Origin of the sequence: Burkholderia sp. WSM2230 (assembly GCF_000472445.1) — a bacterium.
Taxonomy (GTDB): domain Bacteria; phylum Pseudomonadota; class Gammaproteobacteria; order Burkholderiales; family Burkholderiaceae; genus Paraburkholderia.
Map to the genome: position 1 here is coordinate 57,672 of NZ_AXAJ01000020.1, position 45,439 is coordinate 103,110.

The following is a 45,439-nucleotide window of genomic DNA, read 5'->3' on the forward strand; positions in this document are numbered from 1 at the left end:
GCGGCCGGCAGCTCACACCGGATCTTTGTCGGGCGGACCTTCGGGGCGCTGCGGCTCCTCGGTGTGATGGCCGGGCGACGGCGGCGTAAGCGGATCGCCTTCCGGATCGCGGGTCGGGTCGGCATTGGGATCGGGAATCGGGCTCGTATGCATGTCGAAGCTCATTGCATCACCTGTGGTTGAAAACCGTGCGGGCGGCGCGTGCCGTGCTCTTAAAGCGTAGGCGCTTTTTGGCCGGGTTTCCCGGCCGCGTCGAGCTGTGCACCCGCCATTCTGTTCGCGCTCATCTCCCGCTCATTTTTTCACGCGACGGCCCACGCTGAGTTGCCAGTAGCGCTCGGCCGCGAACACGTCGTCGTAATTGCCCGGGCCGAACGCGCGCAACTGGCTCTGATACGCATGCACGGCCTCGCGCTTGAGTTGCGCGCGGCGCTGCGTGTCGATCGTGTGGCCGGCGCTCGGATTGGCTGGCGTCGCCACGATGCCGCGCTGCGCGAGATCGGCCAGACGCGCCTGAACGACGCCTGGCGTGCAGCGGTGAATCGCTTCTTCGTAGCCGAACCAGGCGAGATGCGACAGGCGCGGCAGGATCTCGCAGCAGGCTTCGAACACACGCACGTGATCGTCATGATGCAAGCCGAGCGGCATCAGCAACGTGTTGGCCGTGGTTCGATAAATGGTTTCCTCGAGTTCCGCCGCCATTTTGCTGATCGACGGCGAATCGGCATACTGGCTTTCGCGAAACGGCATGCGCAGCGGAATCGCGTCGAGCAATTCGAGCGCGCGGTTGTCTTCGAACGTGCGCTCGTGGATCGCTTCATGCGCGTTGCTGAAGCCCGACTTTTCATCCCATTCGGTATGCATCGTATGCTCGGGCGGGGCGGCGAACACGGTGCAGACCGCGGCGTCCGGATGGGCCGCGAGCAATGCGCCGCAACTGAAGACGGCGTCGTCGAAATGCGGTGACACGATGAAAAGGCGCGGGCTGGTTTCGCTCATGGGCAGTCGGTGGTTCGAAACGCATGCGCCGCATGAATCATGGCGAAATGGGGCGTGACAATTGCGGCGTCACATCAGCTTAGGCGGAATTGAAGCGGGTTGCGCGGTAGATTCGCAGTTGGAATGCTGTTCGGTGGCAGCGCGCAAGCATGCCTGCGACGGCGCGCAAGCCTTGTGCCTGACTGCTTGCAACGATGCCGTCGCGCGAAGGCGTCCCTCCCCGATTCGCAGGCCGTATGCCAACGCCGCGCTCAAATCCCCCGCAAATCCTCCGGCGTATCGACATCGCGCAAGATGCCCGCGTCGTCGACGTCTATCCGCATCACGCGCTCCGATGCCAGCAGCGAACGCGCGCCGCTGTCGCCGTCGAGCGAGAGAAGCGCTTCGCGATGCTCGCCGCCGAAGCCCACCGGATGCCCGCGCTGCCCCGCATAAAACGGCGCGACGAGGCAGGCGCCCCCGTCTAGCGCGCGCGCTACGGCTTCGATTGTCGAAGTCTGAATGCGCGGCATGTCCGCGAGCGCGACGATCCAGCCTTCCGCGTCCCTGCTCGCCCGAATGCCCGCGGCGAGGCTTGCTCCCATGCCGCGTTCGGCGGCGGGCGCAAACGCTACGTCGCAGCCGGCGTCGTTCAGAAGTCGCGCGAGCGCTTCGGCGCCTGGCCGTACTACGGCCAGCACGTTGGGCACGGCCAGCAGCAGCCGGTGCGCGGCTTCCTCGGCGACGGGCGTGCCGTCGGGCAGGCGCGCGAGCAGCTTGTTCTGCACGCCGTGCGGATCGAAGCGCGAGCCGACGCCGGCGGCAAGCAACAGGCCAGTGGCAAGCGACGCGTAAGCCATGGGAAGCACCGGTAAATGCGATGCTCCCGATTGTGCGGCGCAACGCAGCGCGAGGCAAGCGGTCAGCGTCGTTCAGACTTGCGTCGTGTGCATCACCTTGTCGAGCGTGACAGGAAGATCGCGCACCCGCACACCGGTCGCGTGATACACCGCGTTGGCCAGCGCCGCACACACCCCGGTAATGCCGATTTCGCCGATGCCGCGCACACCCAGCGAATTGATATACGGATCGGGCCGGTCGAGAAACGTAATGTCGAGCGAGCCAATGTCCGCGTTCACCGGCACGTGGTACTCCGCGAGATTCGCGTTGGTGAAGCGCCCGTAGCGCGTGTCCAGCCAGGACTCCTCCTGCAACGCCGCGCCCACGCCCCACACAATGCCGCCGAGCATCTGGCTGCGAGCGGTCTTCTCGTTGAGCACGCGCCCCACGTCATACACCGCGACCACGCGCGGCACGCGAATCGTGCCGAGGTCCGCGTCCACGCGCACTTCGACAAATACCGCGCCGAACGAGTGAAAGGAGTACTTCTGCTTCTCGTCGCCGGGCTTCACGGTAGACGTCGCCTCAATGGGCTTGCCGCCCGAGCGCGCGATGATCGCCGCGGCCGGATCGCGCCTCGCGGGTTGCGAGCGGCTCGTCACCCAGCCGTTTTCCACGGTGATGTCGTCGAGCGCCATGCCGTGTACCGGCGACGCGGGGTCCGCCAGCGCGAGCGCCATCAGTCGTGCGCGCGCCGCATTTGCCGCCTCGCGCACGGCCGGCGCCACGCTCGCCGCCGACTGCGAGCCGCCCGAGACCGGCGCCTTGGGCAGCGACGAGTCGCCGAGCGCGAAGTGGATGTTTTCCGGCGCGAAGCCGAGCGCGTCGGCGGCGACCTGGGTCATCACCGTGTACGTGCCCGTGCCGATATCCTGGGTGCCCGAGGCGACCATCGCGGTGCCGTCGGGGAGAATCCGCGCCACCGCGCCGGCCTCGCTGCGATTGGCCGGATAGGTGGCGGTCGCCATGCCCATGCCGGTCAGCGTGTTGCCGTCACGCATCGAACGAGGTGTGGGGTTACGCCGCGACCAGCCGAATTTTTCGGCACCGACCTGGTAGCACTCGCGCAACGACTTGCCGGACCACGGCTTGTTTTCCTGCGGATCGAACTCCGCGTAGTTCTTCAGGCGCAATGCGAGCGGGTCCATCTGGAGCGCTACCGCGAGTTCGTCCATGGCCGACTCCAGCGCGAACGAGCCGGTCGTCTCGCCGGGCGCGCGCATGAACGTCGGCGTGCCGACGTTGAGCGGCACGAGCCGGTGCGTGGTCACCTGGTTCGGCACCGCATACAACATGCGCGTGACCATGCAGCAGGTCTCGGTCCAGTCTTCGATCATCGACGTGTTCGAGATGCTGTCGTGGCGCACGGCGGTCAGTGTGCCGTCGCGCCGCGCGGCCAGCATGAGACGCTGTTCGGTGCGCGGGCGCGCGCCGACCGGACCGAACATCTGGGGCCGCTCGAGCACGAGCCGCACCGGACGTCCGGTCTGTTTCGCGGCCATCGCGCATAACGACACATGCGACCACGACGAGCCCTTGCAACCGAAGCCGCCGCCGACGAACGGCGAAATCACGCGCACGTCCGCCGGAGAAATGCCGAGCGTCTTCGCGACCGCCTGCACCTCGCCGCTCACGCCTTGTGTGGAATCGTAGAGCGTGAGCTGCGGGCCGTCCCAGCGCGCCATCGTCGCATGCGGCTCCATGGGATTGTGATGCTCGATAGGCGTCGTGTACGTCGCGTCGATATGCACCGCGCCGCTTTGCATGCCGTCCTCGAAACTGCCGCGCCGCGTATCCGTTTGGCGTCCTTGCGGTTTGTCGGGCGCATGCGCGTTGGCCTTGGCCTGAGCGAAGTCGAGCGTGGCCGCGCCTGCCCGATAGGTGATGCGCAACTGGCGCGCGGCGTCGGCCGCATGTTCGAGCGTATCGGCGACGACCACCGCGACCGGCTCGTTGTTGTAATGCACTTCGTTGTCCTGTAACAGCGACAGGCGGCGGCCCTGAGGCGGCGCCAGTTGCGCCTTGCCGCCGTTCGGCAGACGCGGCGCGTTCTCGTGCGTCATTACGAGCAGCACGCCCGGCACGGCCTGGGCGCGGCTCGTGTCGATCGACGCAATCGTGCCGCGCGCAATCGTGCTCGTGACGAGCACCGCATGCGCAAGACGCGCTTCCGGAAACTCCGCCGCATAGCGCGCTTCGCCGGTCACTTTGAGCAGGCCGTCGGTGCGGTCGAACGGTTGACCGATCAGATTCATGCGACACCTCCCGCGCGGCCGGCGGCCTCGTTCACCGCGCGCACGATTGCGCGTTGCGCAAGCTGAACCTTGAAGCGGTTATCGGAGAGTGGCCTCGCGTCGCTTAACGCGGCGGCCGCCGCGCGGCTCAGCGTGGCTTGCGTGAGCGGCTGGCCGTTGAGCATCTGCTCGGCGGCGCTCGCCCGCCACGGTTTGTGCGCGACGCCGCCCAGTGCGATGCGCGCGATCTGCACGCGCTCGCCGTCCATTCGCAGCGCGGCGGCGACCGACACCAGCGCGAATGCGTAACTGGCGCGGTCACGCACTTTCAGATAATGCGAATGCGCGCTGAAAAGCGCCGGCGGAAGGTCGACCGCGGTGATCAGCTCGCCGGGACGCAGCGTGGTATCGAGGTCGGGCCTGTCGCCCGGAAGGCTATGAAATTCGGCGAACGGAATGCTTCGCTCGCCGGCTGGCCCGCTCACACGCACCACGGCATCGAGCGCCGCGAGCGCGACGCTCATGTCCGATGGATTTACCGCCACGCACTGCGAACTCGCGCCGAGAATCGCGTGCATGCGGTTATGGCCTTCCAGCGCCGCGCAGCCGCTGCCCGGCATGCGCTTGTTGCACTGTGAAAACGCGGTGTCGTAAAAGTAACCACAGCGGGTACGTTGCAGCAGATTCCCGCCGACGGTCGCCATATTTCGCAGTTGCGCCGACGCACCCGAAAGAAACGCTTGCGAGAGCAGCGGATACTGCTCGCGCACCAACGCATGATTCGCGGCGTCGCTGTTGCGCACCAGCGCACCGATGCGAATGCCGCCGCCAGGCAGCGTCGTGATGTCGTCGAGTCCGCGGATATGCGTGATGTCGACGAGCCGGACCGGCCGTTCGACACCGCCCTTCATCAGATCGAGCAGATTCGTGCCGCCGCCGATGAAGACCGTGCCCGGCTGCTGTGCCGCTCGGACTGCGCCGGCTATGTCGGCGGCGCGTTCGTAGGAGATTGCATCCATTCGCTCCGCCTCACGCGTGATCGGGTTGACCCGGGCTATCGTGTTGCCCGTTATGTTCGACGTTCGCTGCGCTCGCGGTCTGGCCGCCGCCCTCATGCACGGTGCGTATCGCGGCCACGATGTTCGCGTAAGCGCCACAACGGCAAATATTGCCGCTCATGCGTTCGCGAATCTCGTCGTCGGAAAGTTTGATGGGGCGTCTACGGACATCCACAGTCGCGACGCTTGCCGCGCCTTTGCGAAACTCTTCCAGCAACGCAGTAGCCGAGCATAGCTGGCCCGGCGTGCAGTAGCCGCACTGAAACGCATCGTGCTCGACGAACGCGCGTTGCAGCGGACTCAACGCGCCGTTGCTCGCGAGACCTTCGACAGTGGTGATGGCTTCGCCTTCGTGCATGACAGCCAGCGTCAGGCATGAGTTGATGCGGCGCCCATTCGCGATGACCGTGCATGCGCCGCATTGTCCGCGGTCGCAGCCTTTTTTCGTGCCCATCAAGCCCGCATACTCGCGCAGTGCATCCAGCAGGGTCACGCGCGGTTCAAGTTGCAACGAATAAGTGCGGCCGTTCACGTTGAGTGCGACGGGCCGGGGTGGTACCGGCTGCGAAACCGGCATTTGAGCGGCCGGCGCGGCGGGCGCCTGGGTCTGCGCGCGAAGGTGCGGTGCCGCACCGACGGTGGCCGCCGCTGCAGCCGATTGTAGAAAACGGCGCCGCGAAGGTTGACACAAGTCCGCTTGGCCATCCGAATTTCCGCATTCGTTGTCTCTTGCCATGACGTTCTATTGACTCCGCTGAAAGGTCAATGCAGGCTGGCGATGCGTCGGTATCCGAAGCGTCGCGCGAGAACAATTCAGGGTAGCAAACCCGGCGCCGCTGCGTGTACACAGTCACGCAAAACGGTATTGCAAATAATGGAGACAAGCACAGATGACATCCGCCCTTCGAAGCAGGTCCGCGCTGTCCATTGCAATCGTCGTCGCGCTCGCTGTGAGCGCATGCCACGGGGGACATGACGACGGCCCACCACCACCGCAAGCGAACGTGTTGCCGGACTTCATCGTCGGCACGGTCAGAACGCAGTCGTATGACGGCAATAGTGACGACCTGCTCACAGCAGGACTCGGTAAAATTGGTCTTGCATCGGCGACCGCTCCTGCGATTGCCAACGCCGCGCAACCTACCGCTGCCGAACTGCGGCGGCTCGCGATCTGGTCGAACTATCGCGCGCTCGTCGACATGACGAGCAACGGCGGCTATGGGCGCTTCTGGGGCCCTAATGTCGACCTGAACGGCAACGACACGTTGGGCGAAGGCAAGATTGCAGGCAAGGAGTACCTGGCTTTCGCCGACAACGGCAGCGGTAAGCAGAATGTCAGCGTGCTCGTGCAGGTTCCAGCGAGCTTCAATGCGAACCAACCGTGCATTGTCACCGCAACGTCTTCGGGTTCGCGCGGCGTGTACGGCGCGATTTCCGCTGCCGGCGAGTGGGGGCTCAAGCGCGGCTGCGCAGTTGCATACACGGACAAGGGCTCGGGCAACGGCGCGCATGAACTCTCGACGAATCGCGTCACGCTGATCGACGGCACCTTGCAGGACGCGAGCGCCGCGGGCAAGGCGAGCCTCTTCACGGCGAACCTGGGCAACACCGATCTCGCTACCTTTAACAGCCAGTTCCCGAACCGCTACGCGTTCAAGCACGCACACTCGCAGCAGAACCCTGAACAGGACTGGGGCAAGAACACCTTGCAGGCGATCCAGTTCGCCTATTGGGCACTTAACGATTCATACGGCACGTTGAACGGCTCGACCCGCACCGTGCGCTATAAACCCGGCAGCATTCTGACGATCGCCGCGTCGGTGAGCAATGGCGGCGGCGCCTCGCTCGCGGCGGCGGAGCAGGATACAGCCGGCCTCATCACCGCAGTGGTTGTGGGCGAACCGCAAATCAACGTGCGCGTACCCTCGCAAGTGTCGGTCTCACAAGGTGGCGTGCCTGTCGGCGCATTCGGCAAGCCGCTTGCCGATTACATGACGCTCGCGAACCTGCTCGAGCCGTGCGCGGCACTCGCGCCCGCCGCGACCGGCGCGCCGTATCTGACCACGCTGCCGCTCGCGACCACTACCGCGATTCGCACCGCGCGCTGTACCACGCTCGCGGCCAACGGGGTGATTGCGGGAGGCGACACGGCGACCCAGGCGACCAACGCGCTGGCGCTGTTGCATCAGAACGGCTATCAGACCGATTCCGACGCGCTGCACGCGCCGATGTGGGACTCGCAAGCCGTGCCGGCCGTGGCGGTGACTTACGCGAACGCCTATGCAAAGGCGAGCGTGACCGACAACCTGTGCAACTTCAGTTTCGGCACGACGAGTTCGACCGGCGCTGCCGGCGTGACGCCCGCCGTTTCGCCGATGCTCACCCTGTTCGGCATCGGCAACGGTGTGCCGCCTACCAACGGCATCAACCTGGTCTACAACGCGGGCACGCTGGGCGCGTTCGATCACCGTCTCGCCACGGCCGATGCAAGCTATGTCGGCGCCGCATGCCTGCGCACGCTGTGGACCAACGGCACGCTGACCACGAATGTGGAAGCGATCAAGGTGAATGCCAATCTGCATGGCAAGCCGGCCATCATCGTGCAAGGCCGCGCCGACGCTCTCGTGCCGATCAACCATGCTTCACGGCCGTACGTTGCGACGAATCAGCTTGTGGAAGGCGGGGCGAGCAAGCTGTCGTTCTACGAAATCACGAACGGTCAGCACTTCGACGTGTTCCTCAGCGTGGCAGGCTTCGACACGCGCTTCGTGCCGCTGCACTACTACAACATTCAGGCGCTCAACCTGATGTGGAACCACCTGAAGAACGGCACGCCGCTGCCGCCGTCGCAAGTCGTTCACACGGTGCCGCGCGGCGGCACGCCGGGCGCCGCGCCTGCATTAACCACCGCGAACCTGCCGGCGATTGCGACGAGCCCCGGCGGCAATGCGATCACGGTGGCAAACGGCGCGTTGAACGTGCCGAATTGAGGCGCGCTCGCTCGCGACAGCGGACCACGCGTGGCGGCACACCCACGCGCGTGGTCGCTGTTCACTGCTTTGAACGCTGCGGCAGGTATGAGCGATGCTACCGCTGATCGGCATCAAGCGCGTTCAGAGGACAAGCGATGCAGTTCGACTACAGGCATTTCCACATCGACTGCCGGGCACGCCATGCGGACGAGGGCGTCTACTACGCGCGTGCCCGGATCACTCGCATACCGCAGAAAAACGAGCATTTCCGCTCGCACGATTCCGGCGACATCGACGCCTTCTCGAATGAAGCCGATGCGATTTCCTGCGCGCGATCATGGGCGATAGAGTGGTGCGATGAAGCGGAGTCTCAACTGTCGGGCGAGGCGTCGTCGAAATAAGCTGGATGCAGGGAGGACATGCCGTGGCGACGCTACGCATTGCGACATTCAACATCAACGGAGTCCGTTCGCGCCAGGCGGCGCTGCTGCAATGGCTTGAGCGCGAGGCGCCGGACATTGTCTGCCTGCAGGAGCTGAAAGCGGCGGACAGCGCCTTTCCCGCCGACGCATTGCGCGACGCCGGATACCACGCCATCTGGCATGGCCAGAGCGCGTGGAACGGAGTGGCGATTCTGTCGAAGGGCGAGGCGCCGCTCGAAAGTCGCCGCGGTTTGCCGGGCTTCGAGGCCGACACGCATAGCCGCTATCTGGAAGCGGCAGTCGGCGGACTGCTCGTGTGCTGTCTCTATCTGCCGAACGGCAATCCGCAGCCCGGTCCCAAGTTCGAATACAAGCTGAAGTGGTTCGACCATCTGATCGAGCACGCGGCGAATCTGCTCAAGAGCGGGCACCCGGTGGTGCTGGCCGGCGACTTCAACGTCGTGCCCACCGATGAAGACATCTACAACCCGCGCTCATGGCTGAAAGACGCCCTATTGCAGCCCGAGAGCCGCGAACGCTACCAGCGCCTGCTCGCGCAAGGCTGGACAGACTCGCTGCGCAAGCACTTCGGAGACGAGCGCGTCTACACGTTCTGGGATTATTTCCGCCGCCATTGGGACACCAATTCCGGCTTGCGTATCGATCACATCCTGCTGAGCCCGGACCTCGCGCCGCGTTTGCGCGACGCGGGCGTGGACCGCTGGGTGCGCGGCGAAGCGCACGCGAGCGACCACGCGCCCACATGGGTCGAACTCGACATGAGCGCGAGGCGCCGCAAGACGCGCGGCTAAAGCGCTAGCGGACGATCGTCGCTCCCGGAGCCGGACGCATGCGCGCCGCGACTGCGGGGATTGCCGAACTGGCCGGCGAGCTTTCGTCGATCGAGGTGCGGCCGCCGTCGTGGAAGAACGCCTGCTCCGCGGCTTTGTTCATCACCAGAATGCTGATGCGCCGGTTGGTCGGTTCATCGACGACATTGCTGTTCAGGGGCAGCACGTCCGCGAGACCGCGAACCTGCAGCAGCTTCTCGCCATGCATACCGCCCGCAACCAGCGCGCGGCGCGCGGCGTTCGCGCGCTCGGACGACAGCTCCCAGTTCGAATAGCCGACAGGTCCGCCGGTATACGGCACCGCGTCCGTGTGGCCCGCAATTGAAATGCGGTTCTCCACGTCGTTGAGTGCCGCGCCGATTTGCGTGAGTATCGCGACCGCATAAGTTTGCAGCCTGGGACTGCCCGAGGCGAACATGGGGCGGTTCTGCGAATCGACAATCTCGATACGCAAGCCTTCATTCGTGATCGAGATGCGGATCTGATCCTTGAACGCCTTCAACGCAGGGCTTTGCTCGATCAGCGAAATGAGCTTTTCCTTCAGTTGCTGCAAGCGGGCCGCGTCGGCAGGCGCGACCGTCGGCACCACATTCACAGGCGTGGCCGCTTCGATCTGGGTCTTCTTGCCGTCGCCCGGACGCGTGTCGGAGATGTCGCGCCCGCCGCCTTGCACGACGCTCGGCCGGGCAGCGGCTGAGCCTTCGTTGCCGCCGAGCAGGCTCGACAGCGGCGTGTTGAAGTAGTCCTCGATGCCTTGCTTGTCGAACTTCGACGTGGAACCGAGCAGCCACATCAGCAGGAAGAACGCCATCATCGCGGTGACGAAGTCGGCGTAGGCGATTTTCCATGCGCCGCCGTGATGGCCGCCGTGGTCCTCGCCCTTTTTCGAGCGACGCACGATGATCGGCGGCGCTTCCTGCTCCTGCGAGCCGCGTGAGCGTCTTTGCGTCATCACGCTGCTCCGCTCGCGGCAGGCTTCGGCGACTTGGTGGCGCGCACGGCGTCGTCGAGTTCCTGGAAGCTCGGACGGTCGGCCGTGAACAGCACTTTGCGGCCAAACTCCACGGCGATGGGCGGCGCATAGCCGGACAACGACGCGAGCAGCACGGCCTTCACGCATTGAAACGGCTTGGCTTGCGCGCGGCCTTTTGCGTTCAGCAGATCGGCGAGCGGGCCGATGAACCCATACGCGAGCAGAATGCCGAGGAAGGTTCCGACCAGCGCGCCGGCGATCATCTCGCCGAGCACGGCAGGCGGCGCGCCGACCGAGCCCATAGTGTGGACCACGCCCATCACGGCCGCGACGATGCCGAAGGCCGGCAGCCCGTCAGCCATCTTCTGGATCGCGTTGGCCGCCACCGACGCTTCCGCGTGATGCGTGGCCAGCTCTTCGTCCATCAGGTCCTGCACTTCGAGCACGTTGACGTTGCCGCCGGACATCATGCGCAAATAGTCGACGATGAAATCGAGCAGATGGTGATCGGCGAGAACGTGCGGGTACTTCTGGAAAATCACGCTTTCTTCGGGGGCGAACACGTCGGCTTCGAGCGACATCATGCCTTCCTTGCGCGCTTTCTGAAGCAGCTCGTAAAGCAGCGCGATCAGCTCAAGATACTTTTCCTTCGTATAGCCGCCGCTCTTGAAGCAGGAAGGCAGCGCCTTGAGTGTCTTCTTCAACGTGGAGATCGGATTGCTGACGACGAAGGCGCCAATAGCGGCGCCGAAAATGCATAGCAATTCGAATGGTTGTATGAGCGCCGGCAAATGGCCGCCCACACCAACAAAGCTCCCTATGACGGAGCCGATCACCAACACCCAGCCAATTGCGACGAACATGTTCTCTCCATTATCTTGCGCGCCGCACGTCTTCGATCAGAAGAAGCCCTTTTTAAAGGGCTTTTTACGTGCGTCACTGAATTTCCGCATGTACTGGTAAACGGCGCGAAAGAAAAATGCTGAAGTGCTGGCTAGCCCGCAACTGGAAATTTGCACACACGCGTAGGTGCATGCAGGTGGCATCGGTAAAAGCGCCCGCACTTTTTTACCGATTGCTCTGCTAGCATGCAATGCGACCCGCGTCAGGTCTCCCGAACGGATATCGAACCTCACAAGAACGGAGATGAGCATGAAAGCCAGCACCATTGCCGAGCGCGAAGCCCGTGGCCGTGCCGCGCGCGAAAAATCGAAGCGCTCGAGCCACCGCACGGTCGGGGAACTGCAGCGCGATCCGATCGAACTGCTCAAAGAGAGCAGCAAGGACCGTGTGCAGAACCTCGTGCCGCTGCGCTATGGGCGCATGGCTGCGTCGCCGTTCACGTTCTTTCGAGGGACGGCCATCCTGCAGGCGCACGACCTGAGCAAGGTTCACGACACGGGCCTGACCATGCCGATCTGCGGAGATGGGCATCTGCTGAATTTCGGCGGCTTCGCGACGCCAGAACGGCAACTCGTGTTCGACCTCAACGATTTCGACGAGGTGTCGGTCGGGCCCTTCGAATGGGATCTGAAACGCCTTGCCGCAAGTCTCGTGATCGCCGCGCGTCACATGCGCTTAAGCCGCGGCGCCGCGGAAGATCTGGTGATGACCGCGATCGGCGAATATCGCAACCGCATGGCGCAGTACGCACAGTGCGGCGCGCTCGAACTCTGGTACGAGCGCATCACGTTCGACCGCATGGCCGACACCGCGCTCACGCCCGAACGGCGCCGCGCGGTTCGTCGCGGCATGGAGAAGGCGGCGAGCCGCACGCATGAAAGTCTCTTCGAAAAAATGGCGGAGCATGACGGCAATCACTGGGTGATTCGCGATGCGCCGCCCGCGCTCTTTCACGTGCTCGGCGCGAACACGCTCTTCACGGAGGACGAAACCGAAGTGCTGAAGGGCGCGCACGGACGCAAGATGCTGGACAGCATATGGAGCGACTACACGAAGACGATCTCGCACGATCGCCGCGAGCTGCTGGCGCACTTCAGCGTGCAGGACATCGTGTTCAAAGTGGTGGGTGTGGGCAGCGTCGGCACACGCTGCATGGCCGTGCTGCTCGTCGATCACATGGGCAAGCCGCTCTTTCTGCAGATGAAGGAAGCAAGGCCGTCGGTCATCGCGCGATATTGCAAGGCTCAGACGGTCAAGCATCAGGGTGAGCGCGTCGTAGAGGGGCAGCGCATGCTGCAGGCCGCGAGCGACATTTTTCTCGGCTGGGCGACGAGTCCGCTGGGGCGGCACTATTACTTTCGGCAACTGCGCGACATGAAGCTGTCGGCCAACATCGAGCTATTCGATGCCGACCTGCTGACCGGCTATGCGCAACTGTGCGGCTGGGTGATGGCGCGGGCCCATGCAAAGGCAAGTGGCCAGGCGGTCGAAGTTAGCGCCTATATCGGACGCGGCGATCAATTCGCCGAAGCGCTCACCACTTACGCTGCGAGTTACGCGGATCAGGTGGAGCGCGACTACGACGCCTTCATCAAGGCATGCCGCAGCGGCGTGCTGGAAGCGCGCTCCGACGAGGATATGGCGGCGGACTTCCGCATGTGACCTTTCCGGGGCAAACGGTCTCAACCGTCGACGCGCGCCTCGCGCAGCGTGACGAAGCGCAGATTGTGCCGGCGAGCCGCTTCGACGACACGCGGCAGCACGGCAAGAATCAGCGGTTTGCCGTCGACGGTGAGCGCGGCGTTGCCGTCGTGCAGAAGCAGAATGTCCCGCGCCGCGAGACCGTCGAGCAGACGGCGCGCGACGACGTCGGGATTGCGCTCGCGCGTGTCGTAGCCGCGCCGCGTCCATGCGGCAAGCCGTAGGTCGAGTTTGCGCAGCACCGGTTCGAGGAAGATATTGCGCAGGCCGGCCGGCGCGCGAAAGAACATCGGCCGCTCGCCGCTGAGTTCTTCGAGCGTGCGTTGCGCGGCATCGATCTCGCGCCGCAGCGCGCCCGGCAACGTGACAGAAAACGTGTGCACGTGGACCTGCGAATGATTTTCGAGCGCATGGCCGCGCATAACGATCTCGCGTGCGAGGTGTGGATAACGCCGCGCCTTTTCTCCAATGCAGAAGAAGGTTGCGCGCACGTCCAGGGCGTGGAGCAGATCGAGCACTTGCGGCGTGACCACGGGATCGGGACCATCGTCGATGGTCAGTGCAATGGCGTCTGCGTTGCGCGTGCCGGCGGGCAGGCGCGTCCAGTTCGGACCAAGCAGCGAGGTGCGCGGCAGCAGGCCCGCCACGGTGAAAACAGCATGATTGGCGAAGATAGCCGCGAGCCACCACGGCCATGCGCGCGGCAAAAGCAGCCACGCGCCCAGCACGAGGACGTGCCATGCGGCGGTGGCGGTGAGCATCGCCGGATAGCCGGTTTGCGGCCAGCGTCGCAGCGGTGCCGGGCGAGCTTGGTGGGGAGTGAAGAGTGGGTTCATAAAACGTGCATTCAACCTGCATTCGATACTTTGCGCGCATCAGGCGGGCGCCGCGAAGGCGCTGTGCGCAAGGCGCCGACGCAAGGCGCCGTCGCAACGCGCCGACGCAACGTCGAACGATACCATTGATGCATAAGCCGCCGCGACCGCGGACAGGAACGGCAATGAAAGCGCACGGCCTTCGGCATGAAAGCCCGTGCCGCGCGCATTTGTGATGAGCCCGGCGCTGCGGTATGGTGCAAGGCATGGGCCCCTATCGTGGCCGGCAAACAGGAGACATGCGGTGACGGTGACGGGAATCAGAAAGGTGGCATTGGTTACGGGTGCGGGCAGCGGCATCGGTCGGGCTTGCGCGCTGCGGCTCGCGGAGCATGGCTATAGCGTGGTGCTGGCGGGCCGCCGCCTTGAAGCGCTCGAAGCTGCGGCCGAAGAGGCGCGCGCACTCGGCGGCGCGGCGCTGGCCGTGCCGTGCGACGTGACGGACGCGGCGAGCGTCGGCGGATTGTTCGACACGATCCGCGAGCGCTATGGCCGGCTCGACGTGCTCTTCAACAATGCTGGACGCAACGGCTCGCCGGTGGACATCGACGAACTGGATATCGACGAATGGCGCTCGGTGGTCGACACCAATCTCACGGGCGTGTTTCTTTGTACGCGCGCCGCGTTCGGTCTCATGAAAACCCAGAATCCGCGCGGCGGGCGCATCATCAATAACGGGTCGATTTCGGCACATGCGCCGCGCCCGAACAGCGCAGCTTACACGGCGACCAAGCACGCAATCACCGGGCTCACGAAAGCCGTGTCGCTCGACGGCCGCAAGTACGACATTGTGTGCGGGCAGATCGACATCGGCAACGCGGCAACGGAGATGGCCGAGCGCATGGCGCGCGGCGTGCCGCAGGCGAACGGCGAGATTGCGGTCGAACCGTTGATGGACGTCCGCCATGTCGCCGACGCCGTGCTGTATATGGCGCAGTTGCCGTTGTCGGCGAATGTTCAGTTCATGACCATCATGGCGAGCAAGATGCCGTTCGTGGGACGCGGTTGACGGCGGCCTGCGCGAAGCGCGGCGCGGGCGATCCACTTATACTGGGCGCTGTGCGTTCTGTTGTTTGCGCTTCGCGCCTTGCTGTCTGTTTCGCGTGTTCAAGTGACATCATCCGCCGTGCCCCAAGCCCCATCCGCCGACGACCCAAAGCCGCAGCCGCCCGTGCAGCCCGATCTCGACGATTGTTGCCATAGCGGCTGCAGTCCGTGCGTATTCGATCTTTATGACGAGGCGCTCGAGCGCTATGAGATCGCGCTGGCCGAATGGCAAGCGCGGCAAGCGCGGCGAGCGCGTAAGACGGGGCAAGCGGAGCAAGCGGAGCAAGCGGGGCACACGGGAGGGACGCAGCAGGTGCGAGGCGAGCGGAGCACACAGACCGCTCCCAAACACACCGCTCCACAAAAACCCCCGCCGGCTCAACCGCACGCCCGCAAGCGTCGCTGACACCTCATCGCGCGTTCGTAGCCCACGCCGCAGCCCAGCCATCACTCATCCGCCATGACCGACCTTCAACCCGCATCTGTCGAACCCGCTGAGCCCTCAAATGAATCGCACACGCTCGACGATCTGCACGACTTCGTGCAGCGCTATCCACGGCTTTTCGTACTGACCGGCGCGGGCATCAGCACGGACTCCGGCATTCCCGGCTATCGCGACGACAACGGCGAGTGGAAGCGCTCGCCGCCCATCACGTTGCAGGAATTTCTCGGCACCGATGCAATGCGCCGGCGTTACTGGGCGCGCAGCATGGTCGGCTGGCCGGTCGTCGCGCAGGCTCAGCCCAACGCGGCGCATACGGCGCTGGCGCGTCTTCAAGCCGCCGGTCATGCTCCGACGCTGGTCACGCAAAATGTCGACGGCCTGCATCAGCGCGCGGGCAGCCGCGATGTGATCGAATTGCACGGCGGGATTGACGGCGTCATCTGTCTGGATTGCGGAACGCAGCATTCGCGTGCGTCGATCCAGCAGACGCTCGAAGCGGAAAATCCGGCGCTTCTCAACGTCACCGCCGAAACCGCCGCCGATGGCGACGCGCATCTCGAATGGCACGCGCTCGAAACGTTTCGCGTGCCGGCGTGCGCGAATTGCGGCGGCCTGCTGAAACCGGCGGTGGTGTTCTTCGGCGAAAGTGTGCCGCGCGAGCGCGTGGAAGCGGCTTCGCATGCGCTCGATGCCGCGGACGCCGTGCTGGTGGTCGGTTCTTCGCTGATGGTCTACTCGGGTTACCGTTTCTGCGTGTGGGCGCAAAACCAGCGCAAACCGGTCGCCGCAATCAACCTGGGACGCACGCGCGCCGATCCGCTTCTGTCGCTGAAAATTGCGGCGCCATGCGCCGATATGCTGACCGCTCTTGCTGGCCGTCTCGCGCTAGATTGAGAGCGGCGAGCCCTCCCGATGCAAGTCGATCCGACGCGATTCAATGCAAGTCAACGCGTCTGACGCAATCCAACGCCAACACATCACCATGACCGAACCTGTTCCGTCGATGCGGCAACATTCGCCCTCCGCCGAACGCAACCGCGAGCCGATACTCGCCGTGTTGCGCACCGTGCTGCCCGCGACCGGTCGCGTACTGGAAATCGCAAGCGGCACCGGGCAGCACGCGGTCTGCTTTGCCGGCGCGCTGCCCGGCCTCGACTGGCAACCAAGCGACGCCGACATGGAGGCGCGCGAGTCGATTGCCGCATGGCTCGCGCACGACGGCCCGCCGAACGTGCGCGCCCCGCTCGCGCTCGACGTGCATCAGCCGGACTGGCAGGTCGGCGTGGTCGACGCGGTAGTGTGCATCAACATGATCCACATTGCGCCGTGGAGCGCAGCCGAGGCGCTGTTTGCCGGCGCGAGCCGCCATTTGCGCGACGGCGGTGTACTGTTTCTGTACGGGCCGTATAAGCGTGGCGGCGCTCACACGGCGCCGAGCAACGCGGCATTCGATCAGCAATTGCGAAGCCGCAATCCATCGTGGGGCGTGCGCGACATGGAAGAAGTCGTGGCGCTCGCGGCATCGGCGGGATTCGTGTGCGACGAGCCGGTCGCGATGCCGGCTAACAATTTCAGTCTCGTATTCAGGAAGCACGCGCCAGCCGGCGACGCACCGTGACAGCGCGCCAAGAAGCGAAAGCGGCGTCGCTTGCCCGATAACAAGCGGCAAACCGGCATTTCTTTTATGCTTTCACCCTCGACGTCCGGCCGAGGTTCCTTCCGGCGCGGCGTCTCGACACTTTTGGACACTGGAGAATTCACATGGGCAAACAGGCAATCGGCGTGGTGGGGCTAGCGGTCATGGGCCGCAATCTGGCGCTCAACATCGAGAGCCGCGGCCACGCGGTGTCGGTCTACAACCGTAGCCGCGAAAAGACCGACGAACTCATCGCCGAATATCCGGACAGGAAGCTGGTGCCGGCGTTCACGCTGGAAGAGTTCGTCGAATCGCTCGAAAAACCGCGCCGCATTCTGCTCATGGTGAAGGCAGGCGAGCCGACCGACGCCACCATCGCATCGCTCAAGCCGCTGCTGGAGAAGGGCGACATTCTCATCGACGGCGGCAACACGCATTTCACCAACACCATCCGCCGCAATCAGGAACTGGCGAAGGCCGGGCTGCATTTCATCGGCACTGGCGTGTCGGGCGGCGAGGAAGGCGCGCTCAAAGGGCCTTCCATCATGCCGGGCGGGCAACGGGACGCCTACGACCTGGTCGCGCCGATTCTTACCGAAATCGCCGCGAAGGCGCCGGACGGCGAGCCGTGCGTCGCCTACATGGGCCCGGACGGCGCGGGCCACTTCGTGAAGATGGTGCACAACGGTATTGAATACGGCGACATGCAGTTGATCGCGGAAAGCTATGCGGTGCTGAAACAGGTGGTGGGCCTGTCGAATGAAGAGCTCGGCAAGGTCTACACGGAGTGGAATCAGGGCGAGCTCGACAGTTATCTGATCGAGATCACGTCGAAAATCTTCGGCAAGAAGGACGAGGAAACCGGCAAGGATCTCGTCGACGTGATTCTCGATCGCGCGGCGCAGAAGGGCACCGGCAAGTGGACAAGCCAGAATGCGCTCGACCTCGGCGCGCCGCTGCCGCTCATTACCGAAGCCGTGTTCGCGCGCGTGCTGTCGTCGCTGAAAGATCAGCGCGTGGCCGCAAGCAAGGTGCTGGAAGGCCCCACGGCGAAGCCGCCTGGCGCCGAGCGCGACGCGTTCATCGAGTCGGTGCGCCGCGCGTTGTACTTCAGCAAGGTCATTTCATACGCGCAAGGTTTCGCGCAACTGCGCGCGGCGTCGGAAGAATACAAGTGGGACCTGGATTTCGGCACGATTGCGAAAATTTTCCGCGCCGGCTGTATCATCCGTGCCCGCTTCCTGCAGAAGATCACCGACGCGTACACGAAAGACAAGACGATCGCCAATCTGCTGCTGGACCCGTATTTCCGCGACATCGCCAGCAACTACCAGGCAGCGTTGCGCGAAGTGGTGGTCGCGGCGATCAATGCGGGTGTGCCGGTGCCGGCTTTCGCGTCGGCCGTGGCTTATTTCGACGCTTACCGCTCCGAGCGCCTGCCCGCTAACCTTGTGCAAGCGCAGCGCGACTTCTTCGGCGCGCATACGTTCGAGCGTACCGACAAACCCGGCAGTTTCCACGCGAACTGGGCTTGAGCGCTTGAAACGCGCCGGCCTGCGCGCGGGCATGAAGGCGCGCGCGGGCATGCGGCGATTCAAACGCGGCGGCCCTATTGTTGCCAGCATCTATCGGCGCGATAGGGCCACGCCCGGTTTGAGACCCGGACTATTGCAATTCGCGGAATAGAGTTTCCTCATTTTAGGGGTTTCCCCTAGATGTTCTCGCTCCTAAACTTGTATTCAAGCGCTAGGGACAGCCAAGCCCCAAAGCGAACCACAACAAGTTCTGGAGGTTATACATCATGAAGACTCTTTTTTCTGCTGCCCTTGTCGCCGCTGCTCTGATCGCTCCGGTCGCTTCGTTTGCTCAATCGAACCAGCCGGTCACGCGCGCTCAAGTCCGCGCCGAACTGGTCCAGCTCGAAAAGGCAGGTTACAACCCGGCGAGCGACCGTACCGACTACCCGAGCAACCTGCAAGCCGCTCAAGCGCGCGTCAATGGTGAAAACGGCACCGCCCAGGCGTCGGCTCAAGTTGCGGACAGCGGCTACGGCGCACCGACCGCCGGCAGCTCGCAAGCTGGCCGTGCGATCACGACCGACCGTAGCTCGGTGTATTTCGGCAACTAATCTGCAACTGGTTAGCCCGAGCAGTTAAAGCGCCGCCCGGCAGACAGGCAAGCGCTGAAGTAAAGAACGCCGCCAAGGTTTTTCGCCTGGCGGCGTTTTCTCGTTTACCGGTTCGACGAAGTGTCATTCTTGCCGCGCCGCGCCGCGCCGCGCCGCGCCGCGCGGCCGCGGGCGAAGCCCGAAGCCCGAAGCCCGAAGCCCGAAGCCCGAAGCCCGAAGCCCGAAGCCCGAAGCCCGACCCCCGAAGCCCGAAGCACGGGCTACGCCGCAAAGCCAGCCCGTTTGGACCGCGCGATCCACCCGTCAACGACTCGGCAAGTGCGGAATGGCTTCGTTGCTCGTCATCTTGAGCTGCTGCATCTGTCGGTGCGCCTTGTTCAAATGCGCCTGCGCGGTCACGCGCTGCGCCTCGAGTTGCGACACCTCCTTGCGCACCTGATGCTGCCGGTTCGAGGCCGCCTGCTCCTGTGCGCTGCGCCGCTGCAGATCGCTGCGCAGCCTTTCCGCTTCGGCTTCAGAGCGCGCGATCATGCGGGCCAACTGCTCGTTCTGCGCCTCCAGCTGCGCACGGCGGGTTTCGCAGTCGGACAGGCGCGTGGCCTGGTCCTCGAAATGACGGAAGGCGGCTTCGGCGGCTTCGAGATCTGCGGCTTTCAGCGCGCGCCATAGCGCGCCTTCCTGATACAGCGCGACGTAATACACCAGCTCCTTAGCGTGAAACAGCAGGCTGACCGAGTATGCGAAGCTGCGGAACACCCGGAACGGCGTGAGCGCTTCTTCTTCCGCGAGCCATTCGACTTCGGCGGTATTGGCGATCTGCACGCCGCGCGCGCTGACCTGCGACGGCACCGCCTGCACGGGCCGCAGAGTCAGCACCGGGCGCGGGGCGTGACGCGCTACCGCGGCGCTTGCGGCGTCGGAAGCGGCATCCGGCCCGAGATTTGCGCCAATGTCGGCTCCAAGGTCCGGCCCAGCATTCGACGCAGAGCTCGACGCAACCCCGGACGCCAGGCCGCGCGACACTTCGGCGTCCGCATCAGCGTCCGTGGACGAATCGGATGCGGCGGCATGGTTCTGCGCCATCCGCACGACATGCGATGGACCGGTCAGCACGCTACGGCGGTTCAGGAGACTTTTCACGGCGGTTCCTCCAGTTGACTCGCCCGAAAGGACCAGACGACGCCGGCAATCAGGCATTCCGGCTAACTGGTGGCTTGGGCGGTGAGCGAAAAGCGAAGGCTCAGTGGCGTGTACCTGTGGATAAACGCTTCCATCGGCCACGCCCGGCTGCGCAGCGAGGCGGATGTCATCCGCGAGCGCAGCCTCAATGCAGCGTGCGCTGCCGGGCGATGTCGTCGAATAGCGCGCGGCTCGGTTCCAGCGCGAGCAGCCAGGATTCGTCGTAGCCGCTCAGGTTGTCGAGCGCCTCGCGCAACCGCTCGATTGCGAGCGCGGGAATCTCGACGCGTGCTTCCACGCCGCTCGCGAGTCCGACGATGCTCGCCAGTTGCACGAGCGCGTCGGCGGCTTCGGCGACGTCGGCTGCGAAAATCAGATGGTTGTTCAGCAATTCGACCAGTCCCGGGGACGCGGCGACCTCGTCGACATTGAGTTGCACGGCCAGAAAGGTGGCTTTGTTCATCGTCAACTCCTTGCGGGATCCGGTAGTTTGGGTCCGCGCCGCCCGGGCGCAGCAAGGTTGAGTATAGGTGAGGGCCACAAGGATTCAATGGTCACACCAATTCGCCCGCGCGCCCCCGAGGCGCCTGGCGGGCGGGCCGCGCGACTTATAATGGCCGTTCGAAACTGTGGCGCGCGCAGCCTTCGGCGGCCGCCGGGTCAGGCTCAAACAGCGGCCAGCGCTGCACGGCGCGGTCTTTACCGGGTGCCTTGGGGACCATGAAGATCATACGCAGCAGGAGCTTCACCGCGACGCGCGCCTGGGGCGCGCTCGACATCGCCAATATGGGCGGCATCACCACGCGTCTGCATTGGACCGATCAACCGTACAAGTGGCACGTCAACGACGGCGAAGAAGTCTTTGCCGTGCTGGATGGCCGCGTCGAGATGCGTTATCGCGAAGACGGCGTCGAGCACGCGGCGATTCTGGAAACCGGCGACGTGTTCTATGCGTCGGTGGGCACCGAGCATGTCGCACATCCGCTCGGCGCGGCGCGCATTCTGGTGGTCGAGGCCGAGGGCAGCGTCTGAGCGCGGCGCCTGCTGTCGCGGCCGCCAGGGCACGGCAAATGCTAAGGCATCGATTGAGGTCGATCGAATCGCAAGACTGAATCAAAAAGTGTCGAGGGAAATCACATGACGAGACCATGGCAATGGGCGGGGACTCCATCGGTTGCAACGCGTCTGCTGGCGGCCGCCGCGCTCTGCGTGATACTCAACGGCTGCACCAGCATGCCTTGGGACAACACGCCGTTCTACGGCAACACGCAGTCGCGGCCGACAACGCTCAGCACAGTGCCGGTGCCGGCCGGTTTCTATCGCGTCAATCCTGGCGATTCGCTGGCCGGCATTGCATCGGCATATGGCCATCGGCCGCAGGACCTCGCCACATGGAACGGCCTGCCGGTGAATGCGGCCGTCGCGCCCGGCCAGGTGCTGCGCGTCGCTCCGCCAATGGCCTCGGGCAGCATCGTGACGCCGCCCACGAGCGTCGTGCCCAACCCAGGCGCCGCGACCGGCGGCCAGACGGCGCCGGCCGCGCCGGCAGCGGCGGCCGTCCCGCAACAAGGCGTGCTGCAATGGCCGTTGCGCGGGCCGATCCTGAAGACGTTTGCGGCGGGCCGGTCGAACGGCATCGTGATCGGCGGACGTCCCGGCGATCCGGTCAAGGCCGCCGCCACCGGTCGCGTGGTGTACGCGGGCTCGGGCATCGAGGCGTATGGGCCGCTCATCATCATCAAACACGACGACTCGCTCATCACCGCATACGGGCAGAACAGCACGCTGCTTGTGAAGGAAGGCGATGCCGTCGCGCAAGGGCAGACCATCGGCGAGGTCGGCGTGGATGGCCGCGGCGTCGGCTCGATCCAGTTCGAGGTGCGGCAGAATGGCCAGCCGGTTGATCCGCTGGGGTGGCTGCCGCGGCCGGGCGGTTGAACCCGGCTGTCCCAAAGCGCGCTCACGCCGGTCGGTAAGCCCCGCTGGTTCGCAGCCCACTCACGCGCCCGGCGGGCGCCGCGCAAATTGAATACACTGTGTGGCTCACGAGCCGGCGCTTGTTCCGTTGCCCCCGCCCTGGCGAGCGGCGCGCCGGCCCGCCGGCATGGCTTCTCACTCGAAAGACGCACTGGGACACACAATGATCGATCTGCGCAGCGATACCGTAACCCGTCCGACTCCGGCGATGCTCGCGGCCATGTCGGCCGCCGAAACAGGCGACGACGTCTGGGGCGACGACCCCACCGTGCTGCGCCTGCAAGCGACGCTTGCCGAACGCACCGGCAAGGAAGCCGGCCTGTTCTTCCCGAGCGGCACACAGAGCAACCTCGCGGCCTTGATGGCGCATTGTGCGCGCGGCGACGAATACATCGTCGGCCAGTTGGCGCACACCTACAAGTACGAAGGCGGGGGCGCGGCGGTGCTCGGCAGCATCCAGCCGCAGCCGCTCGAAAACGCGCCAGACGGTTCCATTCCGCTAGAGAAAATCGCGGCCGCCATCAAGCCAATCGACAACCACTTCGCGCGCACGCGGCTGCTGGCGCTGGAGAACACTATCGGCGGAAAGGTGCTGCCGGAGAGCTATGTCGGCGAGGCCGTTCAGCTTGCGCGCGAACGCGGCTTGTCGGTTCACCTCGACGGCGCGCGCGTCTTTAATGCGGCGGTGGCGTCGGGCAAGCCCGTCGCGGCGCTGTGCGAGCCGTTCGATTCCGTCTCCATCTGCTTTTCGAAAGGGCTTGGCGCGCCGGTCGGCTCGGTGCTGGTCGGCAGCCGCGCGTTGATCGAGCTCGCGCACCGCTGGCGCAAGGTGCTCGGCGGCGGCATGCGTCAGGCGGGCGTGCTGGCCGCAGCCTGCCTCTACGCACTGGACCACAATGTCGAGCGTCTCGCCGACGACCACGCGAACGCCGCGCATCTGGCAGCGGGGCTCGAAGCCATCAATCAGGTCAAGGTGCAGTCCGTCGCGACCAACATGGTGTTCGCGCAATTCCCGCAGCAGCACTGCGCGCCGCTCGAGGCGTGGCTCAAGGAGCGTGGCATTCTCACGCAGATGCTGTACGCCTCGCGCTTCGTCACGCACAAGGATGTATCGCGCGCAGACATCGACACGTTCATCGCGGCGGTGAAGGGGTATTTCGCCGCGCACTGAAGGTGAGCCGCGCGCGCGGCGAAACAGCGCGCGCTTTTTCTATTTCTCCGACGCCTTCGCATGCACGCCCGCGCGATGCGACGGCGCGAGAAGCCGCAGACCGCTCGCAAGACTCGCTGCGCCGGCAAAGAAAGCGCCGGCGCCAAGCGCGAGCGTCGGTCCATGCCGGCCCGCAATCCCGAAGCTCAGCGCGACCAGCGCCGCGCCCGTGGTCTGCCCGAGCAGCCGGGCAGTCGCGACAATGCCGCTCGCGCCGCCGCTGCGCTCGGGCGGCGCGCTGGCCATCAGCGCTTTCAGATTCGGTGACTGAAAAAAGCCGAAACCCGCGCCGCAGATCGCCATGCGGATGCCGATATCCAGCACATGCGGATGCACCGGCAATAGCGCAAGCGAAGCCATGCCCGCCGACATCACCGCGAGCCCGACCGCGCCGAGCAGACCCGGCGGATAGCGGTCCGACAGACCACCCGCGAGCGGCGCGGCCAACGCGACCACCACCGGCCATGGCGTCATCAGAAAGCCGGTCTCGACCTGGCTGCGATGCAGCACATCCTCGAAATAAAACGGCAGCGATACAAACGCAAGCCCTTGCGCGGCGAACGAACAGACGGCGGTCAACGCAGAAAGCGCGAACACCGGCCGCTTGAACAGATCGACGGGAAGCATCGGCGCGGGGTGGCCGGCCTCGCGGCGAATCAGCAGCACGCCGAAGATCACGGCGACCGACGCGGCGCCCAGCACCAGTTGAGTCGACGCGCGCTGCGCCGCTTCGCCGAGCGCAAAGATTAGCGCGGCAAACGTCACCACGTTGAGCAGCGCCGCGACCGGATCGAAGTTGTGCGTGCCGCGCTCGGTGTGCGGCAGCGCCGGCCACGCAAACGTCAGCGCGAGCACGCCGAGCGGCACGTTGACCGCAAACAGCCACGGCCACGACGCAACCGAGAGGATTAGCGAGGCGACCGTCGGTCCCACCGCGAACGACACGCCGACGATCAGCGCATTCGTGCCGAGGCCGCGCCCGAGCCGGTGCGGCGGATAGAGGAAGCGGATCAGCGCGGTGTTCACGCTCATGATGGCGCTCGCGCCGAGGCCCTGCAGCACGCGCGCGCCGGCGAGCATGGGCAGAGTGGGCGCTATGGCGCACGCGAGTGAAGCCAGCGTAAACAGCGCGATCCCGCCGATATAGATGCGCCGATGCCCGACGATGTCGCCGAGCGCCGCGAGCGGCAGCAGTGTGGCGACCATCGCGAGCTGATATGCGTTGATGATCCACACCGACGCCGCGGGCGCTGCGTGCAGATCAGCCGCGATGGCCGGCAGCGCGGTGTTGGCGATCGCGGTGTCGAGCGTGGCGAGCGCCACCGCGAGCATGATCGCCACCATCGCGCGGCGGTTGGCGGCGGACATCGGGACGTCCGCGGGGAAGGGCGGCGCTGCGGTGCTGAGTCGTTCGGACAAGGCGTGGCTCGTCGGTAAATGCATGGCGACGCGCCGCATGATCATCGGCGATGCGGCGCGCGAGCGGCAAGCGGGTGTGAACAGTAGGAGCGCGGGCCGCTCAGGCATGCGCCCACGGTCGCCGCGCGGCGAATGAAGCGATTGTTACAGAGACGCAGAAAACGTGCAGCGCAGCGCACCGGTTGTAAGCAGTATGAAAATCATATGCATACGCAACTAACTGTCAGCCCCGCCGCGCGTGCCCGAATGGGTGGGCGTGGTCGCTCACGTAGAGCGCAGTGCAGCGCGTCGGCACGGCCGCTCGCTAGAAGCGCCCATCGCCTGGCAGATGAGGTCCCCGATGCAATCACATTGAGTGGTCATCCGCGCGTCATCGGTCGAAAAAATAATCGTGGTGTCACGCGATTCGCGTCGCATGATGTCACGCACGCGTTGGCCGTCTTCACACTTTGGCATGCCTCGCGATCAGAGTTTGATGCACGCGCGCAGTGCCGGCGTACGCGTGCCTTGCACCGCGCGCGTGCGCTTTGGCCGGCTCAGTCACCAGTGTGCGTTGACACAGCCGGGCATGGCACGTGCGTGAGGAGCACCCGCGCTCGCCGACATCCGGGAGTCGTAAAATGTCCTACTCTGTCTTTTAACCCGCCTGACCGGCACGCGCCTCCCGTCCGTCATCTGTGCGGTTCGCGCATGCTGCGGCGTTTTTTCCCGGAGGCTTCGATGACAGCCGTCGATCTGGAATTCGACCAGCTCAACAGTACCGTCGACGCGCTACGGCGCTCAATTTCAAACCGCATGATGTACGGCGTCGGCAAAGATGCCGTCACTGCGCATCCACATGACTGGCTGCACGCCGCGGCGCTTGCCGTGCGCGACCGGCTCGTCGCGCGCTGGATGAAAACCACGCGCCTGCAATACGAACAGGACGTCAAGCGCGTCTACTACCTGTCGATGGAATTCCTGATCGGCCGGACCTTTACGAACGCATTGCTCGCGCTCGGCATTCACGATCAGATGAAGGAAGCGCTCGCGAGTCTCGGCGTCGACATGGACGCACTGATCGACATCGAGCCCGACGCCGCGCTCGGCAATGGCGGCCTCGGCCGGCTGGCCGCGTGTTTTCTCGACTCGATGGCTACGCTCGGCATTCCCGGGTTTGGCTATGGTATCCGCTACGAATACGGCATGTTCCGGCAGGAGATCGTCGACGGCGAGCAGGTCGAGGCGCCGGATTACTGGCTGCGCGCGGGCAATCCGTGGGAGTTTCCGCGGCCCGAGATCAAGTACACGGTGCATTTCGGCGGACGCACCGTGCAGCGCGGCGATCAGGTCGAATGGATCGACACCGAGCATGTGAACGCCACCGCGTACGACACGGTCATTCCGGGCTACGCGACCGACGCGACCAACACGCTGCGCCTGTGGTCCGCGCGTGCCACCGACGAGCTCGACCTCGGCGCGTTCAACCGCGGCGACTATCGTAACGCCGTGGATACGAAGAACATGTCGGAGAACGTGTCGCGGCTGCTGTATCCCGACGACTCCACGCCGGCCGGCCGCGAACTGCGTCTGCGTCAGGAGTACTTCTTTGTTTCAGCGACCATGCAGGATCTTATTCGCCGCTATCAGCGCACGCACAGCACGTTTGGGCGTTTCTCCGAAAAGGTCGCGGTGCATTTGAACGACACGCACCCGGTGCTGGCCATTCCGGAACTGATGCGTTTGCTCGTCGACGTGCATCATCTGCCGTGGGACAAGGCATGGAAACACGTCACGCAAATTTTCTCGTACACGAACCACACGCTGATGCCCGAAGCGTTAGAAACGTGGGACGTGGAGATGCTGTCGCGGCTCTTGCCGCGGCATCTGGAGATTATCTTCGAGATCAATGCGGGCTTTCTCAAGCATGTGAGCGAGCAGTCGGGCCACGACGGCGAGATGATCCGCCGCATTTCGCTCGTCGACGAATATGGGCAGCGGCGCGTGCGCATGGCGTATCTGGCGATTGTCGCGAGCCACAAAGTGAACGGCGTCTCCAAGCTGCATTCGCAACTCATGACTCGCGACATCTTCGCCGACTTCGCGCGCATCTATCCGGACCGCTTCACCAACGTGACCAACGGCATTACGCCGCGGCGCTGGCTTTCGCAGGCGAGCCCGTCGCTGTCTTCGCTGATCGATCAGCGGATCGGCACGCACTGGCGCAGCAATCTGTTTGAACTCGAGCAGTTGCGCGAACTGCGCAGCGACAGCAGTTTCGTCGAGGCATTCCGCCAGGCGAAGCGCAACAACAAGCTGCGGCTCGTGCAGCGGCTCGCGCATCACACCAAGCTGCATTTCAATCCCGACGCGCTGTTCGACCTGCAGGTGAAGCGCATCCACGAATACAAGCGGCAGTTGCTGAACGTGCTGCATGTGATCGTGCGCTACAACCAGATTCGCGCGAACCCTGAGCGCGATTGGGTGCCGCGCGTCGTGATGTTCGCAGGCAAGGCTGCCTCCGCTTACCGGATGGCTAAGACGATCATCAAGCTGATCGGCGATGTGAGCCAGAAAGTCAATCACGATCCGCTGATCGGCGACCGCCTGAAAGTGGTGTTCGTGCCCAACTACGGCGTGAGCGTGGCCGAGCTGATCATTCCCGCTGCCGATCTGTCCGAGCAGATTTCGATGGCCGGCACCGAAGCATCCGGCACCGGCAACATGAAGCTTGCGCTCAACGGCGCGTTGACCATCGGCACGATGGACGGCGCGAACATTGAAATCTGCGATGCCGTGGGGCGCGAAAATATCTTCATCTTCGGACACACAGCAGATGAAGTCGACAACCTGCGCGCGACCGGCTACAGGCCGCGGCAAGTGTACGAGGAGAACGCCGAGCTGCGCATGGCGCTCGACCAGATTCGCGGCGGCTACTTCTCGCCAGACGATCCGCTGCGCTTCTCGGATATTTTCCACACGCTGGTGGACTGGGGCGATCACTACATGGTACTCGCCGATTTCGCTGCGTTTGCGAAGGCGCAGAATGAAGTGGACGCGCGTTTCGTCGACAAGCGCGCGTGGGCCGAAAGCGCGATTGAAAATGTGGCGGGCATGGGGCAGTTTTCGTCGGATCGAACCATTGCCGAATATGCCCGCGAGATCTGGCGTGTGAATCCGCTCAGCATGAGCTGAGCGTTTTGCGTTGTGCTGCCGTGCACGCGACGTAGTGTGGTTGTCGCGTGCCGTCCGCCGGAGACGAGCCGTGCGTCTTGCCATTGACGCACGGCCTCTTCATTTGATGCGTGCGCTTACGGCATGAGTTTCTCGGCGGCGCGGCTTGCATGAAGGCCCAACTGCGCGCGCGGGAAGTCGAACAGCACGTCGATATTCTGCATGCCCATCAGACCGATCACGATGCGGTTCGCGCCCGGCTTGGCCTTGACGATGGTGACCTGCGCGTCGTCGTAGCGGTGCACCCAGTTGCCCGAGCCGATGGCTGCGTTGTAGTTGCCCTGCACGAGGACTTTGCCGACGCTGTCGTCGCCAGTCCAGTTGGGCGCCGTGTCGGTTTCTATGCGGATCATGCCGGTGGTCGCGGTCGCAAACACCAGGGGCGCGCAGAACGTCATCTTGTCGCCCACATTGATACAGCCGCGCGGCCATTGCACCGTGCCGTCTTGCGCGACGGTCATCGGCACCATCGTGTAATCCTTGGTGATGGCGCTCGACGGGCTCAGCAGCAGATACGGCTTGTCGAAGCTCGCGTGCACCACATAGCGTTCGCCGATATGGCCGGCGAGTGCGCGCAGCGGCTGTGTGCAGCAGGTGTCGTCGGGTTGCGCGGCGCCGACGCCGAAGAGACCCGAGAACGCCCAGCCGAATTCGCCGGTGTAGCCGTCTATCGCGACGCAACGTTTCGACGTGGGTTGGCAGGTTACGGTGTCCACGGCCTGAGCGTCGATCGGCACGGGCTTCGATCCGGCAACGCTCATCGCCAATTTGACGGACGCGCCCGAAACCTGCGCGCCGTTCGCGAGCAGTAGCGTGCTCGACAGTGCCGCGCTCGCGTAGCTCGAACCTGGCAGCACCGACTTCAAAACGCGCACGCCTTGCGTGCCGGTATCGAGCGCGACGTAGACCGGCTTGCCGTCGAGCTCGACCGGCAGGCCGAGACGCGCGTGGTCTTCATCGGCACGTTCGACGTGTAGCGGAATCACCACGCCGTCCTTGCCGCCGTTGATGAGCGAAACGCTCGGGGCCGGCGGCGTGGGCGTCGGGAAAGTGACCGAGCAGCCGCTCAGCGCAGTGAGCGCGCCGCCCGCGACGAGTGCGACGGCGGTGACACGACGCCAATGAAAATGCAAATGCCGGCGGACGGCATAACCAGTGACAGTAAGCAGGGACATGAGGCACGCTCGCAAAAAGGCCGTCCCTTGCGAAGGCGATGCATGCGGCTGCTATGCGAAGAAATGCGACGCATCGCGAGGCCTGCGAAAGGGAACGCGCGATAACAGGAGCGGCGACTCTAACTGCGCGCCGGGGCGCACTTGCAAAGATGTGTGAAGGGCTGACTTGCGGCGACGGTGGCGCGGGGGATTTGCGTTGAGGGCGGCACGGGTGCCGGTATGTGCCCGGCACAGTTAGATGAAGATGAGCCCGCTCGCGCGGGCTCATCCTCGCTTACCTAGACTTTCTGCGCCGGCGACGCGGCAGCGGCCTTGGCTTCGTTCACGGCCGCGCCGACGCGCTCGACGAATTCGCGGTCGACGCTCGACAGCGCCTCGCGTTCGCCGTTGGCGGTTTGCACCATCAGACGGTGCGTGATGTCCTGCGTGGCCCACGTGAGCCAGCCGACGACTACGAGCATGACGCCGCACACGAGACCCACAGGGGCGCTGAGCACGCCGCCGACAATGGCGCCGACGAGACCCGCCAGCGAGATCGTGATTGGCAATACCTTGTTCTTCTGCACCGTGACGACCTGAACGCCGACGATATCGCGCAGCGGAAAGACCTGACCGGCGGATGAAAGCGCATTGCGGGTGACCGACACGCCGCGATCGTTGAAAGGGGTTTCCATCGAATCGAATGCAAGCTGTTGCAAAGGGCGCAGCGTAGCAGACTTCCAATTCCTGAAGTTACGGACTTTTTCATCCGCTCTCACGCCCGTGCTCCGTGGGGCAGCCGCTCGATCGAAATCTTCCTTGTAAAGTGAGTTCGCGGAAATGTCGCGATGCTGCCAGCAGCCGTCGTCATGCCGAAAGAAAAAGATCGCGTGCGAGGGCGTGGAACGTCACGTCGTTGGCAAGCCGCGGAGAACCGCCGCATATGAGCGGGCACGAGATCCTGGCGGTCGCGGACTGCTGCAACGCGGAATTACGAAGCCCGCTCCCGGGGAATTCTGAGGTCTGTCGTTCGAGTTACACTTATCGGACGTCCATCACGCACCCCCGCAGAGCCAGCGGCCGCTGCCGCGCTGTTACCCAACGGATCTTTCGGTGCGACGCGGAACGTGCGGCACAGTAGCCTCCTCCGACAGAGGAGGGGCCCGCAGGCGGCAAGGCCCGCGGCAAAGCGCGGATATTCGACAAGAGGTAATGAGTGCCGTCAGAACTGGAAACCGGACCGGCGACTTTGCCGTTGACGCGGTCGTTGCAGCCTATCGGCGCCAGCGGGAGCCTGCGCGATCAGGCGTACGCAGCGCTCCGCCAGGCCATTGCGGACACCGACATCTATCAGACGCGCGAAGACGTCCGCCTCGACGAGCGCTTGCTGAGCGAAACGCTAGGCGTCAGTCGCACGCCCATCCGCGAAGCGATGACGCTGCTGGAACAGGAAGGCTTCCTGCGCACGGTGCCTCGCCGCGGCATCTATGTCGTGCGAAAGACCAAGCGCGAAATCGTCGAAATGATCCAGATGTGGGCCGCGCTGGAAAGCATGGCCGCGCGCCTGGCGACGCTGCATGCAACCGACGAGGAAATTGCGCGATTGCGTCATTTGTTCGACAAGTTCCGCAACGCCACGCCGGCGGACCACATTGCCGAATACTCAGACGCGAATATCGCGTTTCATCAGGCGATCGTCGAACTGTCCAAATCGCGGACCATCCTTGACACCATCAAAAATATCTTTATCCACGTGCGTGCAATTCGTCGAATGACGATTTCGCAGCGCGATCGGGCGGGACACTCGATCGTTGACCACTTGCGCATCGTTGAGGCGCTGGAGCGACGCGATGCTGACTTGGCCGAGCGCCTCGTGCGAGAACATTCGCTTGACCTTGCAGCGTTCGTGGAGGCCAACTGCGATTTTTTGGACTAACACTTTCCGAGGAACGGGCAGCCAACCGATGCTCTCGTCGCTGCCGTCGTTGCAGCGTGCGCCATGTCCTAATCGAGGGGCTGTTTGTCATGTGCGGTCAATTCGTTGACGAGCGTAATGCTTTCAATGAGGTCCGCGCCTTTTTCCATCAGGAAGCGCTTGAACGCAAGCGCAACGGGTGGCAGACGTTTATTTTTCCGGTGCACGACATACCAGTTGAACATCACCGGAAAGCCTTGGACGTCAAGCACTACCAGGTTGCCTACCTGTAGCTCGAGACTGATCGTATGCGCTGACAGGAACGCGATGCCCATGCCGGCAATCACCGCCTGCTTGATCGTCTCCGTGCTTGTGACTTCCATTGCTATCCTCAGATTGGCGATGCGTCCGCCAAAACCTTCTTCCATCGAATTCCATGTATCGGAGCCGCGCTCGCGAGCGATGAAAGCCTCGCCGGCCAACTGACTCATCGTGACGTTGCGCTTGCGCGCGAGTGGATGCGAGGGCGCCGCGACGATCACATAGGGGTGCGGCGCAAACGGTTCGTTGATTGTGTCCATCTCCTGCGGCGGGCGGACCATCACCGCGAGGTCAGTCTGATTGATCGCGAGTTGATGCAGCAGTTGATCGCGATTGTGTACCGCAAGATTGAGGACCACATCCGTGTAGCGGCGCGTGAATTCGGCGAGCACCCGCGGAAAGAAGTAGTCCCCTGCGCTGATTACGGCGACATTGAGCTTGCCACCGGAGACGCCTTTCAGCTGACCCATCGCCTGGTCTACCTCGTGGAACTGCTGAATGATTGCGCGGCTGAAGCTAAGCATCTCGTGGCCGGCGGGTGTCAGATAGATCTTCTTGCCCAGTTGCTCGAAGAGCCGCAACCCCGCGTGCTCCTCAAGCAGCCGCACCTGAGTGGAGACAGCTGGCTGAGTCAGATGAAGTTCTTCCGCTGCACGTGAAAAGCTCAAGCGGCGGGCCACCGTCTCAAAGACCTTCAACTGCCGAAGTGTCGCGTTTCTGATGGTCATGCCCGACGTCTTAGCGAATGTGGATCAATATGGTAATGGACTTATCGAGGACTTTGCGATCCGTCTTGCGCGGATTCGGCTACCGGATGACCCTTCGTTGCTTTTGTCGGCGAACGCCCGCTTGCGCGACGGACCGCATCGCGTGCAGTCACTGAATGGCATGCCGCCGATGAATTGCAGTCGCAGTGCTGGGAGCCACGTAATGCTGACCGTGCTTTCAAAACGCGTTGCGCCGGCCGGGGCCGTAAGTAGGAACTGCTCCGCATTTGCCTTGCAGTCCGGATAGCCGAACTTGGGCTGTGTCGTCGGCATGCTGCCGGTCGACTCTTTGACTGCTTCGCTTTGTGCGAACGTCTCCTATTGCTACGGCAGCCCGCAGTTGGTGCTGGAGACGCGCGCGCGCCACAGCCGGGCGGTAGTCTGCCCGGACGCTGGCGCATAGTGGACTCATCTTCAGTTGCCGGGGCCTTCACCAGTCCGCCGCTACGCTTGCGCAAGATCGGTCGCTCGATACACCTCCTGAATTACTTCTTTTGCCGCGAAATATCTGGCGGTATGCGCGTTCTTTCTGTCAAGAATGGCTCGACTCAAGAATTCCGCGCTATAGGCATTCAGCAAATGGGAGTGGTTAGCCCTGATGTAGGCGGCGACGCGCTCCGCTTCGTCGTCAATCGCTGAAAGCGATGCAAGGACATGCGCGTCCCAACGAAAACGCAGGCCGAGGTCGGAGAAAGCCATGTTGTACGCACACAGCTGCACGCGCACTGCGTCGTCGCCTTCGGGTCGGGAAGTCTCCATTAGTCGGTGGCGCATTGTCTTCTCCTTCGGTCGGACGTGTCGAACAAACAATACGAGTCACCATCGATAGACGATAGTTAAAGTTTTTTCGACAAACCATAACCATCAGCTAATGGAGGGGCCAGGCGGCGCGCTCAACGTGCGAAAGCACGTTGGCCGAGGCGGCCAAGGAGTCGATCGCCCATCGCATCGCCCCAGAAACATGGGTCCCGCACGGCAGACGACGCGAGCTCAAAAAAAGCTATGTAAAATATTGTGTGTGATATATTGTATATCAACGTCACACAACGCCCCGCGCGGGAGGAGAAATGTCATGGCAGAAGCTGGGAGCACGCTGCAAAGCGCTGCGGAACAAACACAAAAAGGCGGGACAACGAACATGTCCGACGGATTCCATCTCGTCATCGAGGCGCTGAAGCTGAACGGCATAGACACGATTTATGGTCTGCCCGGCATTCCCGTTACGGATTTGACGCGGCTTGCCCAGGCCGAAGGCATGCGCGTCATCAGCTTTCGACATGAGCAGAACGCGGGCAATGCTGCAGCCATTGCCGGTTTCTTGACCCAAAAGCCTGGCATCTGCCTGACCGTTTCCGCGCCCGGCTTCCTGAATGGACTGACGGCGCTCGCCAACGCGACGACCAACTGTTTTCCGATGATCCTGATCAGTGGCTCGAGCGAGCGGGAGATCGTCGACCTGCAGCAGGGCGATTACGAAGAGATGGATCAACTGAATATTGCGAAAGCGCACGCCAAGGCGGCCTTTCGCGTACTGCACGCGGAAGATATCGGCATAGGCATCGCACGTGCGATCCGTGCGGCCGTATCTGGGCGTCCCGGCGGAGTCTATCTGGATCTGCCCGCCAAACTGCTCGCGCAGACCATCGATGCCGCGACAGGACGCAATACGCTCGTCCGCGTCGTCGACCCGGCGCCGCGGCAGCTTCCAGCGCCTGATGCTGTCGAGCGGGCTCTCAAACTGCTGAGCACTGCCAAGCGTCCGCTGATCATTCTGGGTAAAGGCGCCGCTTATGCGCGAGCCGACGGCGATATTCGTGCGCTCATTGAGAAGACCGGTATTCCTTATCTGCCCATGTCGATGGCTAAAGGCTTGCTGCCGGATACGCACGAACAATCGGCGTCCGCGGCCCGGTCCTTCGTGCTCGCAGAGTCGGACGTCGTCGTGCTGATCGGTGCTCGCTTGAACTGGCTGCTCTCGCATGGGAAGGGCAAGACGTGGGGCGCGCCCAAGCAGTTCATCCAGATCGATATCTCGCCGACCGAAATCGACAGCAACGTCGCGATCGCCGCGCCGGTCATCGGCGATATTGGCTCCTGCGTGAAGGCCCTGCTGGCTGGAGTCGACTCAGGCTTCCCCCAGCCTCCCGCAGAGTGGATCGACACCCTCGCTCAGCGCAAGCAAAAGAACCTTGCAAAGATGGCGGAGATGCTCGCGAAGGATCCCACGCCCATGAATTTCCACAGCGCGCTGCGCGTGGTTCGCGATGTCATAAAGGCTAACCCGGAGATCACGCTCGTCAATGAAGGTGCCAACACGCTGGACTATGCCCGAGCCATTGTCGATATGTATCTGCCGCGAAAGCGTCTGGATGTGGGCACATGGGGGGTGATGGGTATCGGCATGGGTTATGCGATCGCCGCGGCGGTCGAGACCGGAAAGCAGGTGCTTACGGTGGCCGGCGATAGTGCGTTCGGGTTCAGCGGTATGGAGTTGGAAACCATCTGCCGTTACGACCTGCCGGTCTGCACTGTCGTGTTCAACAACAACGGCGTCTACCGCGGCACCGACGTCAACCCGACGGGCGGCAAGGACGTCGCGCCAACGGTGTTCGTGAAGGGCGCGCGCTACGACAGGATGATCGAGGCGTTCGGCGGCATCGGGCATCACGCGACCACCCCCCAGGAACTCAAGGAGGCGCTGGTGAAGGCAATCGCCTCGGGCAAGCCGACCTTGATCAATGCTGTCATCGACGAAGCGGCTGGCACCGAGAGCGGCCGCCTGACGAATCTCAATCCGCAAAGCGCGGCCATGAAAAAGTAAGTAATACTAACCACCGGACATACCAACATGACAAAGCCCCTCGAAGGCATCAAGATCATCGACTTCACCCACGTTCAGGCCGGCCCCGCATGCACGCAACTGCTTGCCTGGTTCGGCGCTGACGTGATCAAGGTCGAACGACCCGGCTCGGGCGACGTGACGCGCAACCAGTTGCGCGACATTCCCGGCGTCGACGCGTTGTACTTCACGATGCTCAACAGCAATAAGAAGTCTTTGACGTTGGACACAAAAAAGCCCGAAGGCAAGGAGATACTTGAAAAGCTGGTCCGTGAATCCGACGTATTGGTCGAAAATTTCGGCCCGGGCGCCTTGGACCGGATGGGCTTTTCGTGGGAACGCCTCAACGAACTGAACCCGAAGATGATCGTTGCTTCGGTGAAGGGCTTCAGCGACGGCCATCACTACGACGACCTGAAGGTCTATGAAAACGTTGCGCAATGCGCGGGCGGCGCGGCAAGCACAACCGGTTTCTGGGACGGTCCGCCGACCATCAGCGCGGCGGCACTCGGCGACAGCAACACCGGCATGCATCTGGCGATCGGCATTCTGACCGCGCTGCTCGGGCGCGATAAAACCGGCAAGGGCCAGAAGGTCGCGGTGTCGATGCAGGACAGCGTGCTGAACCTGTGCCGGGTGAAGCTTCGCGATCAGCAGCGGCTCGAGCGGGTTGGCTATCTAGAGGAATATCCGCAGTATCCCCACGGCGAATTCAGCGACGTCGTGCCGCGCGGCGGCAATGCGGGGGGCGGCGGCCAGCCTGGATGGGTGCTCAAGTGCAAGGGCTGGGAAACCGACCCGAACGCGTACATCTATTTCACGATTCAGGGCCATGCGTGGGAGCCGATCTGCAAGGCGCTCGGCAAGCCGGAATGGATCGATGACCCGGCTTACAAGACTGCCGAAGCGCGTCAACCGCATATCTTCGAAATCTTCGAGACGATCGAAGGGTGGCTCGCCGATAAGACCAAATTCGAAGCGGTCGACATTTTGCGCAAGTTCGACATTCCGTGCGCGCCGGTGCTGACGATGAAAGAACTCGCCAATGATCCGTCGTTGCGCGCGAGCGGGACGATTGTCGAAGTGCCGCACAAAAAGCGCGGCTCGTATCTCACCGTTGGCAGTCCGATCAAGTTCTCGGATCTTAAGCCGGAAGTCACCGCGTCGCCGCTGCTCGGAGAGCATACGGACGAAGTTCTGGCGAGCCTCGGCTACAGCCAGCAGGAAATCTTCAACCTGCGCGAAGTCAGAGCGATTTAATGCCGTCGCGCAAGCCCGTCCGATGCCGGCGGGCTTGCACATCCGGCGTTGCCGGTGCCGCTGGATCCTGTTTCATCTTCTATGGGTTTAGATTGGAGGGAATGCCATGCAAGACGCTATCGACTTCCAGCAACTTGCCAACGCAATCGGCGACGCGATCGTCATTTCCGACCCCCGCGGCAGCATCACTTTCTGGAATCCCGCCGCCGAACGCATGTTCGGTTTCACGCAAAGCGAAGCGCTCGGGAAATCGCTGGACCTGATCATCCCGGAACGTTTGCGCGCGCGCCACTGGGACGGCTATCACAAAACCATGGCGACCGGTGAAACGCGGTATGGCAACGACGTATTGCGAGTCCCCGCCGTCCATAAGGATGGCCGGCAAATGTCGATCGCCTTCACGGTCGCGTTGCTGCATTCGCCGCAAAACGAGCTTAGCGGAATTGTCGCGGTGATTCGCGATGAAACCAGCCGTTTCCAGGAGGAGCGCAATTTGCGCAAACGCCTGGCAGAACTCCAGACAGGCGCTACTTCATGAATTGCGCTGCGTGACTACCAATCAGGAGGGGGCCGATGCATGTAGAGGTACTGGGCCAATATCGGCTCGAATTGTCAGCGATGCAGTTGATCCACAACGGGGGATGGGCTGCTTATTTTGCAATTCGGACAGCGGAAGGAAAGCTCCAAACGCAGTCAACCTTTGGGCCCTACCGGCAGGTTGTGGATGAGGTCGTTTTTGAAAGCGAAGCGGCAGCCATTGCCGGTGCGCGGCGCGTGGCAATGGCGCTGCTCGCGCCCACACCTCGATAGCGCGGTGGCAGCATCGCTGTTGCCCGGCAGAGATCCACGGTAACCCGCGCTTGGGCAGACAAGTAGAAAAGCAGTTTTACGGAGACGAGAGATGGGCAAGGCATTGGAGGGCGTGAGGATCCTCGACTTCACGCATGTGCAATCGGGTCCGACGTGTACGCAGTTGCTTGGGTGGTTCGGCGCTGACGTGATCAAGGTGGAGCGGGCAGGCGCCGGCGACGTCACGCGCGAACAGTTGCGCGACATCCCCGAAGCGGACAGTCTGTACTTCACGATGCTGAACCACAACAAGCGCTCCGTCACGATCGACACCAAACACCCGGAGGGCAAAGAAGTTCTTGAGGCACTAATCCAGAAATGCGACGTGCTGGTGGAGAACTTTGCGCCGGGGGCGCTGGACCGGATGGGCTTTACATGGCAACGGATTCAGGAGCTAAACCCGCAGATGATCGTCGCTTCGGTGAAGGGCTTCGGCCCCGGGCCGTACGAGGAATGCAAGGTCTATGAGAACGTTGCGCAATGCGTCGGCGGTGCGGCGTCCACCACCGGCTTCGACGACGGTCCGCCGGTCGTGAGCGGCGCGCAGATTGGCGACAGCGGCACGGGGCTGCACCTCGCGCTTGGCATCGTCACGGCGCTGTATCAGCGCCAGTCGACGGGGCGAGGTCAATATGTACTGGCCGCGATGCAGGACAGCGTGCTGAACCTGTGCCGCGTGAAACTGCGCGACCAGCAGCGGCTCGAACGCACGGGTGTCATGCGGGAGTATCCCCAACATCCGAACGGCACATTCGGCGAAGCGGTGCCGCGCGCCGGCAATGCCTCCGGCGGGGGGCAGCCGGGCTGGATCCTGAAATGCAAGGGCTGGGAAGCGGACCCTAACGCGTACATCTACTTCATCGCCCAGGCGCCGGTATGGACCGGGATCTGCAAGGTGATTGGCAAGGAGGAATGGGCCACCCATCCCGACTATGCGACGCCTGCCGCGCGCCTGCCGCGCCTGAAGGAGATCTTTGCAGAGGTTGAGCACTGGACCATGACCCGGACCAAGTTTGAGGCGATGGCCACGCTCAACAAGTATCACATTCCGTGCGGCCCTATCCTGTCGATGAAGGAGATTGCCGCAGAGCCGTCGCTACGCAACACCGGGACCATCGTCGAGGTCGATCATCCGGTGCGCGGCAAATATCTGACGGTCGGCAATCCGGTCAAGCTGTCGGACAGTCCCTGTGACGTGACGCGCTCACCGCTGCTTGGTGAACACACCGACGAGGTGATGGCCGAGCTTGGCTATGCGCCGGAGAAGATCATGCATTTGCGTTCGGTCGGCGCAATATGACCGCGCCAGTGATGCCTCACGGTGCGTCTGACGATCAGGACAAGACTCTGCAGCGCGGCCGGACTGTCCGCGCTAACGAGCACCAACAATTCGCGCAGGAGACATTTCGATGAGATCGTGGGTACGTTTTCGGCTCGCCAATGGCGAGACGGGCTTTGGCGTGCAGGAAGGCCATCGTGTCATTCAATACCAGGGAGACATGTTCGGTGACGCAGTTCAGAGCGGCACCGTGCTGAGCCGGGATGACGTTACGCTGCTCAACCCGTGTGTTCCAACGAAAGTCGTCGCGCTATGGAATAACTTCCGTGCACTTTCGGAAAAACTGGGCAAAGCTGCTCCCTCCCATCCGCTGCTTCTGATCAAGCCAGCGACGTCAGTGATCGGTCCTGGCGAAGTCATTCGGCGTCCGAAAGGCTACAGTGGAAAAATCGCGTACGAAGGGGAACTTGCGATCGTAATCGGCAAGCGTTGTCGCAATGTATCGGTAGAGGATGCAAACGATCACATATTTGGCTTCACCTGTATCAACGACGTCACAGCGGTCGAACTGCTGAACGAGGACGCCAACTTCGCCCAATGGTGTCGCTCCAAGGGTTTCGATACGTTCAGCTGCATCGGACCCGTGATCCAGCGCGACCTGGATTGGCGTACGGCCAGTGTCGTGACCCGACTTGACGATGTCGAACGGCAGAACTACCCACTGAACGACATGATCTTTTCACCTGCGGAACAGGTGAGTCTCATATCGCACGATATGACGTTGCTGCCCGGCGACGTCATTGCTTGCGGTACGTCGATAGGTGTCGGCTCGATGAAGGACGGCTCGACGGTCGACGTGTCTATCGACGGCATTGGCGTGCTGTCGAACACGCTGTCATCGGGGATGTGACATGGCGATGATGATTGCAGTACCGCGCGAAATTCGCGCGGGGGAACGTCGCGTCGCGGCGACGCCCGAGACCGTTGGCCAGTTACTCAAGCTCGGTTTCGCGGTGAGCGTAGAAGCGGGCGCAGGCGTAGCGGCGGCGTTCGACGATGAAGCGTATCGCGCCGCTGGCGCCCAGGTGGTGAGCGAAACCCGTGCCTTGTGGGCCGATGCGGACATCGTCATCAAGGTGCGCGCGCCCGAGTTCAATGCGGCGCTCGGGGTCGATGAAGCGACGCTGTTAAAGAAGGGTGCGATTCTTATCAGTTTCATCTGGCCCGCGCACAACCCGGTTCTCGTCGAGCAGTTAGCGGCCGGCGGCACGAGCGTGCTGGCGATGGATTGCGTGCCGCGTATTTCCCGCGCGCAGAAGCTGGACGCCCTTAGTTCGATGGCGAACGTGGCAGGTTACCGCGCGGTGATCGAGGCCGCGCAGCACTTCGGGCGCGTATTCACCGGACAGATCACTGCAGCCGGCAAGATGCCGCCCGCAAAAGTGATGGTGATCGGGGCGGGTGTCGCTGGCCTCGCGGCCATCGGCGCGGCACGGGGTCTGGGCGCGATCGTACGCGCATTCGACACGCGGCCGGAGGTCGAGCAGCAGGTCGAAAGCATGGGCGCCGAGTTTCTCAAACTGGACGTTGACGAGGAAGGTCAGGGCGCCGGTGGCTACGCAAAGCAGATGAGCGCGAAATTCATAGAAGCAGAAATGGCACTGTTTGCGGCACAGGCGCAAGAGGTAGACATAGTCATCACGACCGCGCTGATCCCCGGCAAGCCTGCGCCCAAGCTGATAACCGCGGCAATGGTGGCCTCCATGCGGCCAGGCGGCGTAATTGTCGACATGGCAGCAGAGCAGGGCGGCAACTGCGAACTGACGCAGCCCGGCGAAGTGATAGCCGTCAACGGCGTGACGATCGTCGGATATACCGACTTGCCGAGCCGGATGGCCACCCAGTCCAGTCAGCTGTACGGCACCAATGTGCGTCATCTGCTGGCCGATTTGACACCTGAAAAAGACGGCGTGGCGCGCATCGACATGGATGACGACGTAATGCGAGGCGCGACTGTCGTTTATCAGGGCGCTGTAAGCTGGCCGCCGCCCCCGCCGAAACAGGCAGCGATTGCCGCGCACCGCCCGCCGTCCGCGCAGCCCGTCGCTGCCATAACCGACGCTAACACGCGAAACGGCGGTGAGCGCCGTTCGCGCTATACATCGCTCGCCGTGCTGGCGATCGCCGTTCTGGCGTTGCTGGCGCTCGGCGCAGTTGCGCCGTCGGCGTTTGTCGCGCATCTGACCGTGTTCGTCCTGGCGGTATTCGTTGGTTTCCAGGTGGTCTGGAATGTGACGCCGGCTTTGCACACGCCGTTGATGAGTGTGACCAACGCCATCAGCGGAATCATTGTGATCGGCGCACTGCTGCAAATCGGCACCCCGGACCTGCTGGTGACGGTGCTCGGTGCTGTCGCGTTACTGGTCGCTACGATCAACATCGCCGGCGGCTTTCTCGTGACCCAGCGCATGTTGAAGATGTTCCAGCGCAACTAAGGAAAACTCATGTTCAACGGCATTGGCAACGTCGCGTATCTGGGCGCGAGCACACTGTTTATTCTCAGTCTGCGCGGACTGAGTCACCCGGCGACTGCGCGCCGCGGCAATCTGTACGGAGTGGTGGGCATGTTGATCGCGGTTCTCGCCACCGTGCTGATTGCGCAAGGCGCAGGGCTCGCCGTGGTGATGGCGGCGGTCGTGATCGGCGCGGCCGTCGGCGCACTGTTGGCACGGCGAGTCGAGATGACCCAGATGCCGCAGCTGGTAGCGATACTGCACAGCTTTGTCGGACTGGCCGCGGCGCTGATCGGCGTCACCAACTATCTGATGTCGCCCGGCGGGCTCAGCGGCGCGGAACGGGTGATACACCTTTCCGAGATCTACCTGGGCGTCTTTATCGGCACCATCACGTTCACGGGGTCGATCGTCGCGTTCCTGAAATTGCAGGGCACAATTAGCGGCAAACCGCTCGTGGTACCGGGCCGGCATCTGTTCAACCTGACCGCGCTCGGGCTGTGCGCCGCGATCGGCTACTGGTTCCTCACGGTGCCGTCAGGCGCGGACGGCGTTCTGGCATTGCTGGCGATGATCGCGCTTGCTGGGGCGCTCGGCGTGCACCTGGTGTCTGCCATCGGCGGCGCGGACATGCCAGTTGTCGTATCGATGCTGAACAGCTACTCCGGATGGGCGGCCGCCGCCACGGGCTTCATGCTGAGCAACGACCTGCTGATAACGACCGGTGCGCTAGTGGGCTCGAGTGGCGCAATTCTCAGCTATATCATGTGCCGGGCGATGAACCGCAGTTTTATCTCGGTCATTCTCGGCGGCTTCGGTGCCGCTAGCGGCACGAGCTCGGCGGATGTCGCAGGGGAAGTAGTGCCGACCAGCGTCGACGAAGTCAGCGCGATTCTGCGTGACGCGTCCGAGGTCATCATTGTGCCGGGCTATGGAATGGCTGTGGCGCAGGCTCAGGCAACCATCAGCGCAATCACGCGCAAGCTCGAGGGTCTTGGTGTGCGGGTGCGTTTCGGCATTCATCCGGTCGCAGGACGCCTGCCGGGGCACATGAACGTGCTGCTCGCCGAAGCGAAGGTGCCCTACGACATCGTGCTTGAAATGGACGAAATCAACGAGGATTTCACCAACACAGACGTTGTGCTCGTGATCGGCGCAAACGACATCGTGAATCCGGGTGCGCTCGAAGATCCAGGCAGTCCGATCGCTGGGATGCCGGTTCTCGAAGTGTGGAAGGCGCGCACCGTGGTGGTGTCCAAGCGCAGCATGGCGACCGGCTATGCAGGCGTGGACAATCCGCTGTTCTACAAGGACAACACGCGGATGCTGTTCGGCGATGCCAAGGGCAGCGTCGAGGCGTTGCTCAGACAGCTTGACGCTTGACCCGCTGTCGTCACGCTGAAGCTCCAACCACTTCATACTCCTAAGTGATTATGGTCCGCCAACGCAAAGCAAAGATCGTCGCGACCCTCGGCCCCGCGACATCCGATCTGGAAACGATTACGCAGTTGTTCGACGCCGGCGCGGACGTGTTCCGGTTGAACTTCAGCCACGGCTCGCACGAGGACCACCGGCGGCGCTATGAACTGGTGCGCGAAGTCGAACGCACGTCAGGCCGGCCCATTTCGATCCTTGCGGACATGCAGGGACCGAAGCTAAGAGTCGGCCCTTTCGCTGATGGCAGCGTGGCGCTCACCGAGGGCGCCGAATTCGCGCTCGACCGCAACCCGGCGCATGGTGACGTCAAGCGTGTCAATTTGCCCCATCCGGAGCTATTCGAGGTGGTCGCTGCTGGCCAGTCGCTGCTTCTCGACGACGGCAAACTGCGCCTGGAGGTGCTCGAGAACAGCGGCGAGCGGATCCGCACCCGCGTGATCCACGGCGGAATCCTGTCGGATCGAAAAGGGGTGAATGTCCCGGACGCGATCTTGCCGATTCCCGTACTGACCCGGAAGGACCTGACCGATCTGGAATTTGCGTTGTCACTTGGCGCCGACTGGATCGCACTGTCGTTCGTCCAGCGTCCGGAGGATGTAATCGACGCGCGTGCACTCATCGGCGACCGTGCCGGGCTCATGGTGAAGCTGGAAAAGCCGGCGGCGCTTGAGCGACTCGACGAGATTGTGAGTGCTGCGGATGCCGTGATGGTGGCACGCGGCGACCTGGGCGTCGAACTTCCACCGGAGCGCGTGCCGGGCGTGCAGAAGCGCATCCTTCGATCGTGTCGCAGCCACGGCAAGCCGGTGATCATCGCGACTCAGATGCTGGAATCGATGATATCGGCGCCGGTGCCCACGCGCGCCGAGGCATCGGACGTTGCAACGGCTATCTACGATGGTGCGGACGCCGTCATGCTATCTGCGGAGTCGGCCAGCGGCGGCTTCCCGGTAAAGGCCGTGGCGATGATGGAGCGGATCATCAGGGAGGTCGAACAGGATCCTCTCTACCGCAGCCTGCTCGATGCGCAGCACGAGCTTCCGCTCGGCACACCGAGCGACGCGATCTGCGCGGCACTGCGCGATGTTGGGCAGACCGTCGGTGCCGTTGCAACAGTTACGTACACGACCTCGGGACACACCAGTCTCAGGGCAGCGCGTCAGCGGCCGGCGGCGCCGATTCTCAGCATAACGCCACGGCTGTCGACGGCGCGGCGTCTTGCGATGGTGTGGGGCGTGCATTCCACGGTCAGCCCTGACGTCGGGTCGGTCGATGAGATGGTAACTGCGGCGTGCGCCATTGCCGCGAGGCAGGGCTTTGCCAAATCAGGCGACCAACTGGCAATCGCCGCGGGCATGCCGTTCGGCGAGTCGGGCACGACTAATCTGTTGCGCATTGCTCGAGTCTAAGCGCGGCGGCCCACTGAATGCAGCGGGTATAGGGGACGAAAAAATGACAGAAAGAAAGGCAGCTCCTGCCATAGTTCGATGGTTGCTTCGCTTCGCTCCGCACCCCGTGGCAATCGGCTGGCCGGAGCGCTTTAGATCGTGCGTCGGGGCGCTGTTGGGCATTGCGTTCACAGGTGGCTCGATGCACGTTCTGCTGGGAGCGGACGCGATGATTCCCCTGCTGGTCGCGCCCATGGGCGCCTCTGCGGTCCTGCTGTTTGGTGTGCCGGCGAGCCCGCTGGCCCAGCCATGGTCGATCATCGGGGGCAATCTTGTTTCTGCTGCCGTCGGCGTTGCGTGTGGTACCTGGATCGCCGATCCTGTCCAGGCCGGTGCGCTAGCCGTGGCGCTGGCGATCTGCGCCATGTTTGCGCTGCGTTGTGTGCATCCGCCGTCAGGCGCAGTTGCGCTGACCGCCGTGCTGGGCGGTCCAGCGATCCATGCAATGGGCTACCACTTCATCCTCGAACCAATCGCCGTGCAGTCGTTCGCCTTGCTCACTGCGGCAATCGTCTTCCATCTTGTGACCGGACATCGCTACCCGCACGTCGCTGTTCAATAGCCGATTGAGAGTTCGACAGGCTGCTCAGCGTCAGCATTAGTGGCAACAACCAGCAATTGTGGATTGCTGAAAATGGAACATATCGCCCCAGCCCTGCAGCCATCGCATGCATAAGCGATAGTGAATCCTAAGCATTAGAAACTTTAACTTTCGCTAATTGTTTGCGCGACCCATCATGGGCGTAGCCGCAATCGAACAGCCTTTCGATCAAGTGCAGCATTGGTACTGTGACGTGGACCTTCCAGCGCGTGATGGCGATGGGACAAAAGCCGTATCCCATGCGACGCCGCTGGATTCTGAACTCTGCTGCGCCCAGCAAGGTTTTGGAAAGTGGCTTTGAACCGTCGCCTCCTGGTTCGCATGAGTGAGCGTCGTTAAAAACGCGAGTTCCCCAAAGGAATGGCGCATCTCAAGGTGAAAGCATCGCAACGCCGCTGTGCGGGAGATTATCTTGGCCGATTTAGATGAGTTGATTGGGCTGCACATCCGCGGCGGCACTTCCCTGCTGGCCGTGCTGCACGCGATTCAGGACGAACTCGGCTACGTGCCGCCTGAAGCCGTTGCGCCGCTCGCGCGGGTGATGAACCTGTCGCGCGCGGAAGTGCACGGCGTCATCACCTACTACCACCATTTCCGCACGCAGCCGGCCGCGCCCGTAACGGTGCAACTGTGCCGCGCGGAAGCCTGCCGCAGCATGGGCACCGAGTCCCTCGCACAGCACATCGAGTCGCACACCGGTTGCCGCTTCGACGCGGAGCATCAGACCGGTGCCGCGGTGGAGCTGGAATCGGTGTATTGCCTCGGTCAATGCGCGCTTTCGCCCGCGATGATGGTCAACGGCACGCTGCACGCCCGGGTCACGCCCCAAAAGTTCGACGCGATTTTCGCGGCCGCCAGCAAATGCGTGGAGGTGACGGCATGACCCGCATCCATGTTCCCCGCGATTCATCGGCACTCGCGCTGGGCGCGGACGC

General features: G+C 63.4%; 41 protein-coding genes and 1 pseudogene. 26 read left to right on the top strand and 16 right to left on the bottom strand.

Annotated features, from left to right (window positions below; translation table 11 throughout):
• Nucleotides 1-12: 12 nt before the first annotated feature.
• From A3AC_RS30815 to A3AC_RS0126815, 6 genes are all read right to left on the bottom strand, one after another.
• Nucleotides 13-165 (bottom strand): hypothetical protein, encoded by a 153-nt coding sequence (locus A3AC_RS30815; RefSeq protein ID WP_013341745.1) that lies wholly within the window; start codon nt 163-165, stop codon nt 13-15.
• A gap of 129 nt (nt 166-294) precedes the next feature.
• The gene (locus A3AC_RS0126795; protein WP_025602503.1) at nt 295-999 is read right to left on the bottom strand and encodes a PIG-L family deacetylase; all 705 of its coding nucleotides are present in this window, start codon (nt 997-999) and stop codon (nt 295-297) included.
• 251 nt (nt 1,000-1,250) lie between these two features.
• Nucleotides 1,251-1,838 carry a nucleotidyltransferase family protein gene (locus A3AC_RS0126800; RefSeq protein WP_025602504.1) on the bottom strand — a complete coding sequence of 196 codons (588 nt, stop codon included), beginning with the start codon at nt 1,836-1,838 and terminating at the stop codon, nt 1,251-1,253.
• 72 nt (nt 1,839-1,910) lie between these two features.
• The gene (locus A3AC_RS0126805; protein ID WP_025602505.1) at nt 1,911-4,133 is read right to left on the bottom strand and encodes a xanthine dehydrogenase family protein molybdopterin-binding subunit; all 2,223 of its coding nucleotides are present in this window, start codon (nt 4,131-4,133) and stop codon (nt 1,911-1,913) included.
• Nucleotides 4,130-5,131: an FAD binding domain-containing protein gene (locus tag A3AC_RS0126810; RefSeq protein WP_025602506.1), complete on the bottom strand. Its 1,002-nt coding sequence runs from the start codon at nt 5,129-5,131 to the stop codon at nt 4,130-4,132. The genes A3AC_RS0126805 and A3AC_RS0126810 overlap by 4 nt, the downstream gene beginning before the upstream one ends.
• A gap of 10 nt (nt 5,132-5,141) precedes the next feature.
• Nucleotides 5,142-5,906, bottom strand: a complete 765-nt coding sequence (locus A3AC_RS0126815; RefSeq protein ID WP_025602507.1) for a 2Fe-2S iron-sulfur cluster-binding protein — start codon at nt 5,904-5,906, stop codon at nt 5,142-5,144.
• Nucleotides 5,907-6,060: 154 nt separating this feature from the next.
• On the opposite strand from A3AC_RS0126815, the gene A3AC_RS0126820 reads away from it, so the two are divergent.
• From A3AC_RS0126820 to A3AC_RS0126830, 3 genes are all read left to right on the top strand, one after another.
• Entirely contained in the window at nt 6,061-8,160 is a 2,100-nt protein-coding gene (locus A3AC_RS0126820; RefSeq protein ID WP_025602508.1) for a D-(-)-3-hydroxybutyrate oligomer hydrolase, read from the top strand.
• A 137-nt stretch (nt 8,161-8,297) separates the two neighbouring features.
• Complete coding sequence (locus A3AC_RS0126825) at nt 8,298-8,543, top strand: hypothetical protein (RefSeq protein WP_025602509.1); 246 nt, start codon at nt 8,298-8,300, stop codon at nt 8,541-8,543.
• 23 nt (nt 8,544-8,566) lie between these two features.
• On the top strand, nt 8,567-9,376 hold the full coding sequence (locus A3AC_RS0126830; RefSeq protein ID WP_025602510.1) for an exodeoxyribonuclease III: 810 nt from the start codon (nt 8,567-8,569) through the stop codon (nt 9,374-9,376).
• A 4-nt stretch (nt 9,377-9,380) separates the two neighbouring features.
• On the opposite strand, the gene motB is transcribed toward A3AC_RS0126830, so the two are convergent.
• The gene (gene motB, locus A3AC_RS0126835; protein ID WP_025602511.1) at nt 9,381-10,367 is read right to left on the bottom strand and encodes a flagellar motor protein MotB; all 987 of its coding nucleotides are present in this window, start codon (nt 10,365-10,367) and stop codon (nt 9,381-9,383) included.
• Nucleotides 10,367-11,251: a flagellar motor stator protein MotA gene (gene motA / locus A3AC_RS0126840; protein WP_025602512.1), complete on the bottom strand. Its 885-nt coding sequence runs from the start codon at nt 11,249-11,251 to the stop codon at nt 10,367-10,369. Before motA ends, motB begins: the two co-directional genes overlap by 1 nt.
• A gap of 289 nt (nt 11,252-11,540) precedes the next feature.
• Here motA and A3AC_RS0126845 point away from each other — a divergent pair, with 289 nt between their 5' ends.
• Nucleotides 11,541-12,953: a DUF2252 domain-containing protein gene (locus A3AC_RS0126845; RefSeq protein WP_025602513.1), complete on the top strand. Its 1,413-nt coding sequence runs from the start codon at nt 11,541-11,543 to the stop codon at nt 12,951-12,953.
• 20 nt (nt 12,954-12,973) lie between these two features.
• On the opposite strand, the gene A3AC_RS0126850 is transcribed toward A3AC_RS0126845, so the two are convergent.
• Nucleotides 12,974-13,828, bottom strand: a complete 855-nt coding sequence (locus A3AC_RS0126850) for a polysaccharide deacetylase family protein (RefSeq protein WP_025602514.1) — start codon at nt 13,826-13,828, stop codon at nt 12,974-12,976.
• A gap of 283 nt (nt 13,829-14,111) precedes the next feature.
• Here A3AC_RS0126850 and A3AC_RS0126860 point away from each other — a divergent pair, with 283 nt between their 5' ends.
• From A3AC_RS0126860 to A3AC_RS0126885, 6 genes are all read left to right on the top strand, one after another.
• Nucleotides 14,112-14,876, top strand: a complete 765-nt coding sequence (locus A3AC_RS0126860) for an SDR family oxidoreductase (protein ID WP_025602515.1) — start codon at nt 14,112-14,114, stop codon at nt 14,874-14,876.
• A gap of 162 nt (nt 14,877-15,038) precedes the next feature.
• Complete coding sequence (locus A3AC_RS30275) at nt 15,039-15,320, top strand: oxidoreductase-like domain-containing protein (RefSeq protein WP_232231991.1); 282 nt, start codon at nt 15,039-15,041, stop codon at nt 15,318-15,320.
• A gap of 54 nt (nt 15,321-15,374) precedes the next feature.
• Entirely contained in the window at nt 15,375-16,253 is an 879-nt protein-coding gene (locus A3AC_RS0126870) for an NAD-dependent protein deacetylase (protein ID WP_025602517.1), read from the top strand.
• A gap of 88 nt (nt 16,254-16,341) precedes the next feature.
• On the top strand, nt 16,342-16,977 hold the full coding sequence (locus tag A3AC_RS0126875) for a DUF938 domain-containing protein (protein WP_025602518.1): 636 nt from the start codon (nt 16,342-16,344) through the stop codon (nt 16,975-16,977).
• A 143-nt stretch (nt 16,978-17,120) separates the two neighbouring features.
• Nucleotides 17,121-18,530: an NADP-dependent phosphogluconate dehydrogenase gene (gndA, locus tag A3AC_RS0126880; protein WP_025602519.1), complete on the top strand. Its 1,410-nt coding sequence runs from the start codon at nt 17,121-17,123 to the stop codon at nt 18,528-18,530.
• A 266-nt stretch (nt 18,531-18,796) separates the two neighbouring features.
• Nucleotides 18,797-19,123 (top strand): DUF4148 domain-containing protein, encoded by a 327-nt coding sequence (locus A3AC_RS0126885; protein ID WP_025602520.1) that lies wholly within the window; start codon nt 18,797-18,799, stop codon nt 19,121-19,123.
• Between the two features lie 303 nt (nt 19,124-19,426).
• Here the strand turns inward: A3AC_RS0126885 and A3AC_RS0126890 are convergent, their stop codons facing one another.
• Together A3AC_RS0126890 and A3AC_RS0126895 are read right to left on the bottom strand one after the other, a co-directional pair.
• Complete coding sequence (locus A3AC_RS0126890; protein WP_025602521.1) at nt 19,427-20,263, bottom strand: DUF2968 domain-containing protein; 837 nt, start codon at nt 20,261-20,263, stop codon at nt 19,427-19,429.
• 184 nt (nt 20,264-20,447) lie between these two features.
• On the bottom strand, nt 20,448-20,765 hold the full coding sequence (locus tag A3AC_RS0126895; protein WP_025602522.1) for a hypothetical protein: 318 nt from the start codon (nt 20,763-20,765) through the stop codon (nt 20,448-20,450).
• A 257-nt stretch (nt 20,766-21,022) separates the two neighbouring features.
• On the opposite strand from A3AC_RS0126895, the gene A3AC_RS0126900 reads away from it, so the two are divergent.
• The 3 genes from A3AC_RS0126900 (at nt 21,023) to ltaE (ending at nt 23,450) form a co-directional block, all read left to right on the top strand.
• Nucleotides 21,023-21,334 (top strand): cupin domain-containing protein, encoded by a 312-nt coding sequence (locus A3AC_RS0126900; protein ID WP_025602523.1) that lies wholly within the window; start codon nt 21,023-21,025, stop codon nt 21,332-21,334.
• A gap of 105 nt (nt 21,335-21,439) precedes the next feature.
• On the top strand, nt 21,440-22,240 hold the full coding sequence (locus tag A3AC_RS0126905) for a peptidoglycan DD-metalloendopeptidase family protein (protein ID WP_025602524.1): 801 nt from the start codon (nt 21,440-21,442) through the stop codon (nt 22,238-22,240).
• Between the two features lie 202 nt (nt 22,241-22,442).
• Nucleotides 22,443-23,450, top strand: a complete 1,008-nt coding sequence (gene ltaE, locus A3AC_RS0126910) for a low-specificity L-threonine aldolase (RefSeq protein WP_025602525.1) — start codon at nt 22,443-22,445, stop codon at nt 23,448-23,450.
• 39 nt (nt 23,451-23,489) lie between these two features.
• Here ltaE and A3AC_RS0126915 read toward each other — a convergent pair whose 3' ends face one another.
• A complete protein-coding gene (locus tag A3AC_RS0126915; RefSeq protein WP_025602526.1) occupies nt 23,490-24,857 on the bottom strand; it encodes an MFS transporter in 1,368 nt (455 codons plus the stop codon).
• A gap of 771 nt (nt 24,858-25,628) precedes the next feature.
• Between A3AC_RS0126915 and A3AC_RS0126925 the strand changes: the two genes are divergently transcribed.
• The gene (locus A3AC_RS0126925) at nt 25,629-28,082 is read left to right on the top strand and encodes a glycogen/starch/alpha-glucan phosphorylase (protein WP_025602527.1); all 2,454 of its coding nucleotides are present in this window, start codon (nt 25,629-25,631) and stop codon (nt 28,080-28,082) included.
• A 116-nt stretch (nt 28,083-28,198) separates the two neighbouring features.
• On the opposite strand, the gene A3AC_RS0126930 is transcribed toward A3AC_RS0126925, so the two are convergent.
• Both A3AC_RS0126930 and A3AC_RS0126935 read right to left on the bottom strand, forming a co-directional pair.
• Nucleotides 28,199-29,296, bottom strand: coding sequence for a hypothetical protein (locus A3AC_RS0126930; RefSeq protein ID WP_025602528.1), 1,098 nt, complete (start codon nt 29,294-29,296; stop codon nt 28,199-28,201).
• A 278-nt stretch (nt 29,297-29,574) separates the two neighbouring features.
• Nucleotides 29,575-29,970 (bottom strand): DUF6232 family protein, encoded by a 396-nt coding sequence (locus A3AC_RS0126935; RefSeq protein WP_025602529.1) that lies wholly within the window; start codon nt 29,968-29,970, stop codon nt 29,575-29,577.
• Nucleotides 29,971-30,491: 521 nt separating this feature from the next.
• On the opposite strand from A3AC_RS0126935, the gene A3AC_RS0126940 reads away from it, so the two are divergent.
• Entirely contained in the window at nt 30,492-31,211 is a 720-nt protein-coding gene (locus A3AC_RS0126940) for a GntR family transcriptional regulator (RefSeq protein ID WP_025602530.1), read from the top strand.
• Nucleotides 31,212-31,279: 68 nt separating this feature from the next.
• Here the strand turns inward: A3AC_RS0126940 and A3AC_RS0126945 are convergent, their stop codons facing one another.
• Nucleotides 31,280-32,239, bottom strand: a complete 960-nt coding sequence (locus A3AC_RS0126945) for a LysR family transcriptional regulator (RefSeq protein ID WP_025602531.1) — start codon at nt 32,237-32,239, stop codon at nt 31,280-31,282.
• A 483-nt stretch (nt 32,240-32,722) separates the two neighbouring features.
• Entirely contained in the window at nt 32,723-32,977 is a 255-nt protein-coding gene (locus tag A3AC_RS29540; protein WP_198018037.1) for a hypothetical protein, read from the bottom strand.
• A 373-nt stretch (nt 32,978-33,350) separates the two neighbouring features.
• Between A3AC_RS29540 and oxc the strand changes: the two genes are divergently transcribed.
• The 11 genes and pseudogenes from oxc (at nt 33,351) to A3AC_RS0127010 (ending at nt 45,387) form a co-directional block, all read left to right on the top strand.
• The gene (oxc, locus tag A3AC_RS0126955; RefSeq protein WP_025602533.1) at nt 33,351-35,099 is read left to right on the top strand and encodes an oxalyl-CoA decarboxylase; all 1,749 of its coding nucleotides are present in this window, start codon (nt 33,351-33,353) and stop codon (nt 35,097-35,099) included.
• Between the two features lie 27 nt (nt 35,100-35,126).
• Nucleotides 35,127-36,377, top strand: a complete 1,251-nt coding sequence (gene frc / locus A3AC_RS0126960) for a formyl-CoA transferase (protein ID WP_025602534.1) — start codon at nt 35,127-35,129, stop codon at nt 36,375-36,377.
• 106 nt (nt 36,378-36,483) lie between these two features.
• On the top strand, nt 36,484-36,915 hold the full coding sequence (locus A3AC_RS0126965; RefSeq protein WP_025602535.1) for a PAS domain-containing protein: 432 nt from the start codon (nt 36,484-36,486) through the stop codon (nt 36,913-36,915).
• Between the two features lie 35 nt (nt 36,916-36,950).
• Nucleotides 36,951-37,187 carry a hypothetical protein gene (locus tag A3AC_RS0126970; protein WP_025602536.1) on the top strand — a complete coding sequence of 79 codons (237 nt, stop codon included), beginning with the start codon at nt 36,951-36,953 and terminating at the stop codon, nt 37,185-37,187.
• 91 nt (nt 37,188-37,278) lie between these two features.
• Entirely contained in the window at nt 37,279-38,526 is a 1,248-nt protein-coding gene (frc, locus tag A3AC_RS0126975) for a formyl-CoA transferase (protein ID WP_025602537.1), read from the top strand.
• A gap of 109 nt (nt 38,527-38,635) precedes the next feature.
• Nucleotides 38,636-39,415 (top strand): fumarylacetoacetate hydrolase family protein, encoded by a 780-nt coding sequence (locus A3AC_RS0126985; RefSeq protein WP_025602538.1) that lies wholly within the window; start codon nt 38,636-38,638, stop codon nt 39,413-39,415.
• 1 nt (nt 39,416) lies between these two features.
• Nucleotides 39,417-41,000 (top strand): Re/Si-specific NAD(P)(+) transhydrogenase subunit alpha, encoded by a 1,584-nt coding sequence (locus A3AC_RS0126990; protein ID WP_025602539.1) that lies wholly within the window; start codon nt 39,417-39,419, stop codon nt 40,998-41,000.
• Between the two features lie 9 nt (nt 41,001-41,009).
• A complete protein-coding gene (locus tag A3AC_RS0126995) occupies nt 41,010-42,401 on the top strand; it encodes an NAD(P)(+) transhydrogenase (Re/Si-specific) subunit beta (protein WP_025602540.1) in 1,392 nt (463 codons plus the stop codon).
• A 50-nt stretch (nt 42,402-42,451) separates the two neighbouring features.
• Entirely contained in the window at nt 42,452-43,864 is a 1,413-nt protein-coding gene (gene pyk / locus A3AC_RS29545) for a pyruvate kinase (RefSeq protein ID WP_035475958.1), read from the top strand.
• Nucleotides 43,865-43,907: 43 nt separating this feature from the next.
• Nucleotides 43,908-44,462: pseudogene (locus A3AC_RS29550) on the top strand (HPP family protein); the annotation flags it as partial.
• A gap of 454 nt (nt 44,463-44,916) precedes the next feature.
• Nucleotides 44,917-45,387, top strand: coding sequence for an NAD(P)H-dependent oxidoreductase subunit E (locus A3AC_RS0127010; RefSeq protein ID WP_442856530.1), 471 nt, complete (start codon nt 44,917-44,919; stop codon nt 45,385-45,387).
• The last annotated feature ends 52 nt before the right edge of the window (nt 45,388-45,439 follow it).

Excerpts from the sequence above, each read along its gene's own strand:
- A3AC_RS30815 (WP_013341745.1), bottom strand. The coding sequence starts at position 165 with ATGAGCTTCGACATGCATACGAGCCCGATTCCCGATCCCAATGCCGAC.
- A3AC_RS0126795 (WP_025602503.1), bottom strand. The coding sequence starts at position 999 with ATGAGCGAAACCAGCCCGCGCCTTTTCATCGTGTCACCGCATTTCGAC.
- A3AC_RS0126800 (WP_025602504.1), bottom strand. The coding sequence starts at position 1,838 with ATGGCTTACGCGTCGCTTGCCACTGGCCTGTTGCTTGCCGCCGGCGTC.
- A3AC_RS0126805 (WP_025602505.1), bottom strand. The coding sequence starts at position 4,133 with ATGAATCTGATCGGTCAACCGTTCGACCGCACCGACGGCCTGCTCAAA.
- A3AC_RS0126810 (WP_025602506.1), bottom strand. The coding sequence starts at position 5,131 with ATGGATGCAATCTCCTACGAACGCGCCGCCGACATAGCCGGCGCAGTC.
- A3AC_RS0126815 (WP_025602507.1), bottom strand. The coding sequence starts at position 5,906 with ATGGCAAGAGACAACGAATGCGGAAATTCGGATGGCCAAGCGGACTTG.
- A3AC_RS0126820 (WP_025602508.1), top strand. The coding sequence starts at position 6,061 with ATGACATCCGCCCTTCGAAGCAGGTCCGCGCTGTCCATTGCAATCGTC.
- A3AC_RS0126825 (WP_025602509.1), top strand. The coding sequence starts at position 8,298 with ATGCAGTTCGACTACAGGCATTTCCACATCGACTGCCGGGCACGCCAT.
- motB (WP_025602511.1), bottom strand. The coding sequence starts at position 10,367 with ATGACGCAAAGACGCTCACGCGGCTCGCAGGAGCAGGAAGCGCCGCCG.
- motA (WP_025602512.1), bottom strand. The coding sequence starts at position 11,251 with ATGTTCGTCGCAATTGGCTGGGTGTTGGTGATCGGCTCCGTCATAGGG.
- A3AC_RS0126845 (WP_025602513.1), top strand. The coding sequence starts at position 11,541 with ATGAAAGCCAGCACCATTGCCGAGCGCGAAGCCCGTGGCCGTGCCGCG.
- A3AC_RS0126850 (WP_025602514.1), bottom strand. The coding sequence starts at position 13,828 with ATGAACCCACTCTTCACTCCCCACCAAGCTCGCCCGGCACCGCTGCGA.
- A3AC_RS0126870 (WP_025602517.1), top strand. The coding sequence starts at position 15,375 with ATGACCGACCTTCAACCCGCATCTGTCGAACCCGCTGAGCCCTCAAAT.
- A3AC_RS0126875 (WP_025602518.1), top strand. The coding sequence starts at position 16,342 with ATGACCGAACCTGTTCCGTCGATGCGGCAACATTCGCCCTCCGCCGAA.
- gndA (WP_025602519.1), top strand. The coding sequence starts at position 17,121 with ATGGGCAAACAGGCAATCGGCGTGGTGGGGCTAGCGGTCATGGGCCGC.
- A3AC_RS0126885 (WP_025602520.1), top strand. The coding sequence starts at position 18,797 with ATGAAGACTCTTTTTTCTGCTGCCCTTGTCGCCGCTGCTCTGATCGCT.
- A3AC_RS0126895 (WP_025602522.1), bottom strand. The coding sequence starts at position 20,765 with ATGAACAAAGCCACCTTTCTGGCCGTGCAACTCAATGTCGACGAGGTC.
- A3AC_RS0126900 (WP_025602523.1), top strand. The coding sequence starts at position 21,023 with ATGAAGATCATACGCAGCAGGAGCTTCACCGCGACGCGCGCCTGGGGC.
- A3AC_RS0126905 (WP_025602524.1), top strand. The coding sequence starts at position 21,440 with ATGACGAGACCATGGCAATGGGCGGGGACTCCATCGGTTGCAACGCGT.
- ltaE (WP_025602525.1), top strand. The coding sequence starts at position 22,443 with ATGATCGATCTGCGCAGCGATACCGTAACCCGTCCGACTCCGGCGATG.
- A3AC_RS0126915 (WP_025602526.1), bottom strand. The coding sequence starts at position 24,857 with ATGTCCGCCGCCAACCGCCGCGCGATGGTGGCGATCATGCTCGCGGTG.
- A3AC_RS0126925 (WP_025602527.1), top strand. The coding sequence starts at position 25,629 with ATGACAGCCGTCGATCTGGAATTCGACCAGCTCAACAGTACCGTCGAC.
- A3AC_RS0126930 (WP_025602528.1), bottom strand. The coding sequence starts at position 29,296 with ATGTCCCTGCTTACTGTCACTGGTTATGCCGTCCGCCGGCATTTGCAT.
- A3AC_RS0126935 (WP_025602529.1), bottom strand. The coding sequence starts at position 29,970 with ATGGAAACCCCTTTCAACGATCGCGGCGTGTCGGTCACCCGCAATGCG.
- A3AC_RS0126945 (WP_025602531.1), bottom strand. The coding sequence starts at position 32,239 with ATGACCATCAGAAACGCGACACTTCGGCAGTTGAAGGTCTTTGAGACG.
- A3AC_RS29540 (WP_198018037.1), bottom strand. The coding sequence starts at position 32,977 with ATGGCTTTCTCCGACCTCGGCCTGCGTTTTCGTTGGGACGCGCATGTC.
- oxc (WP_025602533.1), top strand. The coding sequence starts at position 33,351 with ATGGCAGAAGCTGGGAGCACGCTGCAAAGCGCTGCGGAACAAACACAA.
- frc (WP_025602534.1), top strand. The coding sequence starts at position 35,127 with ATGACAAAGCCCCTCGAAGGCATCAAGATCATCGACTTCACCCACGTT.
- A3AC_RS0126965 (WP_025602535.1), top strand. The coding sequence starts at position 36,484 with ATGCAAGACGCTATCGACTTCCAGCAACTTGCCAACGCAATCGGCGAC.
- A3AC_RS0126970 (WP_025602536.1), top strand. The coding sequence starts at position 36,951 with ATGCATGTAGAGGTACTGGGCCAATATCGGCTCGAATTGTCAGCGATG.
- frc (WP_025602537.1), top strand. The coding sequence starts at position 37,279 with ATGGGCAAGGCATTGGAGGGCGTGAGGATCCTCGACTTCACGCATGTG.
- A3AC_RS0126985 (WP_025602538.1), top strand. The coding sequence starts at position 38,636 with ATGAGATCGTGGGTACGTTTTCGGCTCGCCAATGGCGAGACGGGCTTT.
- A3AC_RS0126990 (WP_025602539.1), top strand. The coding sequence starts at position 39,417 with ATGGCGATGATGATTGCAGTACCGCGCGAAATTCGCGCGGGGGAACGT.
- A3AC_RS0126995 (WP_025602540.1), top strand. The coding sequence starts at position 41,010 with ATGTTCAACGGCATTGGCAACGTCGCGTATCTGGGCGCGAGCACACTG.
- pyk (WP_035475958.1), top strand. The coding sequence starts at position 42,452 with ATGGTCCGCCAACGCAAAGCAAAGATCGTCGCGACCCTCGGCCCCGCG.